General features: G+C 63.6%; 51 protein-coding genes (1 of these 51 running past the window's edge). 22 read left to right on the top strand and 29 right to left on the bottom strand.

The genetic code is table 11. The annotated features are described in order from the left end of the window. The 9 genes from ACZXDY_RS16820 to ACZXDY_RS16780 all read right to left on the bottom strand — a co-directional run. On the bottom strand, positions 1-450 hold the beginning of the coding sequence (locus ACZXDY_RS16820; protein ID WP_464346260.1) for an ABC transporter permease. Its footprint begins 507 nt before the window's first position; the window shows 450 of its 957 coding nt (coding positions 1-450); the start codon lies at positions 448-450; its stop codon lies beyond the left edge, outside the window. A 5-nt stretch (positions 451-455) separates the two neighbouring features. After that, complete coding sequence (locus tag ACZXDY_RS16815) at positions 456-2,003, bottom strand: ABC transporter substrate-binding protein (RefSeq protein ID WP_028164337.1); 1,548 nt, start codon at positions 2,001-2,003, stop codon at positions 456-458. Positions 2,004-2,027: 24 nt separating this feature from the next. Continuing rightward, complete coding sequence (locus ACZXDY_RS16810; RefSeq protein WP_464346259.1) at positions 2,028-3,032, bottom strand: ABC transporter ATP-binding protein; 1,005 nt, start codon at positions 3,030-3,032, stop codon at positions 2,028-2,030. Then, positions 3,029-4,108, bottom strand: a complete 1,080-nt coding sequence (locus tag ACZXDY_RS16805; RefSeq protein WP_028164339.1) for an ABC transporter ATP-binding protein — start codon at positions 4,106-4,108, stop codon at positions 3,029-3,031. Before ACZXDY_RS16805 ends, ACZXDY_RS16810 begins: the two co-directional genes overlap by 4 nt. After that, complete coding sequence (locus tag ACZXDY_RS16800; RefSeq protein WP_464346258.1) at positions 4,108-6,534, bottom strand: CaiB/BaiF CoA transferase family protein; 2,427 nt, start codon at positions 6,532-6,534, stop codon at positions 4,108-4,110. The genes ACZXDY_RS16805 and ACZXDY_RS16800 overlap by 1 nt, the downstream gene beginning before the upstream one ends. Before the next feature lie 140 nt (positions 6,535-6,674). Further along, positions 6,675-8,114 carry an amidohydrolase family protein gene (locus ACZXDY_RS16795; protein ID WP_464346257.1) on the bottom strand — a complete coding sequence of 480 codons (1,440 nt, stop codon included), beginning with the start codon at positions 8,112-8,114 and terminating at the stop codon, positions 6,675-6,677. 14 nt (positions 8,115-8,128) lie between these two features. After that, the gene (locus ACZXDY_RS16790; protein ID WP_464346256.1) at positions 8,129-9,154 is read right to left on the bottom strand and encodes an ABC transporter substrate-binding protein; all 1,026 of its coding nucleotides are present in this window, start codon (positions 9,152-9,154) and stop codon (positions 8,129-8,131) included. 36 nt (positions 9,155-9,190) lie between these two features. Continuing rightward, on the bottom strand, positions 9,191-9,967 hold the full coding sequence (locus ACZXDY_RS16785) for an ABC transporter permease (RefSeq protein WP_028164343.1): 777 nt from the start codon (positions 9,965-9,967) through the stop codon (positions 9,191-9,193). 1 nt (position 9,968) lies between these two features. Next, positions 9,969-10,826, bottom strand: a complete 858-nt coding sequence (locus ACZXDY_RS16780) for an ABC transporter ATP-binding protein (protein WP_051396766.1) — start codon at positions 10,824-10,826, stop codon at positions 9,969-9,971. A gap of 197 nt (positions 10,827-11,023) precedes the next feature. Here ACZXDY_RS16780 and ACZXDY_RS16775 point away from each other — a divergent pair, with 197 nt between their 5' ends. The 3 genes from ACZXDY_RS16775 to ACZXDY_RS16765 all read left to right on the top strand — a co-directional run bounded on the left by ACZXDY_RS16775 (position 11,024) and on the right by ACZXDY_RS16765 (position 14,345). After that, entirely contained in the window at positions 11,024-11,782 is a 759-nt protein-coding gene (locus ACZXDY_RS16775) for a GntR family transcriptional regulator (RefSeq protein WP_028164345.1), read from the top strand. A 5-nt stretch (positions 11,783-11,787) separates the two neighbouring features. Further along, entirely contained in the window at positions 11,788-13,023 is a 1,236-nt protein-coding gene (locus ACZXDY_RS16770) for an amidohydrolase family protein (protein WP_464346255.1), read from the top strand. A 101-nt stretch (positions 13,024-13,124) separates the two neighbouring features. Further along, positions 13,125-14,345 carry a mandelate racemase/muconate lactonizing enzyme family protein gene (locus ACZXDY_RS16765; RefSeq protein ID WP_464346254.1) on the top strand — a complete coding sequence of 407 codons (1,221 nt, stop codon included), beginning with the start codon at positions 13,125-13,127 and terminating at the stop codon, positions 14,343-14,345. A gap of 208 nt (positions 14,346-14,553) precedes the next feature. Here ACZXDY_RS16765 and ACZXDY_RS16760 read toward each other — a convergent pair whose 3' ends face one another. The 9 genes from ACZXDY_RS16760 to ACZXDY_RS16720 form a co-directional block, all read right to left on the bottom strand. Next, positions 14,554-15,789 (bottom strand): ABC transporter substrate-binding protein, encoded by a 1,236-nt coding sequence (locus ACZXDY_RS16760; RefSeq protein ID WP_464346253.1) that lies wholly within the window; start codon positions 15,787-15,789, stop codon positions 14,554-14,556. Between the two features lie 169 nt (positions 15,790-15,958). Further along, positions 15,959-17,215: an MFS transporter gene (locus ACZXDY_RS16755; RefSeq protein WP_464346252.1), complete on the bottom strand. Its 1,257-nt coding sequence runs from the start codon at positions 17,213-17,215 to the stop codon at positions 15,959-15,961. An 85-nt stretch (positions 17,216-17,300) separates the two neighbouring features. After that, a complete protein-coding gene (locus ACZXDY_RS16750) occupies positions 17,301-18,146 on the bottom strand; it encodes a CmcJ/NvfI family oxidoreductase (protein WP_464346251.1) in 846 nt (281 codons plus the stop codon). Positions 18,147-18,337: 191 nt separating this feature from the next. Further along, positions 18,338-19,279 carry an ABC transporter substrate-binding protein gene (locus tag ACZXDY_RS16745; RefSeq protein ID WP_464346250.1) on the bottom strand — a complete coding sequence of 314 codons (942 nt, stop codon included), beginning with the start codon at positions 19,277-19,279 and terminating at the stop codon, positions 18,338-18,340. Then, positions 19,276-20,376 (bottom strand): LLM class flavin-dependent oxidoreductase, encoded by a 1,101-nt coding sequence (locus tag ACZXDY_RS16740; RefSeq protein ID WP_464346249.1) that lies wholly within the window; start codon positions 20,374-20,376, stop codon positions 19,276-19,278. Before ACZXDY_RS16740 ends, ACZXDY_RS16745 begins: the two co-directional genes overlap by 4 nt. Positions 20,377-20,403: 27 nt before the next feature. Beyond that, positions 20,404-21,573: an acyl-CoA dehydrogenase family protein gene (locus tag ACZXDY_RS16735; RefSeq protein WP_464346248.1), complete on the bottom strand. Its 1,170-nt coding sequence runs from the start codon at positions 21,571-21,573 to the stop codon at positions 20,404-20,406. After that, on the bottom strand, positions 21,567-22,364 hold the full coding sequence (locus tag ACZXDY_RS16730; RefSeq protein ID WP_130225477.1) for an ABC transporter ATP-binding protein: 798 nt from the start codon (positions 22,362-22,364) through the stop codon (positions 21,567-21,569). Before ACZXDY_RS16730 ends, ACZXDY_RS16735 begins: the two co-directional genes overlap by 7 nt. Then, entirely contained in the window at positions 22,358-23,389 is a 1,032-nt protein-coding gene (locus ACZXDY_RS16725; protein WP_464346247.1) for an ABC transporter permease, read from the bottom strand. Before ACZXDY_RS16725 ends, ACZXDY_RS16730 begins: the two co-directional genes overlap by 7 nt. Next, positions 23,367-24,467 carry an ABC transporter substrate-binding protein gene (locus ACZXDY_RS16720; protein ID WP_464346246.1) on the bottom strand — a complete coding sequence of 367 codons (1,101 nt, stop codon included), beginning with the start codon at positions 24,465-24,467 and terminating at the stop codon, positions 23,367-23,369. The genes ACZXDY_RS16725 and ACZXDY_RS16720 overlap by 23 nt, the downstream gene beginning before the upstream one ends. 473 nt (positions 24,468-24,940) lie before the next feature. Here ACZXDY_RS16720 and ACZXDY_RS16715 point away from each other — a divergent pair, with 473 nt between their 5' ends. Beyond that, entirely contained in the window at positions 24,941-25,918 is a 978-nt protein-coding gene (locus tag ACZXDY_RS16715) for an ABC transporter substrate-binding protein (protein WP_464346245.1), read from the top strand. A gap of 391 nt (positions 25,919-26,309) precedes the next feature. Here the strand turns inward: ACZXDY_RS16715 and ACZXDY_RS16710 are convergent, their stop codons facing one another. Next, on the bottom strand, positions 26,310-26,609 hold the full coding sequence (locus ACZXDY_RS16710; RefSeq protein ID WP_028164358.1) for an HU family DNA-binding protein: 300 nt from the start codon (positions 26,607-26,609) through the stop codon (positions 26,310-26,312). Between the two features lie 437 nt (positions 26,610-27,046). Between ACZXDY_RS16710 and ACZXDY_RS16705 the strand changes: the two genes are divergently transcribed. Genes ACZXDY_RS16705 through ACZXDY_RS16690 form a run of 4 tightly spaced genes read left to right on the top strand, consistent with a single transcriptional unit; the run spans position 27,047 to position 32,119 of the window. Then, positions 27,047-28,663, top strand: coding sequence for an ABC transporter substrate-binding protein (locus ACZXDY_RS16705; protein ID WP_464346244.1), 1,617 nt, complete (start codon positions 27,047-27,049; stop codon positions 28,661-28,663). 24 nt (positions 28,664-28,687) lie between these two features. Beyond that, a complete protein-coding gene (locus tag ACZXDY_RS16700; protein WP_464346243.1) occupies positions 28,688-29,665 on the top strand; it encodes an ABC transporter permease in 978 nt (325 codons plus the stop codon). A gap of 1 nt (position 29,666) precedes the next feature. Further along, entirely contained in the window at positions 29,667-30,497 is an 831-nt protein-coding gene (locus ACZXDY_RS16695; RefSeq protein ID WP_464346242.1) for an ABC transporter permease, read from the top strand. Then, complete coding sequence (locus ACZXDY_RS16690) at positions 30,494-32,119, top strand: ABC transporter ATP-binding protein (protein WP_464346241.1); 1,626 nt, start codon at positions 30,494-30,496, stop codon at positions 32,117-32,119. Before ACZXDY_RS16695 ends, ACZXDY_RS16690 begins: the two co-directional genes overlap by 4 nt. An 82-nt stretch (positions 32,120-32,201) precedes the next feature. Here the strand turns inward: ACZXDY_RS16690 and ACZXDY_RS16685 are convergent, their stop codons facing one another. Continuing rightward, entirely contained in the window at positions 32,202-32,789 is a 588-nt protein-coding gene (locus tag ACZXDY_RS16685; protein WP_464346240.1) for a phasin family protein, read from the bottom strand. Between the two features lie 291 nt (positions 32,790-33,080). Next, the gene (locus ACZXDY_RS16680; protein WP_464346239.1) at positions 33,081-34,382 is read right to left on the bottom strand and encodes an NAD(P)/FAD-dependent oxidoreductase; all 1,302 of its coding nucleotides are present in this window, start codon (positions 34,380-34,382) and stop codon (positions 33,081-33,083) included. A 113-nt stretch (positions 34,383-34,495) separates the two neighbouring features. Here ACZXDY_RS16680 and ACZXDY_RS16675 point away from each other — a divergent pair, with 113 nt between their 5' ends. The 4 genes from ACZXDY_RS16675 to ACZXDY_RS16660 all read left to right on the top strand — a co-directional run bounded on the left by ACZXDY_RS16675 (position 34,496) and on the right by ACZXDY_RS16660 (position 38,543). Then, on the top strand, positions 34,496-35,350 hold the full coding sequence (locus ACZXDY_RS16675) for a VOC family protein (RefSeq protein ID WP_464346238.1): 855 nt from the start codon (positions 34,496-34,498) through the stop codon (positions 35,348-35,350). A gap of 114 nt (positions 35,351-35,464) precedes the next feature. After that, positions 35,465-36,787, top strand: coding sequence for an ABC transporter substrate-binding protein (locus tag ACZXDY_RS16670; protein WP_464346237.1), 1,323 nt, complete (start codon positions 35,465-35,467; stop codon positions 36,785-36,787). Continuing rightward, on the top strand, positions 36,784-37,722 hold the full coding sequence (locus ACZXDY_RS16665; protein ID WP_464346236.1) for a carbohydrate ABC transporter permease: 939 nt from the start codon (positions 36,784-36,786) through the stop codon (positions 37,720-37,722). Before ACZXDY_RS16670 ends, ACZXDY_RS16665 begins: the two co-directional genes overlap by 4 nt. Then, positions 37,719-38,543: a carbohydrate ABC transporter permease gene (locus ACZXDY_RS16660; protein WP_464346235.1), complete on the top strand. Its 825-nt coding sequence runs from the start codon at positions 37,719-37,721 to the stop codon at positions 38,541-38,543. Before ACZXDY_RS16665 ends, ACZXDY_RS16660 begins: the two co-directional genes overlap by 4 nt. A gap of 140 nt (positions 38,544-38,683) precedes the next feature. On the opposite strand, the gene ACZXDY_RS16655 is transcribed toward ACZXDY_RS16660, so the two are convergent. From ACZXDY_RS16655 to ACZXDY_RS16630, 6 genes are all read right to left on the bottom strand, one after another. Continuing rightward, positions 38,684-40,342, bottom strand: coding sequence for a regulator (locus ACZXDY_RS16655; protein ID WP_464346234.1), 1,659 nt, complete (start codon positions 40,340-40,342; stop codon positions 38,684-38,686). A gap of 10 nt (positions 40,343-40,352) precedes the next feature. Next, on the bottom strand, positions 40,353-41,054 hold the full coding sequence (locus ACZXDY_RS16650; protein ID WP_464346233.1) for a cysteine hydrolase family protein: 702 nt from the start codon (positions 41,052-41,054) through the stop codon (positions 40,353-40,355). 237 nt (positions 41,055-41,291) lie between these two features. Next, positions 41,292-42,329, bottom strand: coding sequence for a YeiH family protein (locus ACZXDY_RS16645; RefSeq protein WP_464346283.1), 1,038 nt, complete (start codon positions 42,327-42,329; stop codon positions 41,292-41,294). A gap of 225 nt (positions 42,330-42,554) precedes the next feature. Then, positions 42,555-42,773, bottom strand: coding sequence for a hypothetical protein (locus ACZXDY_RS16640; protein WP_464346232.1), 219 nt, complete (start codon positions 42,771-42,773; stop codon positions 42,555-42,557). Between the two features lie 200 nt (positions 42,774-42,973). Further along, positions 42,974-44,074 (bottom strand): BMP family ABC transporter substrate-binding protein, encoded by a 1,101-nt coding sequence (locus ACZXDY_RS16635; RefSeq protein ID WP_464346231.1) that lies wholly within the window; start codon positions 44,072-44,074, stop codon positions 42,974-42,976. A 70-nt stretch (positions 44,075-44,144) separates the two neighbouring features. Next, positions 44,145-44,897 (bottom strand): GntR family transcriptional regulator, encoded by a 753-nt coding sequence (locus ACZXDY_RS16630; RefSeq protein WP_464346230.1) that lies wholly within the window; start codon positions 44,895-44,897, stop codon positions 44,145-44,147. A gap of 240 nt (positions 44,898-45,137) precedes the next feature. Between ACZXDY_RS16630 and ACZXDY_RS16625 the strand changes: the two genes are divergently transcribed. The 4 genes from ACZXDY_RS16625 to ACZXDY_RS16610 all read left to right on the top strand — a co-directional run bounded on the left by ACZXDY_RS16625 (position 45,138) and on the right by ACZXDY_RS16610 (position 47,989). After that, positions 45,138-45,302, top strand: a complete 165-nt coding sequence (locus tag ACZXDY_RS16625) for a hypothetical protein (protein ID WP_155255219.1) — start codon at positions 45,138-45,140, stop codon at positions 45,300-45,302. Then, positions 45,299-46,231: a DUF1989 domain-containing protein gene (locus ACZXDY_RS16620; protein ID WP_464346229.1), complete on the top strand. Its 933-nt coding sequence runs from the start codon at positions 45,299-45,301 to the stop codon at positions 46,229-46,231. The genes ACZXDY_RS16625 and ACZXDY_RS16620 overlap by 4 nt, the downstream gene beginning before the upstream one ends. 3 nt (positions 46,232-46,234) lie before the next feature. Next, complete coding sequence (locus ACZXDY_RS16615) at positions 46,235-46,900, top strand: flavin reductase family protein (RefSeq protein ID WP_464346228.1); 666 nt, start codon at positions 46,235-46,237, stop codon at positions 46,898-46,900. Positions 46,901-46,975: 75 nt separating this feature from the next. Continuing rightward, on the top strand, positions 46,976-47,989 hold the full coding sequence (locus ACZXDY_RS16610) for a formamidase (protein WP_464346227.1): 1,014 nt from the start codon (positions 46,976-46,978) through the stop codon (positions 47,987-47,989). 139 nt (positions 47,990-48,128) lie between these two features. Here ACZXDY_RS16610 and ACZXDY_RS16605 read toward each other — a convergent pair whose 3' ends face one another. After that, entirely contained in the window at positions 48,129-49,397 is a 1,269-nt protein-coding gene (locus ACZXDY_RS16605) for an allantoate amidohydrolase (protein ID WP_464346226.1), read from the bottom strand. 330 nt (positions 49,398-49,727) lie between these two features. On the opposite strand from ACZXDY_RS16605, the gene ACZXDY_RS16600 reads away from it, so the two are divergent. Genes ACZXDY_RS16600 through ACZXDY_RS16575 form a run of 6 tightly spaced genes read left to right on the top strand, consistent with a single transcriptional unit; the run spans position 49,728 to position 55,610 of the window. Next, positions 49,728-50,837 (top strand): BMP family ABC transporter substrate-binding protein, encoded by a 1,110-nt coding sequence (locus ACZXDY_RS16600; RefSeq protein WP_464346225.1) that lies wholly within the window; start codon positions 49,728-49,730, stop codon positions 50,835-50,837. Then, the gene (locus ACZXDY_RS16595) at positions 50,834-51,952 is read left to right on the top strand and encodes an ABC transporter permease (protein ID WP_464346224.1); all 1,119 of its coding nucleotides are present in this window, start codon (positions 50,834-50,836) and stop codon (positions 51,950-51,952) included. The genes ACZXDY_RS16600 and ACZXDY_RS16595 overlap by 4 nt, the downstream gene beginning before the upstream one ends. A gap of 1 nt (position 51,953) precedes the next feature. Then, the gene (locus tag ACZXDY_RS16590) at positions 51,954-52,880 is read left to right on the top strand and encodes an ABC transporter permease (RefSeq protein ID WP_464346223.1); all 927 of its coding nucleotides are present in this window, start codon (positions 51,954-51,956) and stop codon (positions 52,878-52,880) included. A gap of 17 nt (positions 52,881-52,897) precedes the next feature. Continuing rightward, positions 52,898-53,581: a biuret amidohydrolase gene (gene biuH, locus ACZXDY_RS16585; protein WP_028164378.1), complete on the top strand. Its 684-nt coding sequence runs from the start codon at positions 52,898-52,900 to the stop codon at positions 53,579-53,581. Next, a complete protein-coding gene (locus ACZXDY_RS16580; protein ID WP_464346222.1) occupies positions 53,578-55,110 on the top strand; it encodes an ABC transporter ATP-binding protein in 1,533 nt (510 codons plus the stop codon). The genes biuH and ACZXDY_RS16580 overlap by 4 nt, the downstream gene beginning before the upstream one ends. After that, positions 55,110-55,610 carry a nucleoside deaminase gene (locus ACZXDY_RS16575; protein WP_464346221.1) on the top strand — a complete coding sequence of 167 codons (501 nt, stop codon included), beginning with the start codon at positions 55,110-55,112 and terminating at the stop codon, positions 55,608-55,610. Before ACZXDY_RS16580 ends, ACZXDY_RS16575 begins: the two co-directional genes overlap by 1 nt. A 114-nt stretch (positions 55,611-55,724) precedes the next feature. Here the strand turns inward: ACZXDY_RS16575 and ACZXDY_RS16570 are convergent, their stop codons facing one another. Next, positions 55,725-56,852, bottom strand: a complete 1,128-nt coding sequence (locus ACZXDY_RS16570) for a hypothetical protein (protein WP_028164381.1) — start codon at positions 56,850-56,852, stop codon at positions 55,725-55,727. Between the last annotated feature and the right edge of the window lie 819 nt (positions 56,853-57,671).

Raw genomic sequence — 57,671 nt, 5'->3', positions numbered from 1 at the left:
GAAGCCGGGAATGGCGACGCCGAGCGAGGCGATCATGCTGACGGCCTTGTCGACCCAGCCATTCGGCTTGATCGCCGCGATCACGCCCATCGGAATGCCGGTCAAGAGCGCGAGGATCAGAGCGATCACCACGATCAGAAGCGTGTTCGGAAAGGCGCGGCCGATCGAGGTTGCGACCTGCTCGCCCGTCAATAGCGATTGCGAGAGGTCGCCCTGGACGACATTCCCGAGCCAGACGGCATATTGCACCAGGAACGGCCGATCGAGCCCGTAGATGCTGCGGATCTCGGCAATCCGCGCATCCGAGGCGTTGTCGCCCGCGAGCGTCACCGCGATGTCGCCGGGCACGAGCTTCAGCAGCGCGAACACCATGAAGGTCGCGAGCACGATCACGGGCAGCGCCTGCAGCAGGCGGCTGCCTACAACCCTGACCGGACTGCGTCGCGCCATGTTCCTCAGCTCTCCAGCCAGACGTCGTCGTATTTCGGCTTGCCGAGAAGGTTCGGCCGATAACCCTGCACCTTCTTGTTCGTCGCGACCAGCTCGAATTGGAAGGCGAGCGGCGCGACGAAGGCGTTCTCCATCACGAGCCGCTGCACGGTGGCGAAGGCCTTGCGGCGCTGCTCGATGTCTTCTGATGCCCGCGATTCCTTGATCGCGGCCTCGAGTTCCGGCGGCACCGGCGCGCGGCCGGCATTGTAATAGGCGTCCTTGGTAAACATCAGCGAATAGGTCAGGCTCGGGTCCGGCCGCCCGGTCCATGCCGACAGCAGGCCGGAGCCGCGCTTTTCGCTGGCGAAAAAGGCGGCGGACGCTTCCGCGATCGGCGCGTTCGAGAACCGCGCGGTCATGCCCGCCTTGCGGAGCTGCTCGATCAGGATTTCCTGGCGCTGCACCGAGTCCTGATCGGGATAGCCGAGGAGATCGAGCGTGAGACCATCCTTGAAACCGGCTTCCGCGAGCAGCTTGCGCGCTTTGTCGGGATCGTAGGGGTAGAGCGCGGCGACCGATTTATCGTAGGCCCAATGTGCCTTCGGCAGGTTCATGTAGGCAGGCTCCGCCAGCCCGGCGAGCGCCGCCTTCACGAAGGACTCGCGGTCGATCGCAAAGTTGAGGGCCTGGCGGACCTTTGGATTGTCGAAGGGCGGCTTGGCCCAGTTCAGGAAGATCTGCAGGACATAAAGCGTCGGCCCGCTCACGACCTTGATGCTGCTGGCGCGATCGAGGATGGCCTTCTGGCGCGGCGGCAGTTGATAGATCAGGTCGTTCTGTCCGGCGGTGACGGAACGCGCACCGGTGGTGAGTTCCGGGATGATCGAAAACTCGATGCCGTCGGGAAGAGGACGGTTCGGCTTCCAGTATTTCTCGTTGCGCTTGACGACGATGCGCTCGCCATCCGCCCAGCTAATGAACGCGTAGGCGCCGGCGCCGACCGGCTTGCGCGCGACGGTGCCGCCTTCGGCCGCCTTCAGCGCTGATGGCGAGACCATCATGCCGGCGCGGTCGGAGAGGATGAGGGGCAGCGCGGTGTCGGGCGTGCTCAGCTGCAGCGTGACCTGCGTCGGACTGGTGACCTCGACCGAAGCCACGGAAGCAAGATCGGCCTTGATGTTGGACTTCTGGTCGCTCTTGTTGCGCTCGAGGTTGAATTTCACGGCTTCCGCATCGAGCGGCGTGCCATCGTGAAACGTGACGCCGGTACGGATGTTGAGCACCAAGGTGTTCGGATCTATGAACTTCCAGCTCTCGGCAAGGCCGGGTTTGGGCGCCAGCGTCTCGAAATCCCACTCAATCAGGGTGTCGTACATCGTGAACAGAAAGGCGTGATCGGAGCCGGCTCCGCCGGTGGCCGGATCGAGGCTCGAAGGATTGGCGGGCGCCGAGATGCGCAAGGTGCCACCCCGCTTCGGGGCGACATCCGCCCACGCACGGCCACCGAGCGTCACGCCGGCTATCGCCGCCGATGTCAGCGCGATGGCCTCGCGTCGCGTCATCTCTGTCATGTCATCTCCTCCCGGCAATTCTTGTTAGTTTGGTGCGAAATTTGGATGGTCGGCGAAGTGGCAGGCGACCCAATGGTCAGGCTGAAGCTCGCGCCAGTCCGGCGTCTTCTGAGCGCAGAGCGCCTGCGCGTAGGGGCAGCGGGTGCGGAAACGGCAGCCCGAGGGCGGATCGATCGGGCTCGGAATTTCTCCCTGCAGCATGATGCGGCTGCCCTGCCGCAATGATGACGGCAATGGCCGCGGCTCGGCCGACAAAAGCGCCTGCGTGTAGGGATGCAGCGGATGCTCGGAGACGCGCTCGGTCGGCCCAAGCTCGACGAAGCGGCCGAGATACATCACGGCGATGCGCTCGCTGATGTGGGAGACCACCGCGAGATCGTGGGTGATGAAGACATAGGTGAGACCGAGTTCGCGCTGCAGGTCGGCGAAGAGATTGAGCACGTCGCCACGAATGGACATATCCAGCGCAGCCACCACCTCGTCGCAGACGATCAGCTTCGGCTTCAGCGTCAACGCGCGGGCGATCACCACGCGCTGCTTCTGCCCGCCGGAAAGCTGGTGCGGATAGCGCTCGCCGACGTCCTGTGGCAGGCCGACGCGGTCTAGCGCCTCTCTCGCCTGCCACTCGCGCTCAGCACCGGTGCCGACGCGTGCAAGCTCGAGCGGTTCCAGCACCGACGAGCGGATGGTCATGCGCGGATTGAGCGCCGCATTCGGATCCTGGAAGATGATCTGGTAGTCGCGGCGGTGGCTTTGAAATCTCTTCCGCGGCAGCGCCAGCGGATCGATTCCCGCATGCCGGATCGCGCCCGCGCTCGGCTTGAGCAGGAACACGAGCGCGCGGCCGATCGTGGTCTTGCCTGAGCCGGATTCACCGATGATCCCAAAGGTCTCGCCGCGGCGGACGTCGAAATTGACGCCATCAACCGCCTTCAAGGTGGCGCAGCGATCGCTGGTCTGAAACCGCACTTCGAGGTCTCGCACCGAGACGATCGTGTTCTGCGTGATATCGGGAGCAAGCGGCATCATGGCCTGCCCGCCATCGCGGTGATCGGCGCCGATGCCGCGTGCTGCAGCGCGCCCGGCAGATCGAGCTCGCGGAAGCGCCAGCAGCGTACCTTGCGGCCGCCTCCGGCGTCGAGCAATTCCTGCTCTGCCTCGCAGCCCTGTGCCGCATGGGCGCAGCGCGCGCGAAAGCGGCAGCCGTTTGGCATATCGACGATCGAAGGCACACGGCCCGGGATCGACGGCAGCCGGCCGTGGCGCGGACTCAGGTGCGGCAGCGAACGCAACAGGCCCGAGGTGTAGGGATGCAGCGGCCGGACCAGCGCGTCGTCGACCGGGGCGTCCTCAATCACCTCGCCGGCATACATCGTGATCATCCGCGTGCAGGTCTCGGCGACCACGCCGAGATCATGGGTGATCAGCATCAGCGCAGTGTTCGAGGTCTCGCTGAGCTCGCGGAGCAGCTCCAAAATCTGTGCCTGTACGGTGACGTCGAGCGCCGTCGTCGGCTCGTCCGCGATCAGAAGCTGCGGGCCGCAGATCAGGGCGGCTGCGATCATCACGCGCTGGCGCATGCCGCCGGAAAGCTGATGCGGATAGTCGTCGATCCGCCGCTCGGGCGAGGCGATGCCGACCCGGCGCAGCATCTCGAGTGTCTTCGCCCTCGCCTCTTCCTTGCCGGCGCCGGTATGAACGCGCAGCGTCTCGGCAATCTGGTGGCCGACGGTGAAGACGGGATCGAGCGCGCTCATCGGCTCCTGGAAGATCATGGCGATCCGACGTCCGCGGATCGCGCGCATCGCCCGCGCGCTGCAGGAGACGAGGTCTGTGCCGTCGAACAGGATCGAGCCGTCGAGGCCGGCGAGATTGCCCGGCAACAGCCGCAGGATCGAAAGGCCGGTGATGGTCTTGCCGCAGCCGCTCTCGCCGACGATGCCGACGCGCTCGCCGGGCGCGATATCGAAATCGATCTTGCGCGTCGCCTGCCAGACGCCGACCGAGGTCTTGAAGCGGATGCCGAGGCCGCGCACCGACATCAGCGGCGGCGCAGCGCCGGCCGCGGCTTCCGATCGGCCCTTTCTTGGTGCAGCCGTCGGCATCAACCCGCCGCCTGCTTCTTTTTCACGAGTTCTTCTTCCATCAGCATCTTGGTTCCGATGATGCCGTCGCGCTCAAGCTGCTCGATTTCGGCCTCCGACAGGCCAAGCATGCCGGAAAGAACCTCGTGGTTGTGCTCGCCCAGCGTCGGCGGTATCCGCCGGATCGGGAACGGGTGCGTGCTTTCACGAAACGGCATCGACGGCTGCGGATGCTTTCCGATGAAAGCGCGATTGACCTCCTGGATGAAGCCGCGCGCCTGAAGCTGTGGGTCACGCAGGAGATCGATCGGCAGCCGCGCCACGCCGGCGGCAACGCCTGCGGTCTGCAGCAGGTTCATCGCCTCTTCCGCATCGCGTCCGGCGGTCCAGGCCGCGATGGCCGCTTCGATCTCGCTTTCGATCCGTCGCCGGCCGGCGGCAGTCTTCAGCGTTTCGTCACTGGCCCAGTCGGCGCGTCCGAGCAGTGTTGCGAGCCTCAGCCACATCGCGTCGCTGGACGCGGCAATCACGATCCAGTTGTCTTCGCCCGCACAGCGGAAGCAGCCATGCGGCACGAAGTCCGGGTGACGACTGCCGTATTTGGTCGGCGGCTTGCCATCGATCGACTGCGCGATGATCCAGGGCGCGGCGAACGGCATCAAGCACTCGATCTGCGCAAGGTCGATGAACTGGCCCTTGCCGGTCAGCTTCGCATGGATCAGTGCGGTGAGCACTGCGGCGCAACCGTTGAGGCCGCCGACGGCGTCGCCAAAGGCGGTGTGGCTCATGACCGGCGGCCCGCCGGCATCGCCGACCACGCTCGGCAGCCCCGAGCCTTGCTCCAGGGTGGAGCCATAGGCGCGGCAATCGCGATGGACGCTGCCCGCGCCGAAGGCCGACATCGACATCATCACGAGCTTCGGGTTCAGCTTGCTGAGCACGTCATAGCCGAGCCCGAGTTTCGGCAGCACCTCGACCGAGTAATTGTCGACGACGAGGTCCGCATCCGCGAGCAACCGTTTGGCAAGACCGAGCCCTTGCGGCCGTGTCAGGTCGAGCGTGATGGCGCGCTTGTTGCGGTTCATGATGCAATAGCGCACCGACTTCTCGTACATCTTCTCCAGTACATAGGCCGGCCGCCGGTCGACGCCGCGCCACCAGTCCGGATATTGGATCGCCTCGATCTTGATGACGTCGGCGCCGAGATCGGCGAGCGTGCGGGTGCAGATCGGGCCGGCCCAGCCCATCGAGAAGTCGATCGCGCGGACGCCCTCGAGCGGCAGGCGGTTCGGCCCGCTCCGCTCCGGCAGCGGCACACGCGGCGGCGTCTCGATCTGTTGCTGTTCGCCGATGGCGGGAACCTTGCCGGCGCGGCGCGGCGGCGTGCCGGTTAACCGCTGCATGCAGCCGGCGGAAAATCCGCGCTCCTCGCCGATGGTGACGGGCACGATCGCGCCACGCGCCCGCTTCTCCTCATCGGCAATCAGCTCGGCGATTTCGGGCACCGGCACGATCGGGATCTTTCGTTTCAAGCCTTCGGCAAACCATTCCTGCGCGGTACGCTGCTTCAGGCGCGGCAGGAATTTGGCTTCGATCGCCTCGACATGCTGCAATCGATCGACGCCGAGGAACAGCTTTGGATCGTCGCGCAGCTCGAGCAGTCCCAGCATCTCGCAGAACGAGCGCCATTGCGCAGGGGTCACCGTGGTGACGCCGAGCCAGCCCTGCTTGGTTTCGTAGATTCCGACCGGAAAGGTCGGCCAGAAGCGGTTGACGCCGATCCGCCGCATGATATCGCCGCGGGAAAACGACTCGAACATGATGTATTCGGTCACGGCGATGGTGGATTCGAAGATGCTCAGGCGGCTCGCGCGCCCGCGCCCGTCCTGCATCCGGCCCAGCACCGAGGATGACGCAGCGATAAAGCCCCACAGCCCGGCCAGAATGCCGGTCTGGAAATCCGGCGCGTGCATCGGCGGCCCTTCGGTCGGCCCCACCAATTTGATCAGCCCGGTCAGCGCGCGAATGGTCGAGTCGGTTGCGGCAAAGCTGGCGTAAGGACCGACATCGCCGAACCAGTCAGCTTCGAGATGGATCAGGCCGGGATGCTTCTCCTTGATGGCGGGGAGATCGAGGGACGGACAATCCGCCGCATCGATATCGCGGCCGTCGAGCAGGATGTCGCAGGACTCGATGAGTTCCGTCAGGCGGGACGACGCGCTGGCATCCCAGCGATCGAACACGACGCTCGACTTGTTGAAGTTGAGGAACGCGAACCAGGCGCTCTCTCCTTTCGGAGTGAACGGCGCCGCGCGGCGAAGCGGATCGCCCGCTGGAGGCTCGACCTTCTGCACGCTGGCGCCGAAATCGGCGAACAAACGCGCGCAATAGCTGATCGCAGCCGCGCTCCCGATCTCGACAATCCGCAGATGCGACAACGCGCCCATCACGTTTCCTTAAGACCCCGCATGGCCAGCGCGAACGACGCACCGGCTCATTTTTTGTTGCGAACATCAAACCTTGCGGGCGCGATGATGCAAGCGGAAAATTCTCCCGCGTTGCGGAATTCGCTTTGACGTGCTTGCGCTTAGCGACAGTCGAATTGCGCTTCGAACCAATTTCCGAGCGAAGTCGAAAGCGGTTGCCACATGCGCTGGAAGTGCGAGAGTTTCGCAGCGCTACCGCGATAGATCACGCGCAACTCCTGTTCAATCGCAGGAAGATCGACGCCGGTGACACGACCTTCGCTGACGATCGTGCGTCCATCGACAACAACGTCCTTGAGCAGCGACGCATTGCCGCGCGCGAACAAAAGCTCGAGTGGATCGACCGGCACGATCTGGTCGCGATCGAGCCGATCGAGATCAAGTGTGACGAAATCGGCCGGCGCACCTGGCGAAAGCTCGCCGCTTCCCGGCGCGCCGGTCGCGCGGCGGCCGTTGCGGATCGCGAGCGCGAAGAATTCGGCCGGCGTCCAGGTCCGCTTGAATCCTGTGCCGCCGTGCATCATCTGCACCAGCCGCATCTCGCGCAGCACGTCGTCGTCCTCATCGAGCGCGAGCCCATCGACACCAACGGTCACGGCACAGCCGCATCTGTGCGCGGCGGCGATCGGCGCAAGGCCGGAACGCAGATGCATGTTGGAGCTGAAATTGGTGACAATGCGCGCACCGGAAGCGGCGATCATGTCCAGCTCGTCGGGGCGCGTATGGATGCAATGCGCGAGCGTCAGGCGTTCGGAGAGAAAACCGATGTCGCGGAGATAGCGGACGATGCCGTCAGGAAAATGCTGGTCCGCCCACGCGCGCTGGTAGATCGTCTCCAACAGATGCATGTGAATGCGGCGGCCGGTCAGCGCGGAATTTTCGGCGACGGCCTCCAGCAACGGTTTGGAACACCATTGCACACCGGCCGGGCCGAGCTGCACGTCTATCTTTGGGCCGGCAATCGCCGCGGCAATTGCGTCGGTCAGTTCGATATAGGCCTTCGGCGACATCGGCGCGCGGACGAACAGGTCCTCGATCGTCTTGCGGTCGTCACCGGATAGATTTGCGAGCACCGGCTCGGCGTCGCCATAGACGACCGGATTCTGGTCGCGCACGGCGATCGCAAAGGCGATGCGGATGCCGACGTCGGAAGCCGCGCGCGCGATCTCTTTGGCTTCCTCCACCAGCGGCATGGTTCCGCTCGGGCGGGTGTAGTGCACCATCATCGCGGCGCAGCCGGCGCGCGCCGATCGCGCCAGCGCGGAAGCCGCGGTGAGGTAGGGATCGACCGGCGAGCCCAATACGGAGCGGAGCAGCCAGCTCTCCAGGGGCATGCCGAGCGCGCCGAAGGACGATGCGGTCGGCCGCGCATGATCGTGGGCGTTGACGAAGGCGGGCAGGACGAAGGAGCGCGGCCTCGTTGGCGGCGCTCCCTGATCGATGGAGGTGATGATCCCATTGTCGTGCCGGAGCACGACGTCGTTGAGCACGCCGCGGTCACGACCGGCGAATAGGCTATGTGCCGGGACTCTGTTCGCCATGACCGCAGATTATCTCAGTTGGTGATGTAGACCAACTCCCGCTCCGCCCGCGGCGGCAGGAACTCGCGGCTGAAGATTTCGGACGGCGCCGGCGTGCGCGCGAGCTGATAGCCTTCGACGATGATGCCGATGGCGCGGGCCATGCGGTCATCCTTGACGTCGCCGACGCCGATCTCCTTCATCTCCGGCGAGACGATCAGCTTGTCGAAGGAATATTGCAGGCGGCGCTTCTCGACGTCGACGTTGATCAGGTTGTCGAAATTCACCGCTGCCTTCATGCCGGCATTCTGGTCCTTGGCGACCGCTATCATACCCTTGTTGACAGCGCGGACGAGGCCGGCGACGGCCTTCGGATTGGAGGCGAGCAATTTGCGCGAGACCATCACGCCGTTGGAATAGAGATCCATTCCGTAATCGCCGAACGAGAACCACTTGAAGTCCTTCTCGGGATCCTGGCGGTTCAGCACCAGGTTGAAGTAGCTGGTGATGTTGAAGACAAGCGCGGCGTCGATGTCGCCCTTGATCAGCATCGGCTCCTGCAGGTTTGGCGCCATGTTGGAGATCTTGATCTTCTCGCCATCGAGCCCGTTCTTGTGCACGAACACCGGCAGCAGCCGTGTGGTCGGCGTGCCCTGCGCTCCGCCGAGGGTGTGACCTTCGAAATCCTTGATGGTGTTGATGCCGCTCGACTTCTTCGCGACGATCGCGAACGGCGGCTGGTTCCAGATCATGTAGACCATGACAGGCGCATCCTGCGGCTTGGTCGCGGCATTCTGGATGATGGCGTTGACGTCGCCGAACCCGGCATCGTAGGCGCCCGACATGATGCGCGTCACGGTCGCGCCCGAGCCTTCGCCCTGGTCGATGACGACGTTGAGGCCTTCCTCTTTGAAGAAGCCATGGTCCTTGGCGTAGAAGAAGGCGGCGTCCGAGCCTTGCGTCTTCCAGCCGAGCGTGAACCTGATCGTGGTTTCCTCGGCCGCCGCGGTCCCTGCAAACAGGATTAGTCCCAACAGCGCGGCGCTCACTTTGCTTGGCATGACGACCTCATGAATGATGGTTGATAAAACTCTTTCTCAGGTGGCAATCACGTCGTTCTTCCGCGTGGCCCAGCCGGTGACCTGGCCTTCGATCAGCGAGAACACGACGTAGAGCGCAACGCCGAGGCCGGCGAGCACGAACAGTCCGGCGAACACCAGCGGCACGTTGAAATTCGAAGACGCGGTCATCATCACATTGCCGATGCCGCGGTTGGAGGCGACTGTCTCCGAGAGCACCGCGCCGACAAAGGCGTAAGAGATCGCGACCTTCAGTGATGCGAAGAAGAACGGCATCGTGCGCGGCAGGCCGACATTCCAGAGGATGTCGAACTTGCTGGCGCCCAGCGCCTTCAAGACGTCCTCGAGTTCGGGCTCGGTGGTGGCAAGCCCGGTGGCGATGTTGACGACGATCGGGAAGAAGCAGATCGACAGCGCGGTGAGAACCGCCGGCACCGTGCCGGAGCCGAACCAGAGCACGAAGATCGGCACCACCGCGACCTTCGGGATCGAGGAGAAGCCGATCAATAGCGGATAGGCGGTGTCATAGGCAGTCTTCGAGACGCCGATGAAGGCGCCGAGCACGACACCGAGCGCCACACCCAATACGAAGCCGAACATCGTGGTCGCGAGCGTCTGGATGATGTGCGGCCACAGCACCGGAAAGCGCTCGAACAGTGTCACGAAGACCTGCGACGGACGCGGCAGCACGAGATCGGACATGCCGGTCATCAGGCAGAACAGTTCCCAGGCGACGAAGAACAGCACGATCAGCGCCGCCGACCACGCCTTCTGCCTGATATCGAGTGCTGTCATCTCAGACCGCTCCTTCCTGCACTGCACTGCGCGCGTCAACGATCATCGCGCGCAGCTTCTGGTTCAGCGCGACGAAATCAGGCTCGAAGGTCATCGCCACCGTGCGCGGCCGGGCAAAGCCGACATGGCTGTCGTCGAGGATGCGGCCGGGCCGCGCGCTCATCACGCAGATGCGGCTGGCGAGAAAGCCGGCCTCGCGCAGATCGTGGGTGACCAGCAGCACCGTCGGCTTGTGCGTCATCCAGAGCCCCTGCAGGATCGACCACAATTCCTCGCGCGTGAACTGGTCGAGCGCGCCGAACGGCTCGTCGAGCAGCAAGAGGCGCGGCTCATGGATCAGCGCGCGGCAGAGGTTGGCGCGCTGGAGCATGCCGCCGGATAGCTGCCAGGGAAAGCGGCCACCAAAACCTTTCAGGCCAACCTGCTCCAACAGCGCGTTGGCCTTGTCGCGGAATTGGCTCTTGCGGAGTCTTCGGAACTGGGAGCGGAACGGCTCAACGATCTTGAGCGGCAGCATGATGTTCCGCTCGATCGTCATCCATGGCAGCATGGTCGGATTCTGGAAGGCCATGCCGACCCGCATCGCGCGCGCCGCCACCTCGCGGCCGCCGACGATGACGACGCCCGTGCTCGGCTGCACCAGGCCGCTGACCAACCGCAGGATCGTCGACTTGCCGCAGCCGGACGGACCGACCAGCGCGACGAACTCGCCGTCCGCGATCCGCAGTGTCGTCGTCGATAACGCCGGCACTGCACGCGCGCCGCGGCCGAACGTCACCGAGGCGTCGGATAGTTCAACGGCAATCGGCGCGCTTCCGGAAGGAACCGGCTCGCCGGAGAATTCGGAATTTGCTTGCATGCGCATCACGGCAGAAAGTGTATGCAAGCCAGATGCCAGCGCGGCTTTCCTACGGAATCAGCGGGATCAGGGGAATCGGCACTGCTCCGGCGGATTCTTTTTAGGCAATCGGCTCATCAAAGTGCATGCAATTCGTGCGCACAATTATTGGACGCCTGTGCTAAGAATCGGCACGCAAGCACTTACGGGACCAACCGATGGCGCCGCGCGCGGCCAGCAAGACTGCTGAATCGTCCGACAAGGTCAGCGTGATCTGCCGCGCGCTCCGCCGCGCCATCATCGAGCAGGCGCTGGAGCCGGGCGCGAAGCTGCCGGAGGATTCGCTCGGCGAGCGTTTCGGCGTCAGCCGCACCATCGCGCGCCATGCGCTCGGGCAATTGGCGGCCGAGGGGCTGATCGAACTGCGCCGCAACCGCATCGCCGTGGTGGCGACGCCGAGCTGGCAGGATGCGCGCGACGCCTTCGATGTCCGGATTCAGCTCGAGCGGCTCGTGGTGCGCCATCTCGCCGGCAAGCTCACCAAGGCGCAGATCGCGGAATTAAATGCGCATGTCGATGCCGAGGACCGTGCGCGCGGCGGCTCGGACCCGGTCTCGATCCGGCTTGCGACCGAATTCCACATCCTGCTCGCGCACATGACGAACAGCCCGATCCTGATCCGGTATGTCAGCGAGATCGCCTATCGCTGCTGCCTGACGCTGTCGCTGTTCAGCCGGCCGCATTCCTCGGAATGCGCCATCAACGAGCATCGCGCGATCATTGCGGCGCTGGTCAGGGGCGACGAGGAGAAGGTGATGAGCCTGATGCACAGCCATCTGGACTCGGTGGCAGGCCGCGCGCTGGTTACTCCGGTCCCGCAGCGCGGCCGCGACCTGCTCGATATCCTCGCGCCCTATGCCGAAGAGGCGGAGGGTGGCCGCGTCGTGAAACTGCCGAAGGCGGCGCGCGGACGCTGACGACGATGCCAACCGCCTTCGATCTCGTCTTCCGCAATGCGCGCACGCGAGGTGCGAGCACGCCGGTCGATATCGGCATCGCCGGCGGCCGGATCGCGGCGATCGAACCGCATCTCATTTGCGAGACGGCGGAAATCGATGTCGGCGGCAAGCTCGTGCTGCCAGGCTTCGTCGACACCCATATCCATCTCGACAAGGCCTGCCTGCTCGGCCGCTGCGCTCATGACCATGGCAGTGTAAGCGAAGCCATCCGGGCGGTGGCGGCGATGAAGCGCGACTTCACCGTCGAGGACATCTATGCCCGCGGCGCGCGCGTGATCGAGCGCGCGATCACCTTCGGCACGACGCGGATGCGCACGCATGTGGAGATCGATCCGCGCATCGGCCTGCGCGGCTTCGAGGCGATCAAGGCGATGAAGCGCGATTATGCCTGGGCGATCGATATTTCTCCGTGCGTGTTCCCGCAGGAAGGGCTGACCAACGATCCCGGCGCCGAGGAATTGCTGATCGCAGCGCTGCGCGACGGCGGCGAGGCGATCGGCGGCTGTCCCTATGTGGACACCGATCCGAACGCGCATATCGAGAAGATCTTCGATCTGGCGCAGGAGTTCGACGTCGACGTCGATCTGCATCTGGACTTCGACCTCGATCCGTCCTGGTGGCATATGGAAGAAGTGTGTCGCCAGACCGAGCGCCGGAACTATCAGGGACGCGTCGCCATCGGCCATGCAACCAAGCTCTCGGCGCTGCCACCGGATCGGCTGAAGACGGCGACCGAACGGTTGGCAAACGCTGGCGTTGCGGTCACCGTCCTACCCGCGACCGACCTCTATCTGCTGGGGCGCGACGCGACACATAACGCGCCGCGCGGCCTGACCATGGCGCACAAACTCGTCGCCCACGGCGTGCTCTGCTCTGTCGCGACCAACAATGTGCAAAATCCGTTCACGCCGTTCGGCGATGCCTCGCTGCTGCGGATGGCCAATTTCTACGCCAACATCGCCCATGCCAAGGTCAACGAATTCGATGCCTGCCTCGATCTGGTGACGGACCTCCCTGCCCGCCTGATGAACCTGCGGGACTACGGCATCAGCGTCGGCAATCCCGCTGACATCATCTTGCTCGATACCGATAGCGGCCGCGGTGCGATCGCGGAATTGCCCGAGGTGCTCATGGGCTTCAAGCGCGGCCGCCAGACCTTCGAGCGGCGCCTGCCGATGCTGTTTCCGCCGAAGAGCTAATCGCAATCTGCCGATCTGGATTGCCGCTGATGTGATTGACGCGCCGGCCGTTCCATTGTTGTTATCGACCCAACGAAACAAACAACGCCGGGCAGGAAACCATGGGCAAGTCGTCCAACATCAGAAGCATCGAAACGCTCGCCTGCGATGCCGGCTGGCGGAATTACCACTTCGTCAAGATCACAACCGAAGACGGTGTCGTCGGCTGGAGCGAGTTCGACGAAGGTTTTGGCGCGCCCGGTGTCACCGCCGCGATCGAGCGGCTGTCGACGCGGATCATCGGCAAGAACGCGCTGCAGCACGAGCGTATCTATGCCGAACTGTTCTCCGCGACCCGGCCGGCCGCCGGCGGCGTGGTGGCGCTGGCGCTCGGCGCGATCGAGAACGCACTGCTCGACGTCAAGGCGAAGGCGCTCGGCGTGCCCTGCTACGAGCTGCTCGGCGGCAAGATTCGCGACCGCATCCGGGTCTACTGGTCGCATTGCGCGACCTGGCGCATCAACCATCCCGACTGGTACAAGCCGGCCATCACCGACCTCGACGGCGTCAAAGCGATCGGCCGCGAGGTGCGCGAGAAGCGCTTCACGGCGCTGAAGACCAACATCTTCGTTTATACCGACGGCAAGCCGCAGGGCTGGCGGCCCGGCTTCGGCGCGCCGTTCGAGCCCGAGATCAATGTCGACCGCACCGTGCTGCGCAATCTCTGCATGCACCTGGAGGCGATCCGCGATGGCGCCGGGCCCGATGTCGATCTCCTGCTCGATCTCAATTTCAACGCCAAGACCGAAGGCTATCTGAAGATCCTGCGGGCGATCGAGAAGATGGACATGTTCTGGGTCGAAATCGACACCTTCAACCCGCAAGCGCTAGGTTACATCCGCCGCCAGAGCCCGCATCCGATCTCCTCCTGCGAGACGCTGCTCGGCCTGCGCGAGTTCCTGCCCTACTTCACCGAGCAGGCAATGGACGTCGCGATCATCGACACGCCCTGGAACGGCGTCTGGCAATCGATGAAGATCGCGAACGCCGCCGAACATTTCGAGGTCAACGTCGCCCCGCATAATTTCTACGGCCACCTCTGCACCATGATGAACGCGCATTTCTCCGCGGCAGTGCCGAATTTGCGGATCATGGAAACCGACATCGACCGGCTCGCCTGGGACCATGAGTTGTTCACGCATGTCCCTGACATCGTCGACGGCCACCTCGTGATTCCGGACCGGCCGGGCTGGGGCACCGAACCGAACGAGGAAGGCCTGCGCGCGCATCCGCCGAAGAGCAAGGGCGGCCTGCTGAATTACGGGCAGGCGGGGAAGAAGTAGGCTCTACCCATCCTACGGGACCGCTGTTTGAAATTGAATCAGAACCAACCCCGTCATTGCGAGCGGAGCGAAGCAATCCATGCCTTCGCAAGCGGCGAGATGGATTGCTTCGCTCCGCTCGCAATGTCGGCGTCGTCCCGGGCTTACGCGCCGCGACGAAGCCGGGACCCGGGACGACGGCGAGTATGTGGCGCCGCTCATTCCGAAATCACTTATCGCCAGGCGCGTTCAAAAATGCGCTTTCGACCACATCGCCGATCGGTTGCCAGACATTGCCGTCGAACTGCACCAGACGCATCTGCTTGATCGGGCGGAAATCGGTCGGGCCGGTGTTGATCGCGATGCCCGGCAGCGCGACCGGGTTGAGATAGTTCTTCAACGACGTAGCCTGGCGCATGATGTTCTCGCGCGACACATCATCGCCGCACTGCTTCAGCACCTGGACAAGGGTCTCCGCCACCGCGTAGCCGAAGATGGCGTAGCTGTCCTCCTTGTCGCCGTCGGGATAGTACTTGTCCATGAAGGCCGACCACGCCTTGATCGGCGGGTCCTCCTTCCATGCCGCATCGTCGGCGTCCTTCAGGAAGGATGTCGAGATCACGCCGAGCGCATTCTGCAATCCCGCTGGCCGCAGCGCGCTGGCGATCGAGGCCGAGGCATTGTCGAGGATGAAGACCGGATGCCAATCCAGGTCAGCCGCGATGCGAATGGCGCGGGCGGCGATCGCCGGCGCTCCGTTGAACACCAGTATGTCGGCGCCGGAATCCTTCAATATCTTGATCTGCACCTGGATCGAGGTATCGGACGCATCAAAGGCGAGATCGGCGACGATCATGCCGGCGGTATCGCCGAGACCTTCCTGCAATCCCCTGAACAGATCGCGGCCGAACTGATCGTTTTGCCAGAGCACGGCGATCTTGCGGTCGGGATAGGACGCCTGGATGTAATTCGCATAGATCTGGCCCTCCGCGCGGAAGGTCGGCTGCCAGCCCATGCTCCACGGATATGTCTGCGGATTTGCCCATTCCTCGTCGCCCGAAGCGACGAACAATTGCGGGATCTTCTTGTCGTTGAGATAGGTCCGGGTCGCGAGATTGCTCGGCGTGCCGAATGAGCCGAACATCAAGAGCACGTTCTCCTTCTCGACCAGTTCGCGCGTCTGCTGAAGCGCGGTGCGCGGATTGGAGCTGTCGTCGACGGAGATGAACTTGATCTTGCGTCCGTTGATGCCGCCGCGCTCGTTGACCATGTCGAAATAGGCGGCTTCTGCCCTGCCGATGGTCGCAAAGGCCGCCAACGGTCCGGTGTAGGGCATGACGTTGCCGATGCGGATCTCATTATCCGCGGCGCCTCCCTCGGACGCCTGCTGTGCGCTGGACGGCGCCCACGTGAGAAGCAGTGCGGCGACGAGGGACAGCGACAATCTTGCTTTTCTTTGTTGCATCGGCATCGCCTCAAACCTGCTCGAACGGCAGCCTGCTGCGTTCCCCCCACGACAATAGCGCGTAAATATGGGCAGAGAAATGAAATGGTGCGTTGCAGCGACCTAGCGATCATCGACGGTCAGCGCCGAAAGGAACTCCCGTCAGCGCCAACAAAGCGGAGAACATCGTCTATTTTATCGCCACCGCCCGGGACGTATAGATCAAAAACACCACCGTGCCGGCCAGCAGGGCTGCAGCCATGAAGATCATCACCGCCGGCAATCCATAGAGTGCCGCCACGGCGCCGGTTATGGACTGCATCAGTGCTGCGCCGAGGAAGAAGGAGAGATTGATCGCCGAAAGCGCCTTGCCTGCGCTCTGGGCGTCGACGAGCTGCCTGGTCATGCCGTAGAGCAGCGGCTGCGCCGAGACGGCAAGACCGATCAGGACGAACAGGACGAGATCATATTGCGGCGGCATGACGGCGACGCCAAACAGACTAGATATCGGGTAGCCCGGAGCTCCCAGGGCCATCAGGAGAAGCAGCAGCGCCGATACGAGATGGGATGCCGCAACGACGGTGCGCCGGTGGCCGAGCCTGCGATCGATCATGCCGATGCAGACCGGCCCAGCGATCAGCGCCAGCGTGAACATGCCGAGTTGGTTGCCGGCTTCGATGCGGGTGAGCCCCTTGACCTCCATCAGCCACGGGCCGCCCCACAATCCCCTGAGCACGAGCGATGCGGCCAGCGAGACCAGCGACAAGGCGACCAGGCCCCGGAGCTGATGGGACAGGCCGAGGCGCAAGACTTCCATCATCTGCGAAAGCGGCGACGAATCGTCCTTGTGTTCAGCCGGCTGTCTCGGCACCAGCGCGAACACCGCAAGCAGCACCGCGACACCACCGACCGCCGATATCCAGAACCCCGCGCGCCAGCCAAAACGCTCGACCACGAAGGCCAGTGGGCTCGACGACAGCAGCATGCCGATGTTGCCGATCGACAGGATCGCGCCCGACCACAGGCCAAACTTGAGCGGGGAAAGCTGTTTCGCAGCCAGCGTCATAGGGCACATCAGCATGCCTGATGTCGCGATCCCCAGCATGAGCTGGCCAACGAGGAAGCTCCCCGGTCCGGTCGCAAACGCCGATGCCACTGCCCCGAAGATGGTTCCGATGAGCAGGCCCAGGGAGACCGGGCGAACGCCGAAGCGGTCCATCGCGGCGCCGACGGGAACCTGCGATGCGGCAAAGGCGAAATGGTAGATCGAGGTCAGGCTCGCGAGCGTCTGCGGCGGCGTCGCGAAATCGGCGGCCATCAGGTCGAGGCTGATGGCCGGGATCGTCCGCAGCAGGGTCGATAGCATATGGCCGCAAGCCAGGGCCAACAGAGCATAAATCAGCGTGCGGGTACTGGACCCCGCATCTTCTTTGGTAACGCCGCCCACGAATCGTCTCGTCTTCCGAGGAATTTCGGGACGGCGTATCACCAATAGGCAGAGAACGCCAATCTCTGCCTAGGTATTGGGCAGTTTAGTGCTTATGGAACACCAGCGTCCGCACCTCGATGCTCTCGCGAGGCTCTGCATCAGCCGGCGTCGTCGGATCGATGAAGGCCGTGTGCGGCGCGAAGCGCGTGCGGCCGTCGGTTGCCGAATCGTAGCACTTGAGCAGCAGCGCTTCGTCGGGGGTCATTTCCGGGAAATAGAACCAGCGGTGGTTCGCATTGTATTTCACGGAATAGGTCTCGCCCTGACGGTTCGGATAGATCAAGTCGGAGGCGATGAGATCGCCCGGCTCCACCGACTGGCCGTCGCACATCGCCAGCGGCGCATCGCGCAGCGGCCCGCGGATCGGCCTCCACAGGTTGATCACCTGGGCGCGACCTTTGAGAAGTTCGTTGGCCTCCTCAGGCAGATGTTCGAAGACGCGGTTGCGGCCGGACAGATCGGTCTGGTCGACATGGACCCGAGTCGCCGGCTGGCGCGGCGTGCCGTCACGCACATCAGGCGCGCCCGCGACGCGCTTGCGCACGGTATGGTCGAAGATGACGACGCGATCCGCCTTCAACGTCGCCTTCAGGAAGGCTTCGACGGCGGGATAGTAGACGCGCCTGATTTCGTTATCGTCGTAATAGTTCCTCACCACGGTCGGATGCTTGACCAGGGCGAAGCCTTCGCGGTCGAGCGAAAACTGGCCCGCGATCAGACGTCCGTCGAAGATCGGAACGTTGTGGGGTTCGGGGAGCGCCGTCGACTTGGGCTCGCCAGGCGGCGGATCAAAGGCGTAGGTGCGTGGCTTGCCCGCTGTCGGGGCGAGATAATTGAGCTCGGCAGTGACGAAGGGAAGCGACTCGATCTTGGTTTCATGCAGGCCCATGGTGGTCTCCCGGACTCCCTATTGTTCGTTCTACTTCATTTTGGCCGGGTGAACCGCCCCGGCAAGGGAGGCCAAGAAATAGCAACGTTGACATTCTTGCGAGTATGAAACGTGGAAAATCCTTTCGGCGCTCTCGACTCGCCAAGCGGATTATTTCCGCCGATCACGCATTCGGGAGCGTGATGCCGGCCTTACAGACCCGTGCCCTTGCCGATCGCCGTCGCGAACGAGCGGTCGACGATCTCGGCGGCATTGAGCTGCTGCTTGATCAGACCCCAGCGGTGATAGAGATCGATGGTCTTCTGCTCGTCGCTCACGACGGCGTCATCGATCGGGGTGATCTGGATCTTGGCCCGCGCCAGCCAGTTCAGCGGCACCGAAGTCGGGATGTTCATCAGCTTGCCCCAGGTCTCGGCATAGCCGGCAACATTGTTCTGCGACCATGCCCGCGCCGCGGCGAGGCGACGGACGAAATCCTGCAACTGCTCGTGCTTGTCCTTGATCGCGCTCGGCGTTGCGACCTGAAAGCCGAGGCCGGGCGTGATGCCTTCGGCAGTGATTACGCGGCGCGACTTGAAGAGTACCTCTTCCTGGCTGACATAGGGCTCCCAGGTCGACCAGGCCTCGACCGACCCTTGCGTATAGGCGACCTTGGCATCCGAGGGTGCGAGGAAGACGATCAGCACATCGCTCGCCTGCCAGCCCCTGGATTCGAGCGCGGCCAGGATCAACTGATGCCCGATCGAGCCGCGGCCGGTTGCGATCTTCTTGCCGCGCAGGTCGTCGAAACTCTTGATCGCGGATGTCTCGGGCACCAGGATCGCGAGCCCTTCGCGCGACTGCCGCACCGCCGCGATCGCTTTCACCGGCACGCCTGCTGCGGCGGCAAAGGTGAAGGGCGCATCACCGACGAGGCCGGTGTCGATCGCGCCGGCGCTGAGCGCTTCCAACAGCGGTGCGGCCGCCGCGAACTCCTTCCACTCGATCTTGTAGGGCACGTCCTTGAGCACGCCGGCGGCTTCCATCACCGCCTGCGAATTGCCCTTCTGGTCGCCGACGCGCAGCGTGGTTTGCGCGGACGCGATGCTCGTGCCGCTGAGCGCGAGCAAAACAGCGAGAGCGAACCGGATCATTCGGCGGCAATCCCACGCGTCGCATTGCGCTGGACGATCAGCTTGCGCGTCAGCGGGATCAATTCACGGCCATAGTCGATCGCATCGATCAGCGGATCGAAGCCGCGGATCAGGAAGTGACTGACGCCGAGGTCGTAATAATCGGCGAACACCTCCGCCACCTGCTCGGGCGTGCCGACCAGCGCCGTGGTGTTGCTGTTGGCGCCAGTCAGCTTGGCGATCTCGGTCCACAGCCGCTTGTCGATGCGCGCGCCCTGGTCGGCAAGCGCAAGCAGCCGCTTCGCGCCCGCGGTGGCATGACCATCAGCTGGCTTACGGTAGCCGGTCTGGTCCTGCAATTCGGTGGCGCGCTCGAGGATCGACTGCGCCTTGGCCCACGCCTTCTCCTCGGTGTCGGCGAGGATCGGCCGCACCGAGAGGCTGAAGCGCGGCGCCGGCCGGCCGTGTTTGGCGGCAGCAGCGCGCACGCGCGCGGTAACGTCGCGCACCTGCGCATAAGATTCGCCCCACAGCGCGAAGGTGTCGGCGTGCTTGCCCGCGACCTCCACCGCGGCATCCGAGCCGCCGCCGACAAAGGTGTAGATGCCGCCCTTCTGATGCGGCTTAACTTGCGAAAAGCCCCGCTCGACCTGGTAGTACTTGCCGCGATAGTCGAACGGCTTCTCGCTGGTCCATTCCAGGCGGACGATGTCGAGGAATTCGCTGGTGCGCGCATAGCGCTCGTCCTTGTCGTCGAGCGTATTGCCGTCCTGGCGCAGCTCGGTGGCATTGCCGCCAGTGATGACGTGCAGCGAGACGCGGTCAGGGTAGAACTGGTCGAGCGTGGCGAGCTGACGCGCCAAGAGCGTCGGCGCGGTGAAGCCCGGCCGCTGGGCAATCATCACTTTCAACGTCCTGGTGATGCCGAGCACGTGCTGGGCGACCTGCAGCGCATCCGGCGTCGTCGAATGAAACGCGAGCAGCGCGCGGTCGAAGCCGGCAAGCTCATGCGCCTTGGCGACCGTCTCGAGATAGGGCGGATCGAGCACGGGACCGGAGCGCACGATGGTCTCGGACGCATTGTTGTTGGTGATGAAGCCGATGAACTCGACTGACATGGGGAAGCTCCGATTGTTGGCTGTTGTTCAGATGCCCAGCGCCAGGCGTCCGGCGGCGATGCGGGTGGAGTCATCCTGCGGGGTGTGGACGCGGCCGCACAGCACATCGCGAAAATGCCGCTCCAGCGGATTGTGTCGCGACAGGCCGTGATTGCTGGTCAGTGATAGCGCGTCCTCCACCACGGCGACGGCATTGTTGGTCACCGTCAGCTTGACGATATTGGACTCGGTCGCGCTGAGCGGCAAGCCGGCATCGAACTCGGCGGCAAAACTGTCGATCAGGCGTGCATTGACCGCAAGCCGCGCCTCGATGCCGCCGAGGATTTCCTGAGCTCGTGGCAATGTCGCGAGCGGAGCGCCCAGATTGGCCGGAACACGTTCGCGCAGGAACCTGATCAGCCAGTCGCGCGCGGCGCGGGCGACACCGTCATAGATCGCGGCCACGAAGATGGCGTGGATGGTCGCCTGGGTGACATCAGGCGCGGTCCACTCTTCCGGCTTCCGCACGTCGACCTCGTAATCGAGCGGGAACACGACGTCCTCGAAGATCACGTCGTGACTGCCGCTGGCGCGCAGGCCGAGATGGTTCCAGGTCTCCTCGATCCTCGTTCCGGGCAATCCCGCGGGCACCAGGAATTGGCCGACGCGGGTTTCCGGCTCGTCGGTCCTGGCCCACACCAGATACCATTTCAGGATCGGCGCGCCGGTCGAGTAGATCTTGCGACCGCTCAGTCGCCAACCCGTCTCTGTGCGGCGCGCAATCGTCGCCGGGAGGCCGCCGCGCGCAGGCGAGCCGAGTTCAGGCTCGACGCGCAGCGCGTTGATCAGCGCGACGCCCTCGACGGTCTCCTTGGCAAGCTTGCGCGATAGGCGTGCAGGCCAGCGCGGGCTGCGCGCCATCACCAGATGGTTGATGTAATGCATCGACAGCACAAGCGCGGTCGACGGATCGGCCTTGCCGATGATGCTCAGAATGCGCACCGTGTCGCGGGCGCCCGCCCCCGCCCCGCCAAGCGCCGCCGGGACGGTCAGCGCGAGCAGACCGGCTTTCGCGAGGTCGTCGAAATTCTCAAACGGAAAGCTGGCGTCGCGATCGTGCGCTGCCGCCCGCGCGGCAATGACCTCGGCAAGCTTTAAGGCGCGCGCGACATGGTCCGGCGCTTCCGACGGCGTCAGCTCTTTCGCCGCTATTACCATGTCGCGTCCAGCCCAAGCAGGCCCAGTATCTGCCGGCGCAGATCGGCGAGATAGGGATCGCCGCGATGGCGCGGATACGGCCGATCGACTTTGACGTCGGCCTTGACGCGCGCCGGGCGGTCGCTGAGCACGATGACGCGGTTGGCGAGGAACAGCGCTTCCTCGGCATCGTGCGTGACGAGCAACGTGGTGAAGCCCTTGCGCTGCCAGAGCGAGACGATCTCCGCCTGCATGGTGATCCGCGTCAACGAATCCAGCTTGCCGAGCGGCTCGTCGAGGATCAGCACCTTCGGATCGTTGACCAGCGCACGCGCCAGCGCGACGCGCTGCGCCATGCCGCCGGAAAGCTGGTGCGGATAGGCTTTCCTGAAAGCGGAGAGGCCGACGAGATCGATCGCTGCGTCGACACGCTGCCGCTGGCTTTTCAGGATGCCCTGCGCCTCCAGCCCGAGCGCGACATTGTCCCAGACCGAGCGCCAGGGAAACAGCGTCGGGTCCTGGAACACGACGACGCGCGACGGGTGCGGTCCGTTGATGCGGATATCGTCCTCACGCAGCACGCCGCTGCGCGGCTTCTCAAGTCCGGCCACCAGCCGCAGCAGCGTGGACTTGCCGCAGCCGGACGGGCCGAGCAGCGCGACGAACTCGCCGGGCTTGATCGCCAAGCTGACGTCCTCGAGCACGGGCAGCACGGCGCCATCGATATCGAAAGCGTGGCTGACATGCGCGATATCGAGCTCGGCACCGACGGCAGGATAAGTGATCGCTTCGGCCAAAGCGGCGGCTACCATTTGACGACACCTTTCTGCCAGACCAGCAGGCGGTCGCGCGTCTTGAACAGCAGCGTGATCGCGCCGGAGCAGAGCAGCGACATCACGATCAGCGCGGCATACATGTTGGCGTAGGCCGCCCAGCCCTGCGCCCACTGCAGGTACCAACCAAGCCCGGCCTTGACGCCGATCATCTCGGCCACGACCAAGACGGCGAACGAGGAGCCGAGCCCCATGAACAGGCCGACGAAGACATGCGGCAGCGCCGCGGGGATGGCCACCTTCAGCACCAGGAAGGACGGCTTGGCGCCAAGCGTCCGTGCGACGTCGTAGTAGGCGTTCGGCACGCTCGCAACGCCGGACCAGGTCAGGACAGTCACCGGGAAGCCGGTGGCAAGCGCGATCAGGAAGGTGCTCGCGCTCCAGCTCGAGGGAAAGGTGAAGAAGGCGAACGGCAGCCAGGCGGTCGCCGGCAACGGTCCGATGAAGCGCAGCACCGGATGCACCCAGTAGCCCACCTTCTGTGACCAGCCGATCGATACGCCGGTCAAAAACCCGATGGCCGCGCCGATGATATAGCCACCGAGCTGCAGCTTCACGGATGCGATGACGCTGTTGAACAGCTTTGGCAGATCATCGGTATAGACTTCCACGATCGCCTGCGGCGGCGGGAAGAACGGCAGCGGCAGCCAGCCGAATTTTGCGGTGGCGATCTCCCAGAGCGTCAGAAATGACCCGAGCGCCACCAGCCACGGCGCGCGCCGGCGCAGCGCCACGCCGGCGCCACCGAGAAAATCGGCGCCGAGTGTCCCAAGCAGTGCAAGCGCTGCGATCACGAACGCGCCGATCGCAACCCCATTCGTCCGCGACCAGTCGCCAAGATCTTCCCAGTAGAGGCTGGACGCGCCGAACGCCAGCCACGCGGCGCCGGCGGCCAGGCCGGCGCCATAGCCGCCACTGCGCAGCTTCTCAAGCCAGCCCGGGCTGACGCCGGCCGCGGCCTGTCCCGCGGCGGCCGATGCGTCAGACACTGAATACGTCGACATAAATCCGTTCCGCGAATTTCGCCGTGTCAGTGCTTTGCTTGAACACCGAGACGGTCTTCAGATCGTCGGCGTACCCTTTCAGCTCGCGCTTCAGGACTTCGCCAACAGGGTGATGGTGATGGGTGTGATAGCGCGCCATCGCTTCGAGATCGGCGAGCGTCGCAGTCTTCGGCGCATAGGGCTGGAACGACTTCGCGGCCTTGTCCGGATTCTGCGAGGTGAACATGGCGGCATCGAGCAGCGCCTGGGTGATGGCGCGCGCGACATGCGGCTCATTACGCACGAGAGAGCCGCGGAGGCCGACGATGCAGCAGGTCTTGTCGCGATATTCACCGTCGAGATTAGACGCGACTTCCTTGTACTGGCTGTCCTTGAGCCAGAGATAAGCGAGCGGATCGGAGGCGAGGAACGCCTGCACCTCGCCCTTCTCGACCGCGACGTTGAGAAGGTTGCCGGGATAGGCGCGCCAGTCGACGTCCTTGTTCGGATCAAAGCCCTGCTTGGCAAGCTGGATCGAAAAGAAGTTCTTGTCGGGACCGGCGAGATCGCCGACAGCGACGATCTTGCCCTTGAGGTCGGCGAGCTTGTCGACGCCGGAGCCTACGCGCGTCAGCACGCGCATGCAGCCGCCATGGGTGCCGGCGGCGATCTTGACGTCAAAGCCTTGCTCCAGCGGCTTGAGCCAGCGCAGCGCCATGCCGAGCCCGGCATCGCTCTTGCCGGTGGCAATCGCCTCCAGCAACTGGTCGGTCGAGCCGCTGTAGTTGACGAGTTCGATGTCGAGGTTCTGCTTCTGGAAGAAGCCGTAGTCGATCGCGACCGGCAGCGGCGCAAGACACACCGCGCCTGCGTTCCATGACAGCTTCAATTTGCGCGGCGCACCGGTCAGCGGCGGCGCGTCGGATGCCGTCTTGCAGATCGGGAATTCGGAGAAGTTGATCGTCGGCACCACGCCGCGCGCGGAAAACGCCTGTGCGCCAAACGCTCCGATCGGCGCAGCAAACGCGGCAGCCGCGCCGGCCCGGAGCAGCGTCCGCCGATCCATCGCCAATCTATTCTTCTTTTCTCGAATCGACATGCTCACCCCTATGTCCGTCATGGCTCCGCCGTCCGCGCGAACGGCCCAGCCCGCGCACATCTCATCCAGAGCTATTGTTGTAAGAAGGCGGATTTCTCCGGCGCTATTGGCACCCAATGCAACCGCCAAATGATGCGGTGCGATCGTGTCATCGTCAATGAAATGGAATTTCGAATGTGGCGCGCGCGAAAGGGATTATCTCCACGATCCCAGCGGCAGACGATGAAACGATTTCGTCGTGACGCGATCGTCGGCAGCGCACGTACTGACGCAAATCGCGCGGGAATTTAGCCCTCTTGTAACGGTGCGCGTGGCGCCTTCTCCGCAGAGGAACCCAACGAGACGTTCTTTGTCGCCAGCCGCGCCAATACAGATTTCCGTTTCGTTGACTGCGCGGGGTTCGCTCATAGACTCGATGGAACGCTCATGTGCTCTCTGCGCAATGGGCGAATGAAATCACAAAAGAGATGGACATGCGCAGGCTCACTCGCTTTCACTCCGTTACGCGCAAGCTGGCGACTACCTTCGTCGCTACCGCAATCACCCTTTCCTCAGTCCTCGCGGCGCTGGCCGACGACACAATCGTGTTGCGGGTCGGCGACCAGAAGGGCGGCAACCGTTCGCTGCTCGACATCTCAGGTTTCGGAACGAATCTGCCCTACAAGATCGAGTGGTCGGAATTTCCTGCGGCCGCGCCGATCCTCGAAGCCTTGAACGCGGGCGCGCTCGACGTCGGCTATACCGGCGACCTTTCCTTTTTGTCGGTCTATGCGTCGGGCGCGCCGATCAAGGCGATCGGCGGCACGCGCTCCGAGGCCAAAACGCAAGCCATCCTGGTGCGCGAGGATTCGCCGATCAAGACCGCGGCTGATCTCAGGGGCAAGCGTCTCGCCGGCACGCGAGGCGGCTGGGGGCAATTCCTGATCGACGCGACGCTGGAGAAATCCGGCTACAAGCTCGAGGACGCGACCTTCGCGCCGCTCGGCCCGGTCGATGCCAAGATCGCGCTGCTTGCGGGATCGATCGACGCCTGGGCGGTGTGGGAGCCCTATATTTCGTTTGCGACGCTGAAGGACAAAGCACGCGTCGTTGCCGACGGCCAGGGCCTGACGCCGACGATCACCTTCATTGTCGCCTCCGATAACGCTATCGCCACCAAGCGCGCCGCGGTGCAGGACCTGCTGCAGCGACTGAACAAGGCACGGCTGTGGTCGCTCGATCATCTCGCCGACTATGCGAAGAACACGGCCGAGCTGACCAAACTTCCGGAGGACGTGCTGCTGAGCGCCTATACCGCGCAGAAGACCAGCCCGATCGCGATCGACGAGAACGTGGTCAAGGAAGTGCAGGAAGCCTCCGACCGCGCCACACGCTACGGCATCCTGTCGAAGACGCTCGACGTCGGCAAAGCCGTCGATCGCAGCTTCACCGCGGGCGCCAGTCTGAATTGATTGTCTCTTGAAAGGGCGGTTGGTGCCGCCGCGATGGACGCTGCGCCCCCTCTCCCGCTTGCGTGAGAACATTGGGCTGAGGGTGTCTCCACGATGGGACCATCCGTGAGGAGAGAGCCCTCACCCGGCGCTAAGCGCCGACCTCTCCCGCAAGCGGGAGAGGTGTCGTAAAGCGAGGAGACGTCGGATGCCCGGTCCTCTTCATCTTGCGCTCATCGTCGCCGGCCACCTGGCCTGCATGGCCTTGCTCGTGGGGCTTTCGCTTTGATGGCTTGTTCCCACGAGCGCCGATTGCCGCGCCCCGCGTTGCGGAGGAATAGAGGGTCAGGCCTCACGCGAACGCCGGGCGCGCTTATAGCAAAAAGGCCCCCGCTTCCGGAGGCCTCTTGCCTTAGACCGCGTCCTTGGCGGCCTTGACCGGGCGAGCCCGGACGACCTTGCGGGCCGGCTTGGCCTTGAACACCGTCTCTTCGCCGGTGAAGGGGTTGATGCCCTTGCGCGCCTTGGTCGCGGGCTTCTTGATCACCACGAACTTCGCGAAGCCGGGGACGAGGAACACGCCGTTCTTCTTCAGCTCCTTATGACCGACGTCCGTGAGGGTATCCATCACGTTCTTGACGTCGCGCTTGGAGAGTTCGGTGGTGGTCGCGATCTTCTCGATCAGTTGCGACTTCGACAGTTGGGTAGCCATGGTTGCTCCATTGATTCTGGAAACGGCACGTTATGGCGGAAACCGGCTAAAAAAACAGGGTTTTCAGCATTCTTCACAGCTATATCGCCGCTGATACACCGGAATCCTGCATTTTTCCCGGGTTTTTTCGCTGGTCGAGGCCCTCCATTGCCTCCGACAGCATCTCTATACGCCCGCGAACGGGCCATCCGGCACCCTGCCGACCCCTATTTTTCCGCTGCAGATTCGCACTCAGTGATTCGCGGTCCCTGCCGAAGCTCGCCTCACTGAGCCGCAGCCGATAACGCCGGTCTGGTGTGGGGCCAGGACAATGATCGTTCAGATTGCGCGGCAATTGAGAAAATGACCTGGGGTTCCCCTTCCCACACAACATCGGCTAAAGACAGCCTGCGGCCCGACGCCGCGCGCTGCCCGACGCTACTTTCTGGAGACCTTGTATGGATTTGACCCGCCTCGAGATCAACCGCCGCACCGCACTTCTGACGTCGGCCGCCATCGCCGCCAACGTCATCAACCCGATGCGGGCCTTTGCGCAGGAGACCCCGCGCAAGGGCGGCGTGTTCAACGTCCACTACGGTGCCGAGCAGCGCCAGCTCAATCCGAGCCTGCAGGCCTCGACCGGCGTCTACATCATCGGTGGCAAGATCCAGGAGAACCTGGTCGACCTCGACGCCGACGGCAAGCCGGTCGGCGTGCTCGCCGAGAGTTGGGAAGCCACCCCCGACGGCAAGACCGTCACCTTCAAATTGCGCAAGGGCATCACCTGGCACGACGGCAAGCCGTTCACCTCCGATGACGTCGCGTTCACCGCGATGAACATGTGGAAGAAAATCCTGAACTACGGCTCGACGCTGCAACTATTCCTGACCACCGTCGACACCCCCGATCCGCAGACCGCGATCTTCCGCTACGAGCGGCCGATGCCGCTCAATCTGCTGCTGCGCGCCCTGCCCGACCTCGGCTACGTCTCGGCCAAGCACCTTTACGAGAATGGCGACATCCGCCAGAACCCGACCAACCTGGCGCCGGTCGGCACCGGCCCGTTCAAGTTCGTCGGATATGAGCGCGGGCAATACATCATCGCCGACCGCAATCCCGACTACTGGCGGCCGAACGCGCCCTATCTCGACCGCATCGTCTGGAAGGTGATCACCGATCGCGCTGCCGCCGCGGCGCAGATGGAAGCCGGCGAGTTGCACTACAGCCCGTTCTCGGGACTTACGATCTCGGACATGGCGCGGCTCGGCAAGGACAAGCGCTTCATCGTCTCCACCAAGGGCAACGAGGGCAACGCGCGCACCAACACGATCGAGTTCAACTTCCGCCGCAAGGAACTTTCCGACATCCGCGTCCGCCGCGCCATCGCGCATGCGATCAACGTGCCGTTCTTCATCGACAACTTCCTCGGCGACTTCGCCAAACTCGGCACCGGCCCGATCCCCTCGACCTCGACCGACTTCTACCCGGGCCCGGACACACCGCAATATCCTTACGATAAGGCCAAGGCGGTCGCGCTGCTCAATGAAGCCGGCTACAAGCCGGGCGCCGGCGGCACGCGCTTCTCGCTCCGGCTGTTGCCCGCACCGTGGGGTGAGGACATCTCGCTGTGGTCGACCTTCATCCAGCAATCGCTGCAGGAGATCGGCATCCCCGTGGAGATCGTGCGCAATGACGGCGGCGGGTTCCTGAAGCAGGTCTACGACGACCACGCCTTCGACCTTGCCACCGGCTGGCATCAGTACCGCAACGATCCCGCGGTATCGACCACGGTCTGGTATCGATCCGGCCAGCCCAAGGGCGCGCCCTGGACCAATCAATGGGACTGGGAAAACAAGACGGTCGACAAGACCATCGACGATGCGGCCACCGAGGTCGATCCGGTCAAGCGCAAGGCGCTCTATGCCGAGTTCGTCAAGGAAGTGAATACGGAACTGCCGGTCTGGATGCCGATCGAGCAGATCTTCGTCACAGTCATCACCGCAAAAGCCCGCAACCACTCCAACACGCCCCGCTGGGGCTCGTCGAGCTGGCACGATCTTTGGCTTTCCGCGTGATCCTCAATACGTCAAGATGAGACCATGCGCATCTTGAGCCTTGCGGGGCGGCGGCTCGCCGCCTCGATCCCGACCCTGTTCCTGATCCTGATTGGCGTCTTCCTGCTGCTGCAGATGGCACCGGGCGACACCGTCGACGCGCTGATGGCGCAAATGGGCGGTGGCGACGCCGCGACCGCGCGCGAATTGCGCCAGTTCTACGGGCTCGACCTGTCGATCCCGATGCAGCTCGCGAACTACCTCTGGCGCCTGGTCCGGCTCGATCTCGGTTTCTCCTCGATCTATGGCAAGCCGGTCGCCTCCGTGATCCTGGAGCGGCTGCCGCCGACCATCCTGCTGATGACGGCGTCGCTGTCGTTCGCGTTCTTCTTCGGCCTCGTGTTCGGCGTGATCGCCGCGCGCGGCGTCAACCGCTGGCCGGATACGCTGATCTCGACACTTGGATTGATCTTCTATGCAACGCCGTCGTTCTGGTTCGGCCTGATGGCGATCGTGGTGTTCTCGGTCTACCTGCAATGGCTGCCGTCGGGCGGTTTCGAGGATATCGGCACCGTGCAGACCGGCCTCTGGCGGGTGCTCGACATTGCAAGGCATCTCGTGTTGCCGACCTTCACGCTCGGGCTGATCTTCCTCGCCATTTACCTCCGCATCATGCGCGCCTCGATGCTGGAGGTGCTCAATCTCGATTTCGTCCGCACCGCCCGCGCCAAAGGCCTGGACGAGACCCACGTCGTGACGCGGCATGTGCTGCGCAATGCCCTGCTGCCGATGGTGACGCTGATCGGACTGCAGGCCGGCACCATGCTCGGCGGCTCGGTGGTGGTCGAAAGCGTGTTCTCGTTGCCCGGGCTTGGGAGGCTGGCGTACGAATCCGTGGTGCAGCGCGACCTCAACACCCTGCTCGGCATCGTCTTCGTCTCGGCCCTGCTGGTGATCGTGGTCAACTTCGTGACCGACCTCCTCTATGCGCGGCTTGATCCGCGCATCTCGGCGGATAGCTGACATGGACGCGCTGAAACGCTATTTCCGCAGCCCCGCCGCGGTGATCGGCCTGATCCTGCTGCTCGTCGTGATCGCGATGGCGATCAGCGCCGGCTTCCTCTATCCACGCGATCCATTGTCGCTCGCAGGGCGGCCGCTGGTCTGGCCGTTCTCCAATCCACGTTTCCTGCTCGGCACCGACAATTCCGGGCGCGACATCGCCGCCCAGATCTTCTACGGCGCGCGGATTTCGCTCCTGATCGGCGGCGTCGCGACCGCGATCGCGATCCTGATCGGAATCCTGGTCGGCGCCTTTGCCGGCTATTATGGCGGCTGGGTCGACAATGTCCTGATGCGGATCACGGAGGCGTTCCAGACCCTGCCGAATTTCGTGCTGCTGCTGGTGCTGGTCGCGGTGTTCGGCTCGACGCTCACCACCGTCACCATCGCGGTCGGCGTCGTATCCTGGCCGGCGCCGGCGCGATTGACCCGTGCCGAGTTCCTCTCGTTGCGCAACCGTGAATTCGTCCAGGCCGGCAAGACACTGGGGATGCGGGACATCAAGATCATCCTCGGCGAGATCCTGCCCAATGCGCTGCCGCCTGTCATCGTCTATGCCAGCGTCGTGATGGCGGTCGCGATCCTCCTGGAGAGCGCGCTTGCTTTCCTCAGACTATCCGATCCCAATGTCGCCTCGTGGGGCAATCTGATCGGGCTCGGCCGCGACGTGCTGCGCGTGCAGTGGTACGTCTCGGCGATCCCCGGGATCGCCATTCTCGTCACCGTGCTCGCGGTATCGCTGGTCGGCCAGGGGCTGAATGATGCGCTCAATCCGAGGCTGAAGAGCCGATGAGCGGGGCGATCCTTTCACTCGAAAACTTAAGCGTGCGCCTGCCGGAGGGCGCCGACCGGCCCCATGCGCTGTCGGACGTTTCGCTGTCGATCGCCTCGAACGAGATCCTCTGCGTGGTCGGCGAATCCGGCTCCGGCAAGTCGATGATGGCGAACGCCATCATGCGGCTGTTGCCGAACGAGGTCAAAATCGAGAGCGGCCGGATGCTGTTCGAGGGCCGCGATCTCTGCGTCGCTGATACGGCCGAGATGCGCGAGGTGCGCGGCGCCGGCATCGCCATGATCTTCCAGGAGCCGATGACCGCGCTCAATCCGCTGCGCACCATCGGCGACCAGATCGGCGAGATGTTCTCGATCCACACGGATTTGTCGAAAGCCGAAATCAACGCGCGCGTGCTGGCGCTGCTCGCCGACGTCCGCATTCCCGATCCCAAGCTGGCCGCAAAGGCCTATCCACATGAGCTTTCCGGCGGCCAGCGCCAGCGCGCCATGATCGCGATGGCGCTGGCGCTCGACCCAAAGCTCCTGATCGCAGACGAGCCGACCACCGCACTCGACGTCACCACGCAGGCGCAGATATTGAAGCTGATCCGCGATCTGCAGCAGCGCAAGAAGACGGCGGTGCTGTTCATCACGCACGATTTCGGCGTGGTCGCCGAGATCGCAGATCGCCTCGTGGTGATGCAGCACGGCAGGATTGTCGAACAAGGCACGGCCAACGAGGTGTTGAGCCATCCGGCGCATCCCTACACCAGGCAGCTCATTGCCGCCGTACCACCGCTGAAAGCACCGCCGCCACGGCCGCTCTCGGGCGAAAACATCCTGACCATTTCCAACGTCTCAAAGACCTATCGCACCGGCGGCTTCCTCGGTCGCGGCGCGCGTGTCACGGCCGCGGTCAAGGATACCTCTCTCGATCTGCCCAAGGGCGCAACGCTTGGCATCGTCGGTGAATCCGGCTCGGGCAAGTCGACCCTAGCGCGCTGCATCGTGCGCCTGATCGATCCCGATACCGGATCGATCGTGCTCAATGGCAAGGACTGGGCAAAACTGTCGCGCGAACAAATTCGCCGCGAAACCCGGCATATCCAGATGGTGTTCCAGGACCCCTTTGCCTCGCTCAATCCGCGGCGCAAGGCCGCCGAGCTGGTCGCGCAAGGCCCCATCGTCCATGGCACGCCGCGCGCCGCCGCGATTGCCGAAGCGAAGAAACTGTTCGAGCTGGTTGGGCTTGATCCGTCCGCCGGCGACCGCTACCCGCACGAATTCTCCGGCGGCCAGCGTCAGCGCATCGGGCTCGCCCGGGCACTGGCGCTGAAGCCAGACGTGCTGGTTGCGGACGAGCCGGTCTCGGCACTCGACGTTTCCGTGCAGGCGCAGGTGCTGAAACTGCTGACCGATCTGCGCCAGCGGCTCGGCCTCTCCATCATCTTCATCACGCACGACCTGCGCGTCGCCGCGCAGATCTGCGACCTCGTCGCCGTCATGAAGGATGGCACGGTCGTCGAGCAGGGATTGGCCGCCGAAGTGTTCGGCAACCCAAAGCATCCCTACACAAAGGCGCTGCTGGATTCGATTCCAGGCGGCGAGTTCGCGCGCGAGCACGAGACGGTGAGCGTGTAGCTTTCGATTTGGCCGCAATCCGAACAGAGCGGCTGAAGGAATCCGCTCTTGTCCGTGACTGCCAAGGCGGCGGAAAGCCCGACTAGGCGGCGCGCCGTTCGATAGTCTGAGCCATGCGCTTCGCGCTATCGTCAGCCGCCTTGAGCGACATGTCGGCCATTCGTTGGCCGCATCCCACAGCGTTCTCCACGGTTTCTCGCACAAAATCACTTTGGACGGCGAGAACATCCTGAGGAGTACGGCAGCGCCACAATTCGTTCATGCGGTTCATACTGCACTCCATTTGGTGCCGGACGAACGCCAGATACTCTTGCGACATCCCGCTCATCCCCTTGGCAATCGCGGTGGTGGACTGAAGGACGCTGGCGGCGCTGTGAGCCGACCTTTCGGTTGCACGTTGTGCTTCCTCCGATAGTCCAAGTGCACCACCAAATTGATCGGTGGAGCGGCCCATGACCGCTGTCGTCATATCCAGGCCGAACCGCAGGGCGCTCTGTACCGCCTCGGCATTTTGGCGCAGCAGATCGGTGCTAGCCCGAGCCATCTCTTGACTGGCCTCAGCCGCGGTTTCTCCAATCCGTCTGGTCTGTTCAGCAGTTCTCTCGCTGACGCGCCGAACTGCATCCTCGGCGGCTTGAGTAGATTTATCCTCTGGACGTGGATTTGCCATCTGTTGCCTCCTCGTTATTGATTGTAGTTGGATATTGCAGTCGGGATTCCCGTGCGACTGGATCGCTGAACAGCGGGGCGAATCCTTCGCAACCAAACGCGGTGAGTTTACAACCGTTCCGGCATTTCTTGAGCTTTTGGGATGCTCTATAGGCGCCGGCTCCAAACTCGATTTCTGCGGCCTGGAACTCGGGCGGCCAGCTGCTCATCAAGCCGGGGCGTACATGATATCCGAGTTAGGTCAGGAATGCTCTCCTGACGGATATCGCGCTCGGCACAGCGTTCCCCTGCTCTAGATCTCCCGCGCGTCGCGGCGGCGGTAGACCAATAGCATCAAGGGCGCGAGCTTTCGCAGCAGTCCATGCGCAGCAATCGGCCGCGCGTCGGTGAACGGCAGCGCCAAGTCTTTCATCGCTACGCCTTGCACCGCCTTTGCAAACTCGGCGCCAATCGCAATCGTCAGCGCCACCGCGCGGCCGTTGCAACCGGTCCAGCCATAGGCGTCGGGGCCGAGCTGGTGAAAGCGCGGCAGGAAATCGGTGGTCATGCCGACATAGCCGTTCCAGACATGGTCGAAGGAGACTTCGCCGATCTGTGGCCACAGGCGCTGCAACCGCTCGGCCACCCTCGCCTTCAATCGCGCGGCCTTGTCGCCCGGGCCGATCACGGCGCCGCCGGTGACGAGCCTGTTGCGCGCGTCGTAACGCGCGAAATAGAGCTCTCCATGAGTGTCCGACATCGCCTGCCGTCCAGGGATGATGGACTTGCGAACGTTGTCCGACAATGGCTGCGTCGCCATCTGCCAGGACAGCACCGGCATCACCTCGGTCGCGATCTCCGGCACCAGCGATTTCACGATCTCTCCGCTATAGGCGTTAGTGGCGACCACCAGGGCTCGGCCCGAGATCTCGCCCTTGGCCGTTTTCACAACCCAGCGGTCATTCCGCCGCTCGAAACTCTCCACCGGCGAGCGGACATAGACGCGGCCGCCGAGATCGACCACAACGCGTGTGAGCCCTCGCGCCAACGCCAGCGGATTGATGTGGCCGCCGCTTCTGTTCCAGAAGCCGCCGTACCACGCATCCGAGCCCAGCATGTCGCGGACCTGATCGCGTGACAGCAATTCGACCGGCGCGCCGAATTTCGACCATTGCCGCACCCGCCGCTCGGCGATCTTGATGCGGCCGGGCGAATGCACCGGCTGCACCCAGCCGGCCTGCTCCTGCTCGGCCTGGATATCGTATCGCCTGGCGACGTCGAACAGCGTCGAGGCGCTGTCGCGCAGCAAGCCGACAAAGCGCTCGCCAGCTGCGCGATGCTTGGCGACGATGTCCTCCGGATCGGGCCGCGACAAGGTCGGGATCACCTGGCCGTTGTTGCGCCCCGAGGCGCCCCAGCCCGGCTCCATCGCCTCGACGACAGCCACGTCCACGCCGGCCTCGCGCAAATGCAGCGCGGTCGACAGCCCCGCGAAACCGCCACCGATCACAACCACGTCGGCCTGCCGGGCGCCGGTCAATTCGGGCAGATCAGGCCCCGCGGGCGTCACTGCCGCCCATAGGGAATCGGGCCAGCGGACATCTGTTCTTTCCATCATCAATCTCTTCACGATCGTTGCTCGGCGACCAATGGGAACGTCGGCTTGCGGGCGCCGGATCGATCTGTTTAGTGTAGTACGCCATCTATCCATGCCGGGGAAACAACAGAGTGTCACTCAAGAACGTCATCGGAATCGATCACGCCGTGATCATGGTGAAGGATCTCGACCGGGCTGCCGACAACTGGAAGCATCTCGGCTTCACCGTTTCGCCGCGCGGCACCCATAGCGCGCATATGGGATCCGGCAACTACACCATCATGCTCGACCCCGACTATATCGAGCTGCTCGGCGTGCTCACCCCGACCGAGCACAATGCGCCGGCGCGGGCATTCCTGGAGCAGCGCGGCGAAGGCATCGAGCGCATTGCATTCACCGCGGTCGATTCGGCTGCGGGCGCCGAGGAGATTCGCGCGCGTGGCTACGCGCCGATCGGCCCGACCGATTTCGAGCGGCCGGTGACGATGCCCGATGGCACGCTGTCGGCTGCCAAATTCCGCACCTTCCAATGGCCGACCGCAGAGGCGCCGGGCGGCGTGCGCATCTTCGCCTGTCAGCACAAGACCCGCGAGACGGTGTGGATCCCCGAATTGATGACGCATGCCAACGGCGCGAAACGCCTGAGGCAGGTGCTGATCGTAACACCCGAGCCGGCCAAGGACGCTGCGCATCTGTCCGAGATGATCGATGTCGCAACAAGGAACGAAGCCGATGGCGCCGTCACTGTTCCCTTGGGCTCGGACCGCGCGGACTTCGTGTTCGCGACAAAGGACCAACTCGGCAAACGCTATCCCGGCGTCTCGCTGGCCGCGCTGCCCGAACGCGGCGGCGCCGGCCTGGTGATCGCGGCCGATGTTAGTGCAGCGGAGAAGGCACTGGGCCCGATCGGCGTACACAGTGCGGGCGCGATCTGCGTACCGCCCGCGGCGGGCAACGGCACGTTGCTTGCTTTCGTCAAGGCATAATCGACCAACCACTCGCGCGACAATTGTAGTGTATTGTCGCGCACATTAGGGCTAGGCAGAGCCCGCGCAGACGCTAGTATCTCTCCCAAACAAAAAACGAGCAGGGAGAGAAATATGACGGATCACCAGATCTCGCGCCGGCAGCTTTTGGCCGGCACGGCTGCGGCCGGCGCGCTCAGCCTCACCGGATTTCCGGCGCGCGCCGACATCGACTGGAAGAAATATAACGGCACCAAGCTCGAGGTGATCCTCGCCAAGGGGCCGCGCGGCGACAATCTGCAAAAATACATCAAGGAATTCACCGCGCTCACCGGCATCCAGGTCGAGTCCGAGCAGATCCCCGAGCAGCAGCAGCGCCAGAAATGCGTCATCGAGCTCGCCTCGGGCAAGCCGAGCTTCGACGTTGTGCATCTGAGCTATCATGTGCAGAAGCGGCAGTTCGAGAAGGCCGGCTGGCTCGCCGATCTCTCCGGCTACTTGAAGGACCCGAATTTCACGCCGCCCGACCTCGTCGAAAGCGACTTCTCCGCCGCCGGACAGCAATACGCCAAGAACGACAAGGGCCAGATGCTGTCGCTGCCATGGTCGGTCGACTATTTCATCCTCTATTACAACAAGGAGTTGTTCCAGAAGAAAGGCGTCGAAGTGCCGAAGACGCTCGACGAGATGGTGGTGGCCGCCGAGAAGCTCACCGACCCCAAGGAAGGCACTTTTGGCTTTGTCGGACGCGGCCTGCGCAACGCCAACATGGCGATGTGGACCAACTTCTACCTCAACTATGGCGGCGAATTCCTCGACAGCAAGGGCAACATCCTGACCGACGGCCCCGAGGCGATCGAAGCGACCAAGCTTTACCAGCGGCTATTGACCAAATCGGCGCCTCCCGGCGTCGCCGGCTTCAACTGGATGGAGTCGATGGCCTCGTTCACGCAAGGCCGATCCGCGATGTGGATCGATGCCGACGGCTGGGCGCCGCCGCTGGAAGACCCGACCGCCTCGCGCGTCGTCGGCAAGGTCGGCTACACCCTCGTGCCCGCCGGGCCTAAGGGCGCGTTTTCCTCGACCTATGGCGACGGCATCGGCATCGCCGCGGCGAGCAAGAACAAGGAAGCCGCCTACCTCTTGTGCCAATGGGTCATCTCCAGGACGCAAGCCGCGCGACTGTTGCAGGCCGGCGGCGGCGTGCCGTTCCGCAATTCGATTGTGAACGATCCTGATGTCGCCAAAGGCGTGAAGACCCAGGAATGGCTGAAGTCGGTCGTCGACTCCGCCAAGATCAGCAAGCTCGGACTGCCCGTCATCATCCCCGTCGCTGAATTCCGCGACATCGTCGGCGCGGCGCTCACCGCGACGCTCTCGGGCGCCGATCCTGCAACGGAGTTGAAAAAGGCGCACGAGCAATTCCGGCCCATCCTGGAACGCAGCGAAAAAGCGTGAGCACGATAACCGAGACGACTCCGGCCGCGGCGGACACCTCCGCCGCGCCGGAGCAGCAATGGCATCGCCCCACCTACTGGCCTTTCGTGCTGCCGGCGCTCATCGTCGTGCTGGCCGTGATCGTGTTTCCCTGGCTGTTCACGATCTGGATGAGCTTCAACGAATGGAAGGTCGGCTCGCCGACCACTTTCGTCGGGTTCACCAACTATCTGCGCTTGCCGAACGATCCGCGCTTCGTCGAGGCGGTCGGACACACTATCGTCTACACCGCGCTGTCAGTGATATTGCCGCTGATCTTCGGCACGCTTGCAGCCGTCGTGTTCCACCAGCGCTTTGCCGGGCGCGGCTTCCTGCGCGGCGTCTTCATCATGCCGATGATGGCGACGCCTGTGGCGATCGCGCTGGTCTGGACAATGATGTTCCATCCGCAACTCGGCGTGCTGAACTATCTGTTGTCGCTGGTCGGCCTACCGCCCCAGCTCTGGGTGTTCAACCCTGCGACCGTCATTCCATCGCTGGTGCTGGTCGAGACCTGGCAATGGACGCCGCTGGTGATGCTGATCGTGCTCGGCGGCCTCGCCGCGATCCCGACCGAGCCCTATGAGAGCGCGGAGATCGACGGCGCCGGCTTCTGGCAGATGTTCCGCTACATCACGCTGCCGCTGATCATGCCGTTCTTGTTCATCGCCGGCATGATCCGCATGATCGACGCGGTGAAGAGTTTCGACATCATCTTCGCGATCACGCAAGGCGGCCCCGGCTCTGCCTCGGAGACCATCAATCTCTATCTCTACAGCGTCGCCTTCGTGTATTACGATTTGGGCTACGGATCGGCGATCGCGGTCGTGTTCTTCCTCTTGATCGTGCTGCTCGCGGCGGTGCTGCTCTACTTGCGCAAGCGGATGCTGTGGACCGAGATCGGAGGTGGCGCATGAGCCCGCGCCAACTCATGGGCCGGATCGGCCTCTGGTTCTCGGTGTTCGTCATCGTGTCGCCGGCGATCCTGTTCTTCCTCTGGATGATCTCGCTGTCGCTGAAGTACGAGATCGACAACGCCGCCTATCCGCCGGTGTTCATCCCCGAGCAGTTCGCCTGGAAGAACTATACCGACGTGCTCGCCTCCAACCGCTTCCTGACCTATTTCTTCAACAGCCTGATCGTGACCGGCGGCGCGACGCTGCTGGCGATGCTGGTCGGCGTGCCCGCCGGCTACGGCATCGCGCGGATGGCGGCGCATAAATCCGCGATCGTGATCCTGATCGCGCGCATCACGCCGGGGCTGTCGTACCTGATCCCGCTGTTTCTGCTGTTCCAATGGCTGGGACTGCTCGGCACGCTGGTGCCGCAGATCATCATCCATCTCGTGGTCACCGTGCCGATCGTGATCTGGATCATGATCGGCTATTTCGAGACAACGCCGCTGGAACTCGAGGAAGCCGCACGGATCGATGGCGCCACGCGCTGGCAGGTGTTCCGTCACGTCGCGCTGCCGATCGCGCGCCCGGGACTTGCGGTCGCCTTCATCCTCGCGGTGATCTTCTCCTGGAATAATTTCGTGTTCGGCATCGTGCTGGCGGGACGCGAGACGCGCACGTTACCGGTTGCCGTCTACAACATGATCTCGTTCGACCAGTTGAGCTGGGGGCCGCTCGCCGCCGCGGCGCTGCTCGTGACCTTCCCGGTGCTGCTGCTCACGGTGTTCGCCCAGCGCCAGATCGTCGCCGGGCTCACCGCAGGTGCGGTCAAGGGCGGGTAGCCTCTCTCCACGTCATTGCGAGCCACCGGGTCGGCGCGTAGCGCCGCCCGATGACAGGCTCCGCGAAGCAATCCATAGCGCCACTTGCGGACACATGGATTGCTTCGTCGCTTGCGCTCCTCGCAATGACGGCTGAGAGTTCACTCCGCAGGTGCCGCGATCGGCATCTCCGGATGCGAGCTGTAGGCCACGCTGCCGACAGATTTGCTGAGCGCGAACAGCCCACCCGCCATCACGAGATAAGCGAGCGTCACGCCGGGCGTAACGCCGAGGCCGCCTCCGATGCCGACCGCTTCGCCATGCATGAAACCGAAATAGGTCATGACGGCGCCGGCCAGCGCGAAGGCAGCGGCCTTCAGGAAATCGCGTTCGATGATGAACACCGCGATGGCGCCGAGCACGAGGCCGGCAAGGATCGAGCCGCCGCCCATCACCTCGAGCCCATGATAGATCACGCCCTGTTGCGGCAGTGCGGCGATCGCAGCCGTCTTGACCTCACCCACCTTGTCGGCCGCAAGCCCGCCGACGCTCTGCGCTGCCGTCATCGTCGAGGCCAGCATGGTGTCGATCTGCAGTTTGGCCCAGGCGGCAAGATGCGGCGTGAACGCCAGCACGATCGCAGGCGCGTGCCTCGCCGGCGTGGTCTGGAACGCCTGCGCGCCGATCAGCATGCCGATATAGAGCAGGATCGGCGAGATCGCGACCACCGGCACCAGCGCCAGCAACACCGAGATAATGCCGAACCACGACAGCAACACCACCATGATTCCGGTCGCGGCCGAATAGCCGATCCGTCCGCCCATCGCCTTCCAGCCGGGATGGCCGATATAAACAGCGTTGATGAAGGGATTGCCCATCAGGCAGCCGATCAGGCTGACGATGCCGTCGGCGGTCAGCACGCGCGTGGTCGGATATTCGTCGCCGGCGGCTTCCGCGCTCTCGACGTTATCCATGGCCTCAACGAGATCGTAGATGCCGAACGGAATCGCCGTGACGAGGATGATGCCCAAGAACTCGAAACCGGAAAACACGTAGCCTACGGCCGGGACCGGCACCGAGAAACCGAAATTCGCAAAGGCATCGCCGACGCCCTTCAGGCTCAGGCCGCCGAGCCCGAACCCGAACAGGTTCGAGCCCCATGCGATGATCATGCCCACCGCAATCGCGACAAGGCCTGCGGGTATGCCGCGCGGATATTTCACGCCGCCGAACCAACTCACCAGGATGATGGCGAAGCAGATCAGCCCGATCTGCGGCGTCATGTACATTTCGAGCGCTGGTCGCATCGCGATGAAAGTGATGGACACGCCGGCGAGCGTGCCGAGCAGCGCCGCGCGCGGCGTGATCTTGCGGATGTACGGCGCGATGAAGCCGCCGATCATCAGGATGAAGCTCTGGAAGAACACCCACACCAGGCCGGCGGACCAGCCCTTGATGGGATCGCCGGTCTTGAGCGTAATCGGCAGCATGATCACAAAGGTGACGATGAACATATGCGGGACGCTGATGCCCGACGGCAAGGCGCAGACGTCGCTGCGGCCGGTCCTCTGCGCCAGCCGGTAGGCGAGGAAAGCGTAATAGAAAGTGGAGAGGCACATCATCAGGCCGAGCGCCGGCAGGATGCGGCCGAAGACAAGAGAGTCCGGCATCTTCAGGACGAAGCGCAACAGGCCGGTGAGGACCAGCATGTTGACGAGGATGTTGGTGCCGAAGCCGAAAAACGCGTTCCAGTCGCCCGATGTCCACAGTGCCGGCTTGAACTCGGACCCGCCGGCCGTTCCCGTCATGCTGGTGCTCATGATAATGTTCCTAAGCCAATGTTTTCGAAGTCTCCAACGCCTCCAATACTGCGGCTGAGCTCGCGACCCAGCCGAAGATGCCGCCCTGGGCCTTGATCATCTTCAGGCCCATCTCGTGAAATTCGGGAAAGTAGGATGCGCAGCCGTCGGAGATGACGACGCAGCGATAGCCGCGGTCATTGGCCTCGCGCACGGTGGTGTTGACGCACACTTCAGTGGTGACGCCGCACACCAGCAGATTCTCGATACCGTATTTCTGCAGCACATCGCCCATCTCGGTGGCGTAGAACGCGCCCTTGCCGGGCTTGTCGATGACGATCTCGCTGTCGAGCGGATAAAGCTCGGGAATGATGTCGTGGCCGGCCTCGCCGCGGATGAGGATGCGGCCCATCGGACCGGGATCGCCGATGCGCAAGGATGGCGCGCCGCGTTCGACCTTGGCGGGCGGCGCGTCGGAAAGGTCGGGCAAATGTCCTTCGCGGGTGTGGATCACCAGCATGCCGGCGTCGCGCGCCGCCGACAGCACCGAGCCGATCGGCTGCACGGCGCGCGCAAGCCGGCTGACGTCATTGCCGAGCGTTTCGCCGAAGCCACCGGGCTCCATGAAATCGCGCTGCATGTCGATGATGACGAGCGCCGTCTTGGTCCAGTCGAGCGCGATCGGCTCCGGCTCCGCGACGATCTTCCCCACTGAATCGCTTGAGTTCGCCATGACGTGCGTGCCCCGAACGAGAGAACTCTTGAGCGGGGTTAAGCAAGCGCCGTGCCATTGTGTACAATTCGAAATCGCGCGCGGCCGGAACGAAATCCGCTGCGATTTCAATCCACTGATCGTTTGATGAAGCGCTGCTTATTCGCTGTGCGAAGCTTTTTCGACGCGCATCTGCTTATTCGCTGAGCGATTTTCTCTTTGCATTCGATTTGCGCAAACGTCGCCGGGCGCATGCTCTCATCTGAAGAGATGGACGAGCCCGATGCTGATGGCGAGCAGCACCAACAGCGATAGCGTAACCGCAGCCGTCACGCGTCCTCCCACGGTGGCGATGACGCGAATATCAACGCCGAGGCCAAGGGCCGCCATCGACAGGACGGTGAGCAGGACCGCCGCCTTTGTCACCAAGGGAACCACGGCATCCGGAACGAGTTCGAACGATCGGAGCGCAGCAAGGACCAGAAAGCCGATGATGAACCAGGGCACCAGCTTGAACGGACTGATCGATGCCGCCTTCTCGTGCTGGCGGCGGCTGGCAACGAATAAAGAGAGGCCGATCACGATGGGTCCCAGCATCAGCACGCGCACCAATTTCACCAGCGTGCCTATCTGTGTGCTGACGATGCCGGCAGGCACGGTCGCCGCAAGCACCTGGGGAACGGCATAGACCGTAAGTCCGGCCAGGATGCCGTATTGCGTCGCCGACAATCCCAGGAGCGGGATCAGCAAGGGCAATCCCAGCACCATCAGAACGCCGAGGATAGCCGTAAACGAGATCGACGAGGCGATGTCGTCGCTGTGGGCATCGATCACGGGGGCAACCGCCGCGATCGCCGAATTTCCGCAGATCGAATTGCCGCAGGCAATCAGGATCGACAGCTTGGTCGGCAGGCCCAGCATCCGGCTGACCCCAAAGCTGAGCGCCAGCATGATCGCCACTGTCGCTGCGATCGCGCCGATCAGCGCCAGGCCGGACGCCGCGATCGCGGCGAAGCTGATCGAAGCCCCCAGCAGCACGACGGCGACTTCGAGCAGTTGCTTGGCGCTGAAGGCGATCCCGGAGCGCCATCGCTCGGACGGATTCCAGGCGGTGCGGATCGCCATTCCCAGGAGGATCGCAATCACCAGGGCTTCGACATAGGGATGGTCGAAAGCCCGTTCCTCCAGGTGCTGGACGCCAACCGCGACGAGCGTAATCACGCCGCACAGCGCGATGCCAGGAAGAAGGCCAAATGTGCGGGCGACGGTACTGGGGCGCCCCGCTGTTCTCTTGATGTTGTTGGTATTGTCCGCCACGGTGGCACTCCCTATCGGGGAATAATTTATGCGCCTACCGTAATGTTTTGGCTAATATATTCTCCGATTTCCCCAGTCACGAGAAGTTATATTCCGTGACAAGAGATAGTCCAGGACGGACGCTTCCGGTTGGCCGTGCCTATCGCAGGCGGCCGCGCGATTTCGGCTGGAACTAGATGAAGAAAGAGAGTGTCGGATCGAACGTCAGAGGGCTGCGAACAGGCCCTGCGCCCAGGCAACGGCGCGGTCGAAATTGAAGACGCCGGCCTCAAAATAGGCGGCGCGGGCGATCACGATGCCAGCAACGAGCAGCCAGAATGCGCTGGTGCCGGCACGCAGCAGCCACGAGGACGCACGCCCGGGGGCACGAACGCTCTCCGCCGCCATCGGCTCGCCAAACGCATCAAATCCGGGATTGCTCATGGCCGCTTCCATTGAAACCGACCTCAAATGTCGTCAATTGCGGCCAGGAAGCAATGGTAGCGAAATGTCTTTTGCGGTAGCGACTTGGAAGTACGTTCCCCGATGCCTCCACGGGAAAGAATTTTTATCCCCGCATCTCCAAATCGTGCGGAAATGGCCGCCAAAGCTACCCGGCCGGCGCGGCCGAACCTTTGGGGGCCTCAGACCGTGCCGACGACACCCTCGACCAGATAGTCGGTCGTCTCCAATGAGGGATCATAGAGCCCGGTGTCCTTGGAGGTGATGACCTTGCCGGTATTGCTCTTCACGCCGGCGACGAAGATCGGCTTGCCGGCCTTCAGCTCGGCGATTGCGGCGGTGGCGGCATTGCGGCCGGCTTCGCTGCAGCCGGCGCCGAACGGCGAGCTCACCACCATGTCCTTGTCGTAGCCGCCGATCACCATGTTCGGCAACTTCTCGCCCTTGGCGATCATGCCGGCAAAGCTCTTGTAGACCGTCTCCCACTTCAACTCAGCGCCGGTGATAAAGCCCTTGGGCGCGAGATCCGCCTGGTTGGCGTTGTGGCCGCAGCTCTTCACGCCGCGCTTCTCAGCGGTCTCGATCACCACCTTCGGGCTGTCGATGTGGCAGGCGATGATATCGCAGCCGGCATCGACCAGCGCGTTGGCGGCTTCCGCCTCGCGTACCGGCAGCGCCCAGTCGCCGGTGATGATGAGCTGCACGGTGACATCGGGATTAACCTTGCGCGCGCCGAGCATAAACGAGTTGACGTTGCGGAGCACCAGGGGGATCGGCTTTGCGGCGATATAGCCGATTTTGTTCGCCTTGGTGGAGAGGCCTGCAGCGATGCCGTTCACATATTGACCCTGGTCGAGATAGCAGAAATAGCCGCCAGCGTTGGCGGGATGCTTGTCGACCTGCCAGAGCGAGGTCGGATGGCGAAATTCGACCTTCGGATATTTCTTCGCCGCATCGATCATGAACGGATTGAAATAGCCGAAGGACGTCGGAAACAGCAGCGTCGCACCGTCGATGTTGATCATCGACTCCATGGTCTTCGCAACCGCCACCGTCTCCGGCACGTTCTCTTCTTCGACGACCTTCACGCCGGGCACATCCCTGAGCGCCTTGGCGGCAACCGCGTGGGCTTGATTCCAGCCATAGTCCTGGCGCGAGCCGACATAGATGATGCCGACCGTGAGATCGGCGGCGTGCGCCGGCCGGCCGAGCGCGGAAAGAACGAAAGGACTTGCGGCTGCGCCAGCGAGAAAGGTTCGGCGGGAAAGCGGAGGCGTGGTCATTGATACTCTCCTTGATCGCCGAACCATTGGCGCGGCTTGGGTGACGCTGGTGATGAAATCCTGTCCCCGGTCATTTCGCGGCCCGTGTCTTTCGCCGCGGCAGCCGCGCGATCTTTGATCCGCTGCCGGTTTCCGCCGTCTCCGTGTAGCGGGACAGCACCGCGCCGAGATCGAATTGCGCATCGCGATCCTGATCGAGTAGCGCCCGGTGCTCGACCGCGCCGAGGTGATGATCCATCAGCTCGATCGCCGCTTCGGCATTGCGGCTGCGCAGCGCGGCCACGATCTCGCGGTGTTCGTTGACGGCGCAGTCGGCGGAATGCGGCCGGCCGTAAAGCGCCAGGATCAACGAGCAGCGCGACACCACTTCGCCGAGATAGCGGCGGAACAGACTGTTGCCCGCGAGCTCGCCAAGCTTGACATGGAATTCGCCGGCGAGGCGGATGGAGACTCTCGCTTCGCCAGCCTTGCGCGCAGCTTCTTCCTTGCGGACATGCCCTTCGAGCTCGGCGCCGAATTCCGGCCGCCAGCGCGCGATCACCAGCCGCACCACTTCGCGTTCGAGCGTGCGGCGGACCTCGAAGACCTCCCTCGCCTCCTCCAGCGTCGGCTTGGCCGTGGTGGCGGTGCGCCGCGGCGGCGCATCGACCAGACCTTCCGATTGAAGCTGCGCCAAGGCTGCGCGCACCAGCGTGCGGCTCATACGAAACTGAGCACCGAGCTCGTCCTCCGGCAGCTTCGTGCCCGGCGGCAACGCCTGCTCGATGATCGCCTGGCGCAGCGCCTGGCAGGCAACATCAACGCGGGTCGATTTCTTGCTCATCCGAAATCCGCATGCGCCGTCGGACGAGAATGCGTCCGCGATTGCGCATACGATAGTTCGGCATTTCGTACACAGGATGCGGCAATATTGGTCGATGCGCTCGAATAAACGGCAGCACGACGCTCAAAGTTTGCGCTTCGAATGCGCGGTAAAACGCAGGATAACTGCAGCTCGATATCCGGTTGGGTGTAATTCTGTATACAGGATTTTACTATCTCGGATCGCTGCGGAGGGAATGCCATGAAGGAAACAGTCGTTAAGTTACGATTGAACCAGCAACAGCTTGAACTGATGGACCGCACCATCGCGCAGGGTGTGGCGCCTGATCGCGCGGCGCTGGTCCGTCTCGCGCTGCGCGAATACGCCGCCAACCGAAAGGCCGAGACCGCGAGAAGCTCGCGATGACCACGCGCAAGATCATATCGGAATGGCTACTCGAGCCGGGCACCGGCAAGGCGATCGAATTGTTGAAGGGGCAGATCCTGCGCATCGAGCAGGCCGAAGGCGGCCAGTGCGCCGACTTCAACTGCTTCAACCTGCATGACTACAAGGAATTCATGCATTGCGGCCGCACCCGCACCGTGCACGGCTTCCATCCGAGCAAGGGCACCTTCATGTGGTCGGCGCCGCCGCGCGAACGTGCGATGCTCTACATTCTCCAAGATACCGTCGGCCGCAACGACGTGCTGTTCCCGCGCTGCAGCGCCTATGTCTATGAAGCGGCCTACGGCTTTTCCGTGCACACCAATTGCCACGACATCCAGGCGGAAGCACAGCGCGAATACGGGCTAACGCCCGACGACGTGCACGATTCCTTCAACCTGTTCATGTGCACCGGCGTCGACGCCGACGGCCACGCCTACATGACCCGTCAGACCACCAAGCCCGGCGACTATGTCGACTTGCTGGCACTGATGGACGTGCTGGCAGTCCCCAATGTCTGCGGCGCCGACGTGATGAAGACCAGCAACTTTGCGCTGAAGCCGCTGAAGCTCACGGTGTTCGAGGCGACCGAAGCCGATCTCGCCAGCGTGCCGAAGACGCCCGTGCTCGCGAGCCAGCGAACGCCCAAGGATTTCAGGAACCCGATCATCAAGAGCGACCGCGCCTTGCGGCGGGATCCCGACTACAAGCCGGAGTTTCCGAACACGCCGATCGTGCTCACCGAACTTCCGATCACACTGACCGCGGAGGAAATCGCGATGTTCAACGCGGTCAAACTCACCGACATCTACGGCGACGATGACGCGGCGGCGCTGCGCGACATCCTGTTCTCCTGGTGGGAGGAGCGCTTCTTGCAGGCGCATGCCGGGGCGCCGGCGATCGAGGCCTGAGCGATGGATGCGATCCCCGCTCCGGACGAGGTCACCTTCGACTTCCGCAAGCTATCGGCACGCGAGCGCTACAAACTGATGATCGGCACCGTGGTGCCGCGGCCGATCGCGCTGGTGACGACCGTCGATCCAACGGGGCGCATCAATGCCGCGCCGTTCAGTTTCTTCAACTGCCTCTCCGCGGACCCGCCGATCCTAGCGCTCGGGGTGGAAAACCATCCCGATATGTCGTTCAAGGACACCGCGCTCAACATCCGCCTGACCGAAGTCTTCACCGTCAACATCGTCTCGCACGCGATTGCGGAAGCGATGCATGTCTGCGCAGTGCGGTTTGCGGCCGGCCGCGATGAACTCAGAGCCGCAGGGCTGACAGCGATGCCGGGCACTGCGGTGGCTTCGCCCTGGATCAAGGAAGCGCCCGCTGCCTTCGAATGCCGCCGCCATGTCACGCTGGAACTGGGAAAATCTCGCCAGATCATTCTCGGCGAGATTGTCTTTGCACATTATCAGCGCGAGGTGATCGATGCCGAGCGCCTGCACATCGATCCGGCCAGACTCGACGCGATCGCACGTCTTGGCGGCAACACCTGCGCCACCATCCGCGATCGCTTCGAGATGCTGACGCCGACGCTCGACGAATTCGGGGCGATGGCGGCGCCTGAAAAATAGTCTTTCGATGCAAACAGAAATCGGATTTGCTTCGCTTAATCCCAGAAACGACCAGCACTGAACAGGGAGTTCGATATGAACGGACTTGGCGGCCTCAATAAATCGCCCAACGGCGTCGTGATCGGGCTTGTTCAACTGCAATTGCCGGTCGTGGCGACCAAAGCCGATCTGGCGAAGCAGACCGAGAAGATCGTCTGGATGGTCGGCAAGGCGCGGCGCAATCTGTCCACGATGGATCTCGTCGTGTTTCCGGAATACTCGCTGCACGGCCTGTCGATGGACACCAATCCCGAAATCATGTGCCGGCTCGACGGCCCGGAGGTTGCCGCTTTCAAGCGGGCCTGCATCGACAACAAAATCTGGGGCTGCTTCTCCATCATGGAGTACAACCCCGACGGCAACCCGTACAATTCAGGCCTGATCATCGACGATCACGGCGATATCAAGCTCTACTATCGCAAATTCCATCCCTGGATTCCGGTCGAGCCGTGGGAGCCCGGCGACATCGGCATTCCCGTGATTGAGGGACCGAAGGGCGCCAAGATCGCTCTCATCATCTGCCATGACGGCATGTTCCCCGAGATGGCGCGCGAATGCGCCTACAAGGGCGCGGAGATCATGATCCGCACCGCCGGTTACACCGCGCCGATCCGCGAGAGCTGGCGTTTTACAAATCAGGCGAACGCGTTCCAGAACCTGATGGTAACAGCCAATGTCTGCATGTGCGGCTCCGATGGCTCGTTCGATTCCATGGGCGAAGGCATGATCGTCAATTTTGACGGCACCATCATCGCCCACGGCACCACGGGCCGCGCCGACGAGATCATCACCGCCGAGGTGCGCCCTGACTTGGTACGCGAGGCGCGGATCAACTGGGGCGTCGAGAACAACATCTATCAGCTCTGGCATCGCGGCTATGTCGCGGTGAAGGGCGGCGCGATGGATTGTCCCTACACCTTCATGCAGGACATGGTCTCAGGTAACTTCCGCCTGCCGTGGGAAGACCAGGTGAAGATCACCGACGGCACCTCCTGCGGCTTCCCAGCGCCGACGCGGATGTTCGGCAAGACGGCGAAAGCGGCGGAGTGACTCCCTCGCCCCGCTTTTGCGGGGAGAGGGTTGGGGTGAGGGGCTCCCTCCGCGTATTCGACTGCCGATGAATGCGCGGAGACTCCCCTCACCCGGCGCTTCGCGCCGACCTCTCCCCGCAAGAGCGGGGCGAGGTGACTCAAGGACCAAGCCGAAAATTCTCGATCAGCCGCAGCAGCACGCGCGCACCGACGTCGGCATCGGCAAGCTCGACATGTTCGTCGGGGTGATGGCTGATGCCGCCGCGGCAGCGGACGAAGAGCATCGCGACGTCGGCGACATCGATCATCGCCATGCCGTCATGCCCCGCCCCGCTCGGCAACTCGAACACGGCATATCCCTCGCCGGCGACCGCCTCCGCCACCTGCGCTTTCAGCCAAGGCGCGCAGGGCACGGTACGGTTCTCGTGGGTGACATCGAGCTGCAGCGCGAGTCCGCGGCGTTTCGCGATAGCCTCGATTTGACGAACGATATCGGCGACCGCGCGTTTGCGATGCATGTCGGTGGGGGCGCGGATATCGATCGTGAAGGAGACCTTTCCCGGGATCACGTTGGTGGCCCCCGGCAACGCATCGATATAGCCGACGGTGCCGACGAGGCCGCCATCATCGGTCCTGCAGAATTCCTCGATCGCCGTGATGCATTCGGCGGCGCCCGCCAGCGCATCGCGCCGGAGCGCCATTGGCACCGTACCGGCATGGCCGGCCATGCCCGTGATCTTTGCCGCAAGCCGCGTCGCGCCGGCGATCGCGGTCACCACGCCGACCGGCAGCCCCTTCTCCTCCAGCACCGGCCCCTGCTCAATATGCAGTTCGACATAGCCGAGCAGTTCGCGACGGGCGCGCGCGGCGGCGCCGATGTGATCGGGGTCGAGCCCGAACGCGACCATCGCCTCGCGCATGGAAATGCCGGCCTGGTCGCGCGCGTTCAGTACGCTTTCGTCGAAGGTGCCGGCGACCGCGCGGCTGCCGAGCAGCGTCGAGGCGAAGCGGACGCCTTCCTCGTCGGCAAAGCCAGTCACCTCGATCGCGAACGGCAATCGGCGGCCGCGCCGGTTCAGGTCGGCGACACAGGAGATCGCGGTGATCAGGCCGAGCGGCCCGTCCCATTTGCCGGCATCGCGCACCGTGTCGTAATGCGAGCCCAGCATCAGACACGGCAGGCCGGGCGTTTCTCCCTCATAGCGGCCGCAGACATTACCGATCGCGTCGAGATGCGCGCTCATCCCGGCCTCACGCATCCAGGACAAAAGGAGATCGGCCGCCTTGCGGTGCTCGGGCGTCAGATAGATGCGCGCCAGATGCGAAGGCGCTTCCGATATCGCCGCAAGCTGGTCGATGCGGGCAACGATCTCCTCGCCAAGCAAGGTTGGTCTGGTCCCGGCTCCCGCCGCGTCTGTCTTGCTCATGCTTTTCCAGTGAAAGGCCGCTTCGATCCCCGCCTCGTCGGGATCGATACAAGTTCAATGCCAGCGCCTTGGCGCATGATCAACGCCCCAAATGGTGCTCACCGGCCTTGCATACAATTATCTGGTAACGCTCAATAATTAGGCTGACGCACCGTCGCTCAAAGTTTGAGCGGAATATAGCATCGAATAATACCCAAGTTATTTCAATAGATTGGTATTTCATGCCCGCCAGATAGGCTCTGGCACGAAGCTTGCGACATCCCGCCTGAGCTCCGCCGTTGGCGCGGACGCGAAACGACAGGCGGCCGGACCGCCCCAGGGGAGCAGGCAATGGATTTCAGCAGGATTTCACGACGACATTTATTGCAAGGCGGCGCCGCGCTGGCGCTGGGCGGCACGATCGGTGCCCGCGCGGCGCACGCGGCCGAGACCACCATCGGCTTCATCTATGTCGGGTCGCGCGACGACTACGGCTACAACCAGGCGCACGCGCAGGGCGCGGCGGCGCTCAAGAAACTGCCCGGCATCAAGGTGGTCGAGGAAGAGAAGGTGCCCGAGACCGATGCGGTCGAGAAGACTATGGAGTCCATGATCAATCTCGACGGCTCCACGCTGCTGTTCCCGACCTCGTTCGGATATTTCAATCCGCACATGATCAAGATAGCGAACAAATATCCGAAGATCCGCTTCGAGCATTGCGGCGGCCTGTGGACCGAGAAGGATCCGAAGAACGCCGGCAGCTATTTCGGCTATATCGACGAGGCGCAGTTCATCTCCGGCGTCGTTGCGGGCTACTCGACCAAGAGCGGCAAGCTCGGCTTCGTCGCGGCCAAGCCGATCCCCCAGGTGCTGCGCAACATCAACGCGTTCACGCTCGGCGCCAAGCTCGCCAATCCGAAGGCGACGACGCAGGTAATCTTCACCGGCGACTGGTCGATGCCGGTCAAGGAAGCCGAAGCCACCAACAGCCTGATCGACCAGGGCGTCGACGTGCTGACCTGCCATGTCGACGGTCCCAAGACCATGGTCGAAAACGCCGCGCGCCGCGGCGCATTCGTCTGCGGCTACCACGTCAACCAGTCCCCGCTCGCGCCAAAGGCCTATCTCACCGGCGCCGAATGGAACTGGGAAGCGCTCTATCCGAAATTCCTGAAGATGATCACGTCGGGCGAATCGATCCCGAACTTCTATCGCGGCGGCCTGAAGGAAGAGATCGTCAAATGCTCGCCCTATGGCGAAGCCGTCTCGGCCGAAGCGCGCAAGCATGCCGACGAGATGAAGGCAAAGCTCATCGCCGGCGAATACACCATCTTCAAGGGACCGATCCTCGACAACAAAGGCAAGACGGTGATCGCATCCGGCGTCGACCGCGGCCAGAAGGATCCCGAGCTCGAGAAGATGGATTATCTGATCGAAGGCGTGATCGGAGCGACTTCGTGACGACAGACACGGCTGACTCGGCCGAGGCAGTCGAGGCGGTCGGGGTCGCCCCGGCCGCCGATCCCGGTTTCCTGCAGCGCTACGGCGCCGCCATCGAGTACATCCTGATCCCGGGCGCCGCCCTGATCGGCGCGCTCGCGACCTTCGGCGCGTTCGTCGCGCTCTACGGCAAAAACCCGCTCGATCTCTATTTCTACATGTACCAGGGCGCGTTCGGCACCTGGTTTTCCTGGCAGAATACGCTGACCCGCGCCGCGCCGTTGATCCTCACCGCACTCTGCACGGCGCTGCCCGCGCAGCTCGGCATGGTGATCATTGGCGGCGAAGGCGCGCTGCTGATCGGCGCACTCACGGCGACCAGCACCGCGCTCGCGATGCAATGGGCGCCGCCGCTGGTGGTGCAGATCGCGATGGTCGTTGCCGGCGTGATCGGCGGCGGATTGTGGATCACGCTGTCAGGCGCGCTCCGACAATATCGCGGCGTGAACGAGACGATCTCGAGCCTCTTGCTGGTTTATATCGCGCTCGCGATCCTCAACCATCTCGTCGAAGGCGTGATGCGCGATCCCGCCAGTCTCAACAAGCCGTCGACGCGCGAGATCGGCGCCGCCAACATGATCGGTACCATCCCCGGCACCGACGTGCATTGGGGCCTGGTGTTCGGCCTGGTCAGCGCGATCGCTGCCTACATCCTGATCTATCACACCACCTTCGGCTTCGCCGCCCGCGTCGCCGGCGGCAATATCCGCGCGGCGAAGATCGTCGGCCTCGGCGTCGGCAAATTGATCATGACGATCTGCTTTCTCGCCGGCGCCTGCGCGGGCCTTGCTGGCATGATCGAGGTCGCGGCCGTCCAGGGCCGCACCAACGCCAATCTCGCCGCGGGTTACGGCTTCACCGGGATCCTGGTCGCCTTCCTCGCGCGGCAGAATCCGCTCGCAGTCATTCCGGTCGCGATCCTGCTCGGCGGCATCAGCGCCAGTGGCGGTCTGTTGCAGCGGCGGCTCGGATTGCCCGACGCGTCCGTGCTGGTGCTGCAGGGCATCATCTTCGTGTTCGTGCTGGCGAGCGACGCGCTGTACGGACGCATCGGCTTCCTGAAAGGAAAGTCCTGACATGGCTGACAGTTCGATCGGACTGTGGACCGTCCCGCTCGCCGTGCTCGGCGGCGCCATCCGCGTCTCGACGCCGTTCCTGTTCGTCAGCCTAGGGGAATGCATCACCGAACGCAGCGGCCGCATCAATCTCGGGCTCGAGGGCACACTGGTGATGGGCGCGATGAGCGCCTATGGCATCTCCTATCTCACCGGCTCGCCCTGGCTGGGCGTGCTCGCCGCCGGCTTCACCGGCGCGCTGCTCGGCGCACTCCATGCCGGCATCTGCTCATTGCCGCGCGTGAACGACGTGGCGGTCGGCATCGCGCTGATGCTGTTCGGCATCGGGCTCGCCTTCTTCCTCGGCAAGCCGCTAATCGAGCCGACCGCGCCGCGGCTGCCCGCGATCGATTTCGGCTGGTGGAGCGACATTCCGCAGGTGCGCGCCGCGCTGCGCATCAACGTGCTGTTCCTGATCGGGGTTGCGATCGCCCCCATCCTCTATTGGGCGTTCAAGACCACGCGCTGGGGCCTCCTGATCCGCACCGCCGGCGAAAGCTCGGATGCGGCGCGGGCGATGGGCCATTCCGTGCTGCTGATCCGGCTGCGCGCCACCATGGTCGGCGGCTTCCTCGCCGGGATCGGCGGATCGTTCCTGTCGCTGTTCTACCCCGGTAGCTGGAACGAGGGCCTTTCCTCGGGCCAGGGCATCACCGCGGTCGCGCTCGTGATCTTCGCGCGCTGGGATCCCCTGCTCTGCCTGTGGGCCTCCCTCGCCTTCGGCGGCGCCGCGGCGCTGGGACCGGCGCTGCAATCGGTCGGCGTCACCTCGGGCTATCACCTGTTCAATGCCGCGCCGTACATCCTGACGCTCGCGATCATGATCATCACCTGCTCGCCGAAGCGCACGCTGACCGGTGCGCCGGCCGAGCTTTCCATCACCCGATAACACGCACGAGGTCGCGAATGCCCGAGCGCTATATTAAGTCCGAGCCCTATGCCTGGCCTTACAATGGCGATCTGCGCCCGGAAAACACCGCGCTCATCATCATCGACATGCAGACCGACTTCTGCGGCGTCGGCGGCTATGTCGACAAGATGGGCTACGACCTGTCGCTGACGCGGGCGCCGATCGAACCGATCAAGCGCCTGCTCGCGGTGATGCGGAGCCAGGGCTATCACATCATCCACACCCGCGAGGGCCACCGCCCCGATCTCGCCGACCTTCCCGCCAACAAGCGCTGGCGCTCGCGCCAGATCGGCGCCGGCATCGGCGATCCCGGTCCCTGCGGCCGCATCCTGGTGCGCGGCGAGCCCGGCTGGGAGATCATCCCCGATCTCAGCCCCCTGCCCAGTGAGCCGATCATCGACAAGCCCGGCAAGGGCTCGTTCTGCGCGACCGACCTGGAGCTGATGCTGCGCCTGCGCGGCATCGAGAACATCGTGCTGACCGGCATCACCACCGACGTGTGCGTCCACACCACGATGCGCGAGGCCAACGACCGCGGCTTCGAATGCGTGCTGATCGAGGATTGCTGCGGCGCGACCGACAAGGGCAATCACGACCATGCACTGAAGATGATCAAGATGCAGGGCGGCGTGTTCGGCGCGGTGGCGAAATCCGCCGACCTGATCGGAGCGATCTCGTGATCATCGGCGAGGCACCCCCGCCAAGTGGCGCTTTCGGCGTCGACGCCGTCGCCATGACGATGCGGTTCGGCGATTTCCTGGCGCTCGACAATGTCGAGCTGAAGGTGCGTCCCGGCTCTTTCCATGCGCTGCTCGGCGAGAACGGTGCCGGAAAGAGCACGCTGGTGAAGTGCATCATGGGCTATTACCACGCCACCCAAGGCGACATCCTGATCGGCGGGCGTGAGCAGAAGATCGGCAACCCGAAGGACGCGCACGCGTTCGGGCTCGGCATGGTCTACCAGCATTTCACGCTAGTGCCGGCGATGACGGTCGCGGAGAACCTGGTGCTGGCGCGCGACGACGTCCCGGCCGTGGTGGACTGGAGCAGAGAGAAGAAGGAGCTCGAAGCGTTCCTGGCACGGATGCCATTCAAGGTGCCGCTCAACGCCAAGGTCTCCGACATCTCGGCCGGCGAGCGGCAGAAGTGCGAGATCCTCAAGCAGCTTTACCTGAAGCGGCGCTTCCTGATCCTGGACGAACCGACCTCGGTGCTGACGCCGGGCGAGGCCGACGAGGTCTTGGGCATGTTGCGCGCCATGGTCGTGGCCGGGGAATTGACCATCCTGATGATCACGCACAAGTTCCGCGAGGTGATGGCCTTTGCCGACGAGGTGACCATCCTGCGCCGCGGGAAGCTCGCCGGCCAGGGCCGCGTCGCCGAACTCACGCCGGATGACATGGCGCGCACGATGATCGGCGCCGAGCAATTGACCGTGCAGCCAGCCCGCGTCGGCGAAGTCGGCGAGGCGCGGCTCGAGCTCGACAGGCTCACCGCGCTCGACGATGCCGGCGCGGCCGCTGTCCGCAACGTCTCGCTCACGGTCCGTGGCGGCGAGATCGTGGGCATCGCCGGCGTCTCCGGCAACGGCCAGCGCCAGCTCGTCGAAGTCCTCGCCGGCCAGCGCGACGCCGAGAGCGGTGACATCCGCATCCGCGGCGAGCGCTATTCGGCGACGCGCGAGGAGATGCGCCGGCACAAGATGTCGCTCTTGCCGGAAGAGCCGCTCAAGAACGCCTGTGTCGGTGGCATGAGCGTGGCCGACAACATCGCCCTCCGCGAATTCGACCGCGCGCCGTTCGCCAAGGGCGGCTGGTGGCTGAGCGGCGCGGCGTTTCGCAGGAACGCCGAACGCAAGATCGGCCTCTACAAGATCAAGACCCGCACGCCGGACACGCCGATCGCCGCGCTCTCGGGCGGCAACGTGCAGCGCGCGGTGCTGGCGCGCGAGCTTGGCGGCGAGGTCGAGGTGCTGATCGCGGCCAATCCCTGCTTCGGGCTCGATTTCGCCGCGGTGGCGCAGATCCACGCCGAGATCATGGCTGCGCGCAACCGCGGTGCTGCTGTGCTTCTCGTCAGCGAAGACCTTGACGAACTGCTCGAACTTTCCGACCGTCTGGTCGTGATGTTCCACGGTGAGTTCGTCCACGAGGCCCGCGCCAGCGAAGCCGATCTCACCGAGATCGGGCGGCACATGGCAGGACATTGATGACGGACATTTCCGCGCTCACCCAGGACGAGGCCGACCTGCATTTCCTGCGACGGTCCTTCGAGGTCGCCCGCCGCTCCGTCACCCACGGCAACCATCCGTTCGGCTCGGTGCTGGTCGATCGCGACCGCTCCGTGCTGATGGAGATGGAGAACGGCTATATGCCATCCCGTGACGGCACCGCGCATGCAGAGCGCTTGCTCTCGACCAAGGCCTGCACGAGCTTGCCGCCTGAGGTCCTCAAGCACGCCACGCTCTATTCGTCCGCGGAGCCCTGCGCGATGTGCTCCGGCGCGATCTACTGGGCCGGCATCGGCCGCCTGGTCTATGCGTTAAGCGAACATCGCCTGCGCGAGATCACCGGCAACCATCCGGAGAACCCGACGCTCGACCTGCCCTGCCGTGAAGTGTTCCGCACCGGGCAGCGACCGACCGAGGTCGTGGGGCCGCTGATCGAGGATGAGGCTGCCGAGCTCCACGCCGGCCTCTGGCAGAAATAGCGCGAAGAACTGTCGCCTCTGACCTGGGCTGCGTCCCGTCAACACGCGCCTGAGAAAAAAATGGCGCCGCGGGTTCATCGCGGCGCCCAGTTCACCTGGAGAACGGGTAGGTGGTTAGAACTTCACGGTGATACCGCCATAGACAGTCGATTCGGTGCAGCTATTGGTGCTGACCGTCACGCCGGCTGCGTTAGTGAGGGTGCAGACGCCGGGAGCAGCGTTGTGGTCGAGGCCGAACTTGTTCTGCCAGTAGCGGTAGGCAACCCAGAGATCGACGAAGTGGGTGTACTTCGGTCCCCAGACCGCCTTGCTGGCGTCGAAGGTCAGACGGATCGGCTCGCTGTTGAACTCAACGGCGGTACCGGTGCTGAACGGACCGGTGCCGAAGCCAACCAGCGGATTGTTCTGGTCACCCTTCTTGCCGTACCAGGCAGCGCGGCCGCTGATCGACCAGAACTGCATGTTCTCCGGCAGGAAGCCGAGGTCCATATAGTAGTTGGTTTCGACCGCCCAGGTCGGATTGAAGCTGGTGTTGCCGTCCGGAAGACAGGTGGCGCCGGGGGCCGGATACGGAATGCCGGGACCGAACAATCCGCACTGGTTGAAGGCGTTGTGGTTGGAAAACTCCCAGGACGCCAACGGCGACACGTTGAAATAGCCCTTATAAGGCAGCGCGAATTCGAACTGCAGACCGGCGACGACCTGTCGCTTGGCCGGGGCGAGGAAGTTGTTCTCGCTGTTGGCGTCCATACCGACTTCGAAGGAGACGTTGGTGAGCGGTCCGACGTTGAAGGCCTTGGTGTTGAAGATCTGGTTGAAGCCGAAGGTCGAGCGGAACAGACCGTAGATTTCGGTGGCGCCGGCGCAATTGCCGGGCGCGCCAGTGATCAGCACGCCGGCATTGGAGCACGGCGAGGCCGGATCGTTTTGACCCGACTTGAACATCGAGATCGTGAAGAAGTTGGTGCCGTAGGTCCAGATGTCGAAATGGGTGAACGAATAGACCTGCTTGGCGGTCGTGCCATTGATCGAACCGTCCGGCCGAATCGAGAATACACCGGGATCGGTGCCCTTGGGCATCCAGGAGAAGGTTACGCGGTTATCGACCAGCAGAAAGAACGGCAATTCAGGCGCGGGCTTCGGCGCTTTGACTGCCAAGTCGGCCGCACTGGCGAAGCCGGCGGGCGCAAGGGTGGCCAGTGACAGTGCCGCGGCTACCAGAGTTCGGCGAAGACTGAACATATTTGTATGTACCCCCAAAGTTGACGTGCGAAAGTTCGAGGCCCTTCGCAACGACCCTTGCGCCGTTCCCCCGAAGTGAGAAGCCTCAAGTTTTTCCACTGCGTGCTGCAAGTTTCGGCACGTAACGACTGCAACGTCAGTGTTTTAAGGAGTGGCCAGCGGCGAGGCGAAAACCCGCAAGCAACCTCCGCGCGTGGCGCGCATTTTCCGCTTTTGCCTATTTCTATTGGCTTTCTGCGACGTTTGAGCGCAGCGCCTTGCGATGCTGCACGATCACCACGCGTCATCGTACACAGTCGAAACTTCGCTGCTCAACTTTTTGTCAGCACTGCTTAGACGGACTCGAATTGTCTCGACCGTCGTAAATATGCAACAGGCGATGGAATGCAGTCGTTGCGAAGCCGAAGTGGCTCGCATCGTTCTCAGTGTCGTCCCCGCGAAACGCGGGGCCCATAACCACAGGGAGGTGTTGTGGCAAGAGCAAGCAGTTGTAGCGGAGCACACAACAAGGCCTGTGGTCATGTGTCCCGGGACGACGGGGATAGATCTGATTCAAATTTCAAACAGCGGCCGCGTAGGATGGGTAGAGCGAACCGAAACCTGTCGCGATGGAGCAAGCGGCACCAATGATGGGTTTCGCTTCGCTCTACCCATCCTACGTTGGATTCAAACGGCGGATGTGAGTCCGCATTCTCGCGGCGCGTTACGCCCGAGCTTTGCGTCTTGTTCCACCCTCCTCGAGATCAGAGGGCGCAGGGAAAGCCGGGTGCTGGTTGCACCCGTGGGTCCCGTGCAACAAAAAGCACGGGGGTAGGACCA

Source organism: Bradyrhizobium sp. LeoB3, from assembly GCF_055456055.1.
This window is presented reverse-complemented; position numbering and strand designations above follow the sequence as displayed.

Bases quoted from the DNA above. Each gene is read 5' to 3' on its own strand.
- ACZXDY_RS16815 (WP_028164337.1), bottom strand. From the start codon at position 2,003: ATGACAGAGATGACGCGACGCGAGGCCATCGCGCTGACATCGGCGGCG.
- ACZXDY_RS16810 (WP_464346259.1), bottom strand. From the start codon at position 3,032: ATGATGCCGCTTGCTCCCGATATCACGCAGAACACGATCGTCTCGGTG.
- ACZXDY_RS16805 (WP_028164339.1), bottom strand. From the start codon at position 4,108: ATGCCGACGGCTGCACCAAGAAAGGGCCGATCGGAAGCCGCGGCCGGC.
- ACZXDY_RS16800 (WP_464346258.1), bottom strand. From the start codon at position 6,534: ATGGGCGCGTTGTCGCATCTGCGGATTGTCGAGATCGGGAGCGCGGCT.
- ACZXDY_RS16795 (WP_464346257.1), bottom strand. From the start codon at position 8,114: ATGGCGAACAGAGTCCCGGCACATAGCCTATTCGCCGGTCGTGACCGC.
- ACZXDY_RS16790 (WP_464346256.1), bottom strand. From the start codon at position 9,154: ATGCCAAGCAAAGTGAGCGCCGCGCTGTTGGGACTAATCCTGTTTGCA.
- ACZXDY_RS16785 (WP_028164343.1), bottom strand. From the start codon at position 9,967: ATGACAGCACTCGATATCAGGCAGAAGGCGTGGTCGGCGGCGCTGATC.
- ACZXDY_RS16780 (WP_051396766.1), bottom strand. From the start codon at position 10,826: ATGCAAGCAAATTCCGAATTCTCCGGCGAGCCGGTTCCTTCCGGAAGC.
- ACZXDY_RS16775 (WP_028164345.1), top strand. From the start codon at position 11,024: ATGGCGCCGCGCGCGGCCAGCAAGACTGCTGAATCGTCCGACAAGGTC.
- ACZXDY_RS16770 (WP_464346255.1), top strand. From the start codon at position 11,788: ATGCCAACCGCCTTCGATCTCGTCTTCCGCAATGCGCGCACGCGAGGT.
- ACZXDY_RS16765 (WP_464346254.1), top strand. From the start codon at position 13,125: ATGGGCAAGTCGTCCAACATCAGAAGCATCGAAACGCTCGCCTGCGAT.
- ACZXDY_RS16760 (WP_464346253.1), bottom strand. From the start codon at position 15,789: ATGCAACAAAGAAAAGCAAGATTGTCGCTGTCCCTCGTCGCCGCACTG.
- ACZXDY_RS16750 (WP_464346251.1), bottom strand. From the start codon at position 18,146: ATGGGCCTGCATGAAACCAAGATCGAGTCGCTTCCCTTCGTCACTGCC.
- ACZXDY_RS16745 (WP_464346250.1), bottom strand. From the start codon at position 19,279: ATGATCCGGTTCGCTCTCGCTGTTTTGCTCGCGCTCAGCGGCACGAGC.
- ACZXDY_RS16740 (WP_464346249.1), bottom strand. From the start codon at position 20,376: ATGTCAGTCGAGTTCATCGGCTTCATCACCAACAACAATGCGTCCGAG.
- ACZXDY_RS16735 (WP_464346248.1), bottom strand. From the start codon at position 21,573: ATGGTAATAGCGGCGAAAGAGCTGACGCCGTCGGAAGCGCCGGACCAT.
- ACZXDY_RS16730 (WP_130225477.1), bottom strand. From the start codon at position 22,364: ATGGTAGCCGCCGCTTTGGCCGAAGCGATCACTTATCCTGCCGTCGGT.
- ACZXDY_RS16725 (WP_464346247.1), bottom strand. From the start codon at position 23,389: ATGTCGACGTATTCAGTGTCTGACGCATCGGCCGCCGCGGGACAGGCC.
- ACZXDY_RS16720 (WP_464346246.1), bottom strand. From the start codon at position 24,467: ATGTCGATTCGAGAAAAGAAGAATAGATTGGCGATGGATCGGCGGACG.
- ACZXDY_RS16715 (WP_464346245.1), top strand. From the start codon at position 24,941: ATGCGCAGGCTCACTCGCTTTCACTCCGTTACGCGCAAGCTGGCGACT.
- ACZXDY_RS16710 (WP_028164358.1), bottom strand. From the start codon at position 26,609: ATGGCTACCCAACTGTCGAAGTCGCAACTGATCGAGAAGATCGCGACC.
- ACZXDY_RS16705 (WP_464346244.1), top strand. From the start codon at position 27,047: ATGGATTTGACCCGCCTCGAGATCAACCGCCGCACCGCACTTCTGACG.
- ACZXDY_RS16700 (WP_464346243.1), top strand. From the start codon at position 28,688: ATGCGCATCTTGAGCCTTGCGGGGCGGCGGCTCGCCGCCTCGATCCCG.
- ACZXDY_RS16695 (WP_464346242.1), top strand. From the start codon at position 29,667: ATGGACGCGCTGAAACGCTATTTCCGCAGCCCCGCCGCGGTGATCGGC.
- ACZXDY_RS16690 (WP_464346241.1), top strand. From the start codon at position 30,494: ATGAGCGGGGCGATCCTTTCACTCGAAAACTTAAGCGTGCGCCTGCCG.
- ACZXDY_RS16685 (WP_464346240.1), bottom strand. From the start codon at position 32,789: ATGGCAAATCCACGTCCAGAGGATAAATCTACTCAAGCCGCCGAGGAT.
- ACZXDY_RS16680 (WP_464346239.1), bottom strand. From the start codon at position 34,382: ATGGAAAGAACAGATGTCCGCTGGCCCGATTCCCTATGGGCGGCAGTG.
- ACZXDY_RS16670 (WP_464346237.1), top strand. From the start codon at position 35,465: ATGACGGATCACCAGATCTCGCGCCGGCAGCTTTTGGCCGGCACGGCT.
- ACZXDY_RS16660 (WP_464346235.1), top strand. From the start codon at position 37,719: ATGAGCCCGCGCCAACTCATGGGCCGGATCGGCCTCTGGTTCTCGGTG.
- ACZXDY_RS16655 (WP_464346234.1), bottom strand. From the start codon at position 40,342: ATGAGCACCAGCATGACGGGAACGGCCGGCGGGTCCGAGTTCAAGCCG.
- ACZXDY_RS16650 (WP_464346233.1), bottom strand. From the start codon at position 41,054: ATGGCGAACTCAAGCGATTCAGTGGGGAAGATCGTCGCGGAGCCGGAG.
- ACZXDY_RS16640 (WP_464346232.1), bottom strand. From the start codon at position 42,773: ATGAGCAATCCCGGATTTGATGCGTTTGGCGAGCCGATGGCGGCGGAG.
- ACZXDY_RS16635 (WP_464346231.1), bottom strand. From the start codon at position 44,074: ATGACCACGCCTCCGCTTTCCCGCCGAACCTTTCTCGCTGGCGCAGCC.
- ACZXDY_RS16630 (WP_464346230.1), bottom strand. From the start codon at position 44,897: ATGAGCAAGAAATCGACCCGCGTTGATGTTGCCTGCCAGGCGCTGCGC.
- ACZXDY_RS16625 (WP_155255219.1), top strand. From the start codon at position 45,138: ATGAAGGAAACAGTCGTTAAGTTACGATTGAACCAGCAACAGCTTGAA.
- ACZXDY_RS16620 (WP_464346229.1), top strand. From the start codon at position 45,299: ATGACCACGCGCAAGATCATATCGGAATGGCTACTCGAGCCGGGCACC.
- ACZXDY_RS16615 (WP_464346228.1), top strand. From the start codon at position 46,235: ATGGATGCGATCCCCGCTCCGGACGAGGTCACCTTCGACTTCCGCAAG.
- ACZXDY_RS16610 (WP_464346227.1), top strand. From the start codon at position 46,976: ATGAACGGACTTGGCGGCCTCAATAAATCGCCCAACGGCGTCGTGATC.
- ACZXDY_RS16605 (WP_464346226.1), bottom strand. From the start codon at position 49,397: ATGAGCAAGACAGACGCGGCGGGAGCCGGGACCAGACCAACCTTGCTT.
- ACZXDY_RS16600 (WP_464346225.1), top strand. From the start codon at position 49,728: ATGGATTTCAGCAGGATTTCACGACGACATTTATTGCAAGGCGGCGCC.
- ACZXDY_RS16590 (WP_464346223.1), top strand. From the start codon at position 51,954: ATGGCTGACAGTTCGATCGGACTGTGGACCGTCCCGCTCGCCGTGCTC.
- biuH (WP_028164378.1), top strand. From the start codon at position 52,898: ATGCCCGAGCGCTATATTAAGTCCGAGCCCTATGCCTGGCCTTACAAT.
- ACZXDY_RS16575 (WP_464346221.1), top strand. From the start codon at position 55,110: ATGACGGACATTTCCGCGCTCACCCAGGACGAGGCCGACCTGCATTTC.
- ACZXDY_RS16570 (WP_028164381.1), bottom strand. From the start codon at position 56,852: ATGTTCAGTCTTCGCCGAACTCTGGTAGCCGCGGCACTGTCACTGGCC.